We start from the raw sequence: 57671 nt of genomic DNA on the forward strand, positions 1-57671 counted from the left end.
TGTTGAAGTCGGGGCCAAACCAGTTGGTGACGGCATTTACCATACTATTTTGATTGCATTGCAAATTTCTCAATTAGTATTGGGTCTTAGTTGTGTCGTTTCACGGTAGCGTGCTAATTCGTTCAGAAGCCACCTCTGGGATTCTTCTTTAGGCTTATCGGCACACTGAATATGGTAGAGCTTGCCACTAAAGGTGCTTTTGGTTGCACTTAGCCTAATAAAATCCTCCGCGCTATCAATTTTGTTGGAGAAATACTTATATTTCTTCTCCATATGCTCCACTGCTTCCTGGCTGGTGTGCTCACTATCGTTGCGGATAAAGGTACACTCTGAAGCAGAGACAAACTCCATTAAGTGGTTTATTTCGTTGATAGGGGTATCTGCCTGAGCCAGGATGGAGGACATACTTAGCGAGATAATAGTAAGTAAAGTTGAGAGACTTTTAACCACTTTTCCACTCCTTGGCTATGGAGTATCAGGGGAGTTTATCTGCGGGCCAAGAACTGGCATAGGGTCAAGAGGGGCTCTATACCAGAACTATATATCAAAGTCAGCAGTCTGGTGCTTTAAGCGTTCTTAGTGACTACCACTTTTGCAGCGCACTGTACGCTCTTGCTAGCTTCCTCTCCAGTAATTTCAGAAGATTCAGTCAAAATTTGTGAGACGGTAAGTTCAGAGGCAGAAATCACCTCCATCATTTCCTTCTTGCAGTTGGTGATGTTGATTGCATTAGAGGCAGTCGGGTCGTAGCTGATTTTGTGAGAAAAGTCTCTCTCTTCTTCACCATTACGGCTTCTCTTGATGCTTTGGAACGCCTCTTTACCTGCATCTACAGTGTCCCCGATAACGTTGCCGGGCTGAACCTCGAGTTTCATACAAGAAGTGGTAGCAAGGGCTAGTGTAATAATGCTCAAGAGATTCTTCATTTCTTTTTGGGCTCTGGAAATTGTAGTTTTCTTTAAAACAGTACAGTGTACTTGGTTAAGGTATTTTACATGAGGAATAACAACGAGTCCTACAAGTGGCCTTTATAACAATAAGAGTAAGTGGTTGCCTGCCTGTTTAATGGTCTTTTTGGTTGAAAAACAGTCTATCAATTGAATTATTGCCGCTGAAAATACCTCTCTGATTGAGGTTGATAGTTTTCAAAAGTGTTAACTGCAGGATATCAGCTACTTTTTCCATACGCTGGATTTTGAATAATAATACAGGTTAAGTTATATCGTGTTGATATATGGGCTAATATTTTGAACTATGTGTTTTTATTAGTATCTGATGATCTCTGAAATATAAATATACTAAAAATAAATGGCACCATTGTTATGTTTCGACTTTTATTCTTAGCTTTAGTAATTTCCGCTCTGTCTTGTTCTGTTCTTGCTGAGATGCCAGTTGTCAATGGAGTGAAAAATTGGCATTCGGTTAAATTTAAAAATGAGCTGTTACTAAATTTACACCTCTATTTATATGAATTAGCTAGAGATAAAGATTTACATAATGATTTAAAAGAGGGGCGAACTCTTTCTGTTGAGGAGCAAGAGATTTTTGACCTTGTAATTGGCGAGTATAGGAAATATGGCGCTGGCAAAAACATACATATCATCAGGTCTAATTCTGAGATTTCAGATTTAACTGCGCTCTTGTTATCACATCACGCCGTTAAGCAAGGTTCTGTGGAAAATATTCTATATACACATTTAAATAACCTCACAACTATTTATAAAGCCAAGTTGTGGCCGGTTCATGAAGCGAGAAATCTTAATTGGTACCAGAATTTGAAAAGTAAACTTGATGTTTATGGAGATAGGGTTTCTAGTAGCTTGGAAAAGCTATTTGATGAAAAGCTGGTTCTTGATGAGCATACGGTAAATATTGTTTACAAACCTGGAATGCGCCAGGGCGCTACCACTTCTGGGAGAAGTTTTCAAACGATTATTAATAGTACCTATTCAGAATATACTGACTGGTATGCGTTTGAGATGTTTTTCCATGAAATTTCTCATGCTAATGGAGTAGGTCGAAATAGTAAGTTGCAGCGAGTCATTAATAAAGAATTTAGTCGGTTGGGGCTGGACAATCATAATGGAATTTGGCATCCGATACAGTTCTATACCGTTGGAGAAATAGTTAAGAAAGTGATATTCGAGGATGACTCTGAGTATGTACCTTATGCCGAAATACGTGGCCTGTATAGCGGGCACTGGGACTACAAAGTACTTCTTGATAAGTATTGGAAGCCTTACTTGGATGGAAAAGTTTCTATGGAGGTTGCGATAAGTAATATTGCGGTAGCTTTATCAAAGAAGGCTGCTTGATCTTATACTAATATAAATAAGTAGTAATATTGATGGTTTCACGGTGCCTCAAGATACTTGTAAACTTGAGGCTTATTAAATTCTCGGGTTTTACCTTTTACCTAAGGGTAGTTCGGTCTACTCATCGTCCTGATGATATAAATCTATTTTTTTAGGGTGATGAGTGTTTGCATAAGATAAAGGTATAGCTTTAAGGCTTAAAAATATTACCTCTTATGAGTAGTCTGGAAAAAGAACCCCAGAGAATAGAAATCTCTGAGGCTATCTATTTCTAATCAATAGGCGCTTATGCCTTTTGGCTAGCGCTGATAGACTTTAGAAATATTTATAGAAATGCCACTTACAGCTAGCAATCCATAATAATCGAGCCGATCCTACACCAGATCACTGCTGGTAGAGAGGATAGTCCGTATATCCTACTTCGGTGCCGCCATACATAGTTTCCGGGTCAACCTGATTGAGTGGCCATTCATTGCGGATACGCGTGGGAAGATCCGGGTTGGCAATAAAAGGTCGGCCAAAGCCAAAGATATCTCCATTACCTGCGTCAAGCACCCGCAAAGCTTTTTCGGGGGAATACTTTCCTGCATACATGATGCGCCCGCCAAAGATTTCACGTACTTCTCGATAGAAATTCTCAGGCAAATCAGGTGCATTATCCCAATCCGCCTCGGCCAATGACAGATAGGCAATTCCAGCTTCATTTAGCAGCTTAATAGCTTCGATATAGGTCTTGTGGGGATCACTCTCTACCAGACCAAGGTAGACTCTGTCCTCATCGGTACTTTCGAAAAGCGGTGCAAACCGAACACCGAGCCGTTCGCCACCAACTTCTTTTGATACCGCTGCAACAATTTCTTTAAGGAAGCGCAGTCTGTTCTCTAGGCTACCACCATACTCATCATCGCGATGATTGGTATGTTCTGAAATAAACTGGTTCACAAGGTAACCGTTGGCACAGTGTAGCTCAACGCCGTCGAAGCCGGCTTCCATGGCGTTGCGAGCAGCTTGGGCATAGAGTTGAACCAGTTCTTTAACTTCCTCTGTTGTCAGCGCACGAGGCTCACTGGGTTCAGCCAGGGCGCCTTGTCCTGGGCCTGTCTCGATAAATACCTTAACAGCGTCTGCGCGGATAGCAGATGGCGCGATGGGTGCTGCATTGCCAGGCTGTAGTGAAGTGTGGGATACACGCCCAACATGCCAGAGCTGGGCAAAGATGATACCGCCTTGATCGTGCACGGCTTTGGTCACTTTTTTCCAGCCTTCGATCTGTTCCTTGGAATAGATTCCAGGTGTCCAAGCGTAGCCCTGGCCCCTGGGTTCGATTTGTGTGCCCTCTGTAACCATAAACCCAGCACCAGCACGCTGTGAGTAATAGTTAGCCATCAAGTCATTGGCAATATTGCCAGGCTGACTACTGCGTGATCGGGTCAGGGGTGGCAGAACAATACGGTTTTTCAGGGTGTAAGGGCCCAGGTTGATCTCACTGAATAGTGACTCGTTTTTCATAATGACCTTCCTGTTAAAAACTGACTGCAGTGAGTGTTTGAAAAGACACAGGTAAAAAGCAGCGGTTATAAGGGCAACTGAATAGCTCCAGCCAGTTTTGGCTGTGCCTTGTGATGGTGGGAATACTAGAGGTGCAAGGATACAATTTGAAACAACTACTCTTTGTCTTGGTTACAAATATGAATGGTATAAGCCGCTTGGACCTAAAACAGCTACGTATACTGGAAGCACTGCTTCAAGAGAGAAACCTATCCCGGGTAGCTGAAAAGGTGGGGTTAACCCAGCAAGCGATAAGCGAACAGTTGCGTAAGCTGAGAGAAGTGTTTGATGACCGGCTGTTTATCCGGCAAGGCAACGGTATGGTGCCTACCCCTGTTGCTGAGCAGCTGGGAGGCAGGATCAGTAGTATTTTGAAGGATGTAGAGTCACTGCTAACCCCAATAGCGTTTGATCCGGCAACTTATAGAGGGATTTTTAGTATTAGTGCCACGGATTACGCGATTCAATCGGTACTGCCCCAGCTATTAGAGGTTGTCCGTAAATCTGCCCCGGAACTTAAAGTTATCGTCAGGGACTTTGAAACAGATAATCTCAATCAGTTAATGGTTGCTGGTGAGATCGACTTAGCGCTCACATTTCCTGATTTCATTCCGGATGACCTGCCATACAAATTGCTATTTGAGGAGCAACATGTCTGTATAGCGGGAAAAAAGTCCCCACTGAAGGGTAAGTCATTAACATTGGCAGATGTAGCCGAGCTTCCGCAACTGATCATTTCACCATCACGGGCAAACCTCAAAGGATCACACGATGAGTGGTTTGCGATGCAGGGGCTAAAACGCAATATTGTTATGTCGATACCCAGCTTTTCTGCCGCCCCAGATATTATTGCTGCGACAGACACAATTGCGTTTTACCCCTCAAGACTTCTACCCAATAAAAAAGTTATTCCTCTTAAGTTGGACACGCAAACACCAAAATTTGAGGTTATAGCAGCATGGCATAGTCGATCTAACCATAGCCAGCTTCATATGTGGATGGTTGAACAGCTTATGAAACTTTTTAAGTAACCATGCAATTTAGTTGATAGAAAATAAGAGTAATATCTTGAATTAAATCGCGGTTGGGAAATAAGATGGTTTATAGCTAACCATCTTACTTTTTAAAACTAAAACAGGCTGTATTTCTATTCCCGTAAGAATAACTCCGCAACTTCCTTTTTAGCGGCAACAACATAGGTAATCATTAGGTTTTCCTGATTAATATCAGTCAAATAATCGATATCTCTATGCACTGCTCTCAAAATAGAAAAGTTACCGGTGTCGAGGTTGTAAGACCACAGCTGGTCATCTCGATTGATTGAGTAAATCAAATTCTCTTTGATCACAAACCTTTTTTCACTGCCCTGATTAATCAGCTCTTCAATAAGCTGGTCTTCCGCAGGGCCGGGCTGCCAGAAGCGGTTCATATGATCCATATAGATCAGCCGGCCATCCTCGCTTCTTTGGGCCCAGTTAACTTGGGTATCGTTGATAATGCTTACTTCAAGATCATCCAAGTTTACTTCTGCAAACTTTGTAACACCTTTCACCGTTAGAGTTAACAGTGCGAGGTTACTCACGCTATCCCACTGGAACAGTCGGTCAACTGGATGGGCTAGTGAGAAGGTTTCTCTGCTATCGTCCAGGGAGATCTTAGTCAGTATCTGATTGGCACTCGCCAGTATGCTTTGGCCGTCGGCAGACCAGTTAATGCCGTAGATATTGGTATCCATTGGAAACTGACTGACTTGCCGTAAATCGCTGCCATCAGTTATCCACACCTGATCTTCACCAGAGCGCCTGGATGTAAATGCAATCAGGTTGCCATTGGGTTGGAAAATGCCATCATCTTCCCCCAAAATCGACCGTGTTGTGCTTGGGTAGAGTTCGCTGACATCTTCGTCCGAAGGTGTTTCGATGGACTCAGATTGGTTAAGCGGTATTGATGCAATGTCACTATCGTATCGGCCCTTAATCAGAAGTGCCCTCTGCCCATTTGGGTGGAATTCCGGCGAGCTGGCAGACTGATCCAGGGGTAAATCAAGCTTACTGACCTTTCCATCATAAGTGAGAGAGAAGAGTCGCCGCCCTGTGCTAAAGATTAACTCATCTGTAAGCGGCGAAAAGTTAGGGGATATGCTCCTGCGCTGAGGTATTTCATCTGGGTAATCTACCGGATGGCTGGATAGAAGTGCCCCCTTGGAATCCAGCATATCGATATAAAGCTGGCCATCTTGATGATGACTGGTTACGGCTATTAACCCATCAGTGATTGAGTAATCAAAATAGGCCAGGTTTCCACTCTCCAGGTCATAAAGAACTCGACTGGCATTATCCTTGACTGAATAGTTGATCAACCGCCAACGGTCAGTCTCTTTGTGCAAAATAGCGAGATCATTGTTATTTAGCCATACCGGGTTCTTAATCGCGGAATTTCTACAGCGCATTAATACATTTGGCTGTTGTGGGCTGGCTAATGCCTTTTGAAAATCCAGGCTTACCAAGTTGTAACAAGTATTTTGGGTTAGCGGTATGGTGCAGTCTTCTTCAGAGATAAATACCAGTTTCTTGCCATCCGGTGATAGTGTATGGCGGCCATAAGTACCCCATTCTGGAGTTAACTCTGTTTCCTTCTGTGTATGAATATTTCTGGCCCAGATTTTATTAACGCAGAGCTTATCTAAGTAACGATTAAATATAATATATTCACCGTCAGGCGAATAAGAGGGGCTAAACTCTTTACGGTCAGTTGCAGTTACCGCCTGTAATCGATCAAATACAAGCTGAGAGCTTTGCTCGGGCGGAGAGTGTTTAAATATAACAAATACTAATAATACCAACCCGACAAGTGCAAAGATTGGAAATCGATTTGGTTTGATCGTCTGGGTTTGGTGGTTTGGATTAACCGGTGTTATATCTATTTCATGCTCAGGGGGAGTAGGGGAGGGAGCTTCCTCTTCCGGTGCTGTCTTACCCTGTGGAATAGAATCACCATCTTGCCAAACAATATCGCATTCCAGGCTATAACCCTGTTTCGCATGGGTCCTAATATAAGACTGCTGCTTCCGATCTTCCCCAAAGGCTTTTCTAAGTTGCGCAATACTTCTTTGCAGCGTATTGGGTGTGACTATTGTATCCGGCCAGACCTCAGACAGTAGCTCATCCTGGCTCACCACTTTTCGCTGATGTCTTGCTAAGTGGGTTAAGACAGCAAGGGCTTTAGGGGGGATAGTTTGCGAGTGCTCATGTCGGGTGATCTGGTTTCTAGATAAATCAACAAAGAAGTCACCCACCCAATATTGTGAAGTCATTGATGTATCTACCTGAACAAAATATGAGCTAAATTTTGGCAATGGATACTAGCATAAACCCTGATTACAGCTAAAGCAGACTTTGTAACTTGTTGATAAATAAGCACTTTATAGCAACAGAACAAAGTCATTCAAAAGTCAGGGGCACTTCAGGTGTTTCATAGGCTCCTTGTTTAGATTGAACGCTTCTCCGATCACATGTAACGGTATAAATACTGATATGAAAAAGCGTTTACTAGTCGCCTTTCTCCTGTTGCTACCTATCGCTGCCCTTGAAGCCGGTGAGCATAAAGCCCTGGAGTTATCCACAATCCAAGTGATACCCATTCAGGACTCCAGCAATAACAGGGAATACGAGCTGTATATCAAGCTGCCTGAGAAATATAAGGAGAGTGACACCAAAAAGCATCCGGTTATTTATTATACAGATGCTTTGTGGGCGGTTGAAATACTGTCGGCCACCACAGAGTATGCACTGGAAGATGCAATTTTGGTGGGCATTGGCTGGCGGAAAGGTATGCCAGCTGATGAAAATGAATGGTCGAGTCGATATCGGGACTTTAAACCAGCACTACCCTCAGATAATAAAGATAACGATAAAGAATCCTTTAAAGGAGAGGCCCATCAGCATCTCGCCTTTATCAGAAATGACGTTATAAAGTATATTGAAAGCAATTACCGCGCGAATCCAGATAATCGGACATATTTCGGTTACTCATTTGGTGGTCTCTTTGGAGTCTATGCCTTAATAAGTCAACCGGATACTTTTCAGAACTACATTATCGGTAGCCCATCAAGATTGATCGGCACTTATATGGATTCTCGTCTTGAACTAGAGCCTAACAAACCATTGATAGAACTACCAAAACAAACCAATGTATTTATTGCCTACGGCGCTTTAGAAAAGGAGCTGGGTGCGACGGTAGAAAGGTTTGTTAGTGAGTTAAAGAGCCAAAAGCTGGCTAACTTATCCATAGAACCGGTGGTTATTGAATCGGCTAATCACACAACGGCGTTTCCAAAGACTTCAGTGCGCAGTATTTATTGGCTTGCGGATAAAGTGAAACACTAATCAATAGTATATCGATCCATATTAATAAACCGTTAAAAATTAAATATAGGATATAAAATGCTTATCAAGAAGCTAATCACAATCGGGCTAACGTACGGGATATTTACTACTGTAAGCGCAGGAGACCTACAGGCACCAGAAGTCAATATGGCCGACTATAGTAGCGACCTCACAGGCCTGGAGAGATCAATACCAAAGCTTAAAACAGCATTTATAGATACAGCCCCAGCGGATAGAAAAGACGGTATTCCTGTTGGGGAGATAGATGTAATCAAGGAGAGTTTGCAACAGCTGGCACTAGAAATAGCAGACAACCAACATACACCCTACGACAGCTTGCTAATTGCTCAAAACAACAAACTGGTTTTTGAATCCTACTATTCCCTTGGTCGTGTTAATTTTCCGCACCCACAAGCCTCTGCCAGCAAGGCCTATACAGCCCTGGCGATTGGGCGGGCGATACAGTTGGGCTATTTAACCATGGAAGACTTAGACAAGCCTGTCACTTCCCTCCTGAAAGGGCTGGATAGGACGAAGCTTGTTAAAGGCGCAGACCTTGTGACATTGAACCATGCCATGAGTATGCAATCTGGAATTCGTATTGATGAAAAAAAACGGGATGCCTTACTGGAAAATCCAGAGCATTTGACAGGAAAAAAGCTGGCCCAAATCTATTTAAGCCATAGCAAACCGATAACCTCAGAATCGCAAACCTACTTATACCAAGGCTCAGACCCAATGATTGCAATGTTGGTGCTGGATGCTGTTGTTACCGGTTCCGCGAGCGACTTTATTAAAGAAGAGCTACTGGAGAAGATGGGAATCGACAACTATCACTGGAAGGAAGCCGTCAGCGGCGTGCCCCAGGCAGGGTCAAGAGCCATGATGACATCGCGCAGTATGGTTAAGTGGGGCACCTTGGTACTCAATAAAGGCAGATGGAATGGCGATCAGTTAATCCCTGAAGCGTTTATTGCTAAGGCCACCGGAAAAGTAGCTGTTCCCACAGATGATGAGTTCGATTATACCAACTTCTCCTACGGCTACTTCTTCTGGCGAACGCCCCTGAAGGTTGGCGATAAGAAATATATCGCGAAGTTTGGATGGGGCGGTGGTGGCCAGTATGTGATGGCTATTGAAGACCTTAATTTAGTGATTGCCGTCACGGGCCACAGAGATGATGACAAAACTCTGGGCTTGATAGAGCAACGTATTTTGCCGGCTTTTGCTTTATCAATTTAACCTCAAGCGGATTAAGAAAATGACTTACCGAGGATAGTCGCAAAAGCAGTTGTGGGCTCACTGCCTGGTATTTATAGCCACCTTCTTGAGGTGGCTATATTTCATGGGTAGATTGATCGATGATCCTACCCACCAACAACGGACACACCACTAAGCGACTGCTTGCTGGTAGATAGGTACTTCTTAGATTGCCAAGTTAAGTTTCTAGAATCCTCAATTACGGCCTTGTAATATTGCTAACCACTGCCTTTAAAGCCACATTCTAGTTTTACTGGGTTAACTTATGAAGTCACTGTCTCCAGAGTTACAGGCCGCTATTGAGAATGCCTACGATACCTTCGCTCGGTACCCACGTTCCGCACATGTCAGTGGTTGTCCATGCTGTATCTCAGAGGAAGACCATAAAGCGCTAAATAGTGCACCTCTGGGCGAACTTACCAGCAGCGATCTTGAGAGATATACCAATAAAGCTATGACCACCTGGGGTGGAGTCGAAGATTTCAAGCATTTCCTACCCAGGATTCTTGAGCTTATTGCCACTGATACGCCATTAACGGGTTATAGCGAGATAATTGCTGGCAAACTTGTATATGCAGACTGGAATATGTGGCTAGAGCCTGAGCGAAGGGCCGTGACTCTATTTTTAAACGCATGGTGGCAATCGGAACGCTGGGATGCTCGTAATGTAGAAACCTGCTTGGCCACACTTGATTGTGCAGGATGCGATATTTCCAAGCAACTGAGGGAGTGGTGGGAAGATGATTCCCCAGATTCCCGGCAATGCATCATCGAATTTTTAGCAAGCCAGGTAGATGTACTGACCCAGGGGAAGTCACCCTCACCCTTTTGGAGCGAAGAGGGCACCAAGACTTTGAAAACATGGTTTCACAAAGTTGTACAGGTGCCCGTATTACTTTCGCTCGCCTTGGAGCATCCCACCGACTCTGAGTATGAATTATATGCAATAGCATCCATGCGTCTCGGGAGCAGCGTTGCTGATACTTGGTTTGAAGAATACCAAGCCCGCTATCTTATTTAGAAATGATGAGAAGTATCCGTTGCTCAACCATTTCCATCGTCCACTTCCTGTTTCTTTCGGATACGCCTATAAACTTCCTCACGGTGAACCGGTAAGGATTTGGGAGCGATTATACCTACCCGCACCTGATTACCTTTAACTTCTAATATTGTGATTGAGACGTTTTCCCCAATCCTGAGGTTCTCGCCAGTACGGCGGTTTAAAATCAACATATTGGTTTCCTAATGAGACGCAAAGCATTGGCAAACCTCCCGCAAGGGGAAGGCCAGGAAAGTAAGAACGGTTACAGGTATTAGGAGGGGCGCGAGAGCGGTAGGCGTAAAAGAAGAAAAGGCGGGCGCTAGACTCCCAGTGCTTGGGGAATCGCCTCAGGCTACTGAATGTGCAACCTTTTATTGAAGACGAGTGGGTTTCTAGCGTACCATTCATGGAGCCACTTTGATAATTATGCTATCAATTTGGTTAGCTGGCCCCGGGTGTTGCCGCACCTTGGGTCAGCGCCTTTTACTGTCTCTTACGTCACGCTACCGTTCTCCTTTGAGAGTGGGTCTTTTAGAAAATTCTCGGTGTTCTTTTTTAGCTTGGGCGATTGGCTTGTAGAAGCCGGTTTGATCACTGCCCATAATCTTGATAAATATCTATCGATTCTACGCAGCTTTGACGCTGAAGAAAACTGAATAAAATCTAATAAGATTATTTGTGCGCCTATATTTTATTGGTTGTCTGGTTCTATATCTCACAGGTGATTGGTATATTGGTCTGTAGATTTTTTCTAGTTGATGTGATTTGTATTTTTAACTTGCTAGAATTTCTTGCGTCTTTGATGAGGTGGGGCGGTTTTATCAAAAGAGCTGAAAGGTGGATGATGAAAAGTGGAATTTTAATATTGCTGCTAGCCTCTTTTTCTATGATTGCGCAGGCAGGAATTCCTGACGTATTAAAAGCGGATAAAGCAGATTTTATGTATTCTCTACCGGAAACATTTGGTGATACGAAACTGTCTTTCCATGTGTCCAGCAACCAGCTTGCAGGTTTGACTGTTGCTTACAAGGACCATAATGTGCGTGCCCAAAAAGAATTACTTAAGGGTATATCTTCGCCTTCATGGGACTCTCTTACTGTGGCTTATGAAGATGTAGACGGTGATGAGGTTATTCAACACTTTTCCTTCTGTTTTTATGAAGAGTCAAAGTTAGGCACTGGTAAGCAGCCGAGATTTATTGTCTATTATGTCTATGAAGAAAAAATAGATAGAAGAATTATTGATGATTTTAGTTCACTGATGGCGGGAAACTGTTGGCCAGTTTTATTGAGCCGCCGAGAATAATAGCGCTAGAGAAACGGATAGATGAAAGGCCGGTAATAGCTGGCATTGGACTCGATGGTGAAAACAACTTTAAGTGCTGTTAGTCTTATTGGATTCTTCAACCCATTGTTGGTTAAAGCCTGCTCTTTTGGTATAGCCGATGAAAATATTCATTAGCTTTTCCATGCAATCCTCAAGGTCGACATCAATATCTGGTTGTCCATCGTTTTGATAATCTTTAGCTGCCTGATCTGCCATTTGCCAGAAAAACTGAATCAGTAGTTTAGTTTCTTCAGCTGAAGTGATATCTCTCTTGCCAAGTAGAATGTCTTCGGCCAGTTGGTTTTTTAGCTTGTGGGAGTAGTGAATTGCTATATCTTTGATGGCAAGTTCATGTTCGTTAAATTTCATCACTATGTGTAAGCCTCGATATATATTCTACTTTTTAAAGAGTTTTCGAGGTGTAGAGGAAGTTGAGAATTTTCGCTAGGCATTATGTCAGAAGGCTTAGGTAGGGTGATGTTAGTATTTTCAGAGACCATAAAAGTTTTAAAAGCAGCTTTTCATTATTATATGGTTCTAATGTTGAAGTTTAGGCATTATCAATTTCATCATCCCACTGCTGCTCATAACCCTTTTCGAAAAGGTATCCGCCAAAGCTGTTGTACAGCTTTTCTAGCCAAGATTCAGAGCTGGCCTCGCAAGGTAGCTCTGGCTCTTGTGCGGATTTCTCAACCATGGCCCAGAAGAACTTACTGAGATGAGTGGCTTCTTCTGAAGTGGTTACATATCCACGTTCTAAAATATCCATTGCCACTGAATCTTGCAGTAATTCAGCAAAAAACAGGGCAACGGTTTTCTCTTCTGGATAGCGATATTCGATCACGGTACTAGCCCGCCTGTCTTAATCCACCGGCCAGTAAATACGCACCAGAGGCATTAGTGCCCTGCCTTCCAAATCGAAGCTCTCATAGTGGCTGACGATTAAATCGGCCAGGTCATCTAGGTCCACCAGGGTGAGGGGGAAGGTGGAGCGGTCGGCTTCGTAGCGGGCTTCGCGGGTGAAACCGCCGGTGCTGACAAAAAGACCGGAATCCCCTTCCCGCAGGGCGCCGATAAAGCCGCGTATGGCGGGGGCACCCATGGAGCCATCGCGATGTTTCACTTCCGCTTTAATGCGCGGCTGGGTAAGTCCCAGGCCATCCGGAGAGGCGATCACATCCACACCGCGATCCGGGCCCTTGGGGGATACCTTGGCCTTAAAGCCCATCGCGCGCAGTATTGCCGCAACCAACTCTTCCATTTCCTCAGGCAGCAGTGCGGCGATCTTGTCTTTGATTAGTTCATGGCTCTGGGCCACGGTTTCGTCTTTGAGCTGTGTGCTATCAGTTTCTGCGGCTTCGTCTTCCTGGGGCGTTACCGTACGGCCTTCAAATATGGTTAGGAAGGCATCAATGGTTTCCTGGCTTAGGGAGAAGAGGGTGAGAGTAGAGCCGAGGGAGTTCTTTGCTTTCTGGGGCAGCTGGTCGCGGCTGACTTTACCGAGCCACTCCACCTTACGCAGGTTGGCGTAGTCACCGATAATATCCGGCTGGTAGAGGTATTCTCCTTTATCGACTCCCAGAAGGTAGTTACGGGTCTCCGGGTTGTAGCTCACAATATAGTCGCCAGCGGTAATCTGATCGCGGAACTTCAGGATCATGGCTAGGGCGTTGGCGGTAGCTGCAGGCTTGTCATTGCCGTAAATCTTGATGTATTCGTCCCGCAAGCGATCGGTGCTTGAGTACTGGCTAAGGTCTCCCAGCTGTGACCAACCCACTGCGGCAAAGCCTTTCTCGAAGTCTTCACTGTAAATACCACCGCGCCCGGCGCGGATCATCCATGCGTTGGACATACTTCGAATTCCTTATTTTCTAATTATTTAAACAGCTTTTGCGTGCAGTGCAGGGCTTAAGAGTTAGCAGTTAACAGCTTAAAACCCTATAGCGGTTTAACCTTCTATACCGGCAGGGCTAGTTGCCTTCAGCGCAGGTTTTTGATTTTGCATATTTTCTTTCTTTGCCCAGTCACGCTTGAGTAACTTGTCATAGGTCATACTGATATCCAGGGCAAGTGCTCTACCGGGGAGTGATTGTTCGTATCTTCCTGCGTGAATTTTATTGCGGGCATCTCTCACTTCATCAATTTGCTTCTTTTCTTCCTTGTCGATCAGGCCGTCTTTGTGGGCTGTATTAATCATTTTGATAAATTTTCGCTCTTTGTATTGATGATAGAGCAACCCCTCCAGTACTCCGCCAACCATAAGCACATAAGATAACCAGGATTGGCTGTTAAATGCGTTATCGGCTTCTTCAGCAAATTGGCCGAGGCGTAGCTGTAGGGCACTATTATTAATATGAGGAAATAAGAGCCGATAATCTCTGATGCCATTGTGGTAAACGGTTAACCAGCCGGTGTGTTCACCTAAATAAAACTGATGGTGCAGCGTCAATATTAGAGTGTTACCTTCCAGTACATATTGTGGTCGAAAGATCTGTCCATCAAGAGATAGGTCAGTATCCAGTGTCAATTGGCTGTGATGTACGGCGTAGGCAGGTAATAGGGGTAAGTGAAATTTTGCACTCTGTTGAGAAAATTGAGGATCGCCTACTGACTCATATTTGGGTGCAGTTAACCGGAATGTTGTGACTTCCATGTTAGCTTAATGCCCCTATCAAAATTGTATCGGCCATCAATAGTTGTTTGGACTGGGCTTTGTTTAGGGTGGACTTAAGCTGATCGCAGAGAATCATGAGCTCATCGACCTTCTTAACGATCTTAAGTTGTTCTGCAATGGGGGGTAGTGCTATAGGAAATCTGTTTACTGCTTTCAATCCTAGATTTTTTATTGTACTTCCTGTCGCATTTATAAGTGCATACTCTTTGAAGTATGGAGACTCTATGATTCGTTTAAAAAAAGGCTTAGAAAGTTTGTGGCCTAAGTTAAAATAGCATGCACTTTTACCAAGTACGATTGGTTCGCCGTCATAGAATGCAACTTTGCCAAGCGAGCCGTTTATTGAAACGAGTATAGTTCTTTCATTTAACGGCTTCTTGTATTTTTTGTATTCCTCTTTGTTCACTCGTTTCGTTTCAGGTTTTATTTTTATTGCACCACTATTTAAGTTGTTACCATTAATGAAAAAATAACTTCCTGTCTCGTCATAGCAGGGGGTTCCATGTAATCCATCACCTAGTAAGGTTATTACCTGTTGTAAGCGAGTCCACGACCAACCATTTGGTAATGTAAATGAGATTTCTTCATCGCCAATCTCCGGCAAGAGCTTTTGCTTCTTAATCTTTTTCTCTTTAACAAGCTGTGCCTTCTCCGCGGCAATCCGCTCTAGTAACACACTTGCCGGTTCATCGTTGGGATCTTGGGGTACCAGTTTGCCCATGACGGCCAGTTGCAGGATGGTTTGCTTGAGTTGTTCTACGGCGTAGTCGGTGGTGATTAGGGTGTCGAAATGTTCGCTCAGGCGGGCCCAGTTTTGCTTGAGTTCTTCGGCGTCTTGGGCGCTGGTTAGAGTTGCCAGCAGGGTATCCACCAGCTGTTGATGGGCGCCCAGGCTGGCTTCGGTTTGCTGTTCCAGTTGGTCGCAGAGGGCCATGAGTTGGTCGACTTTAGTCGTAATTTTCACCTGCTCAGTTATTGGTGGGACAGGAATTATTAGTGGATTGAGCTTGTCTAGTGAAATATTTGCGAGGTTGGTAGTTTGACTCGCACTATCAATCAGTTTGTTTTTTATACTCGGAGAACGAAGTACTGACATAAGATAAAAAGGTTCAATAACATGAGACCTGATTACACTCAAAAAACCACCAAAAGAGCACCTCTCCACGGGAATTGATGGTACATAGGAGACCTTGCCAACTAACTCTCTGCTATTTGCCATAGACATCAAGATATCTTTTGGCCTAACAATCTGCTCTTCCCGTTTAACAAAACCCTTATCTACATATAGTAAGTCATCCCATTCTGTTGAATCTTGAACATTAGCAGTTCTCAAACATGCGATACGTCCTACGTCGGGTTCACTTTTTTTCTCGCTAGCTGGAAATGTTATTCCTCTAATAATTGATACGTTATTTCCTAACCGAGCAAATTCCCAGCCATTTGGCAATTTAAATGGCTGATCCTTATCTGTGATTATGGGGAGCTGCTTTGTTTTTTTAAGTTTTTTTTCTTTTATCAGCTGCTCTTTCGCAGCAGCAATCCGCTCCAGCAACACACTAGCCGGCTCATCATTCGGATCTTGCGGCACCAACTTACCGCGCACCGCCAGCTCCAGAATCAGCTCGCGCAGTTTCTTAATGCCATATAGCTCTCTTTTGCTATTGCTGCCACGGCCCTGGGTTTTCTTGGCTTTAACCGCAGAGGTCCAGAGTTCCAGATTCTCAGTAATTAATTTTTCTGCACTCATTGCTGTTAACCCTCGCTCTTGCCAGTAAGGGCTTCGGATAAGATGCCTTTCAGCTGGTCGCGCAACTTTTGTATCTCTACTTGCTGCTTACTGTACTGGTCCAGCAGGGCATCGGGGTCGTGGCTGACTTCCTCTTCCTGGTGGGGGTTTTTGATATCCAGGTTGTAATTGCGCTCGATAATCTCGTCGATGCTCACTTGCCAGGCGCGTTCGTTGGCTTGGCGATTTTTGCGCTTAAGCTTGGTTTTCTGGCGTTTGCCTTCGCCCCACCAATCGACACACTCATCGAAATGGGCGAGCTGCATGGGTTTGGTTTTATTAAAGGCTTTTACCCCTTCGGGCAGGGGTACTTCGTAGTACCAAATATCTTTGGTGGGTGTGCTTTTCTCAAAAAACAGAATATTGGTCTTGATACTGGTGTAGGGGGCAAATACCGATTTGGGCAGGCGCACAATGGTGTGCAGGTTGCACTCTTCCAGCAGCATTTTTTTGATTTTGGTTTTTACACCTTCGCCGAACAGGGTGCCGTCTGGCAGTACTACGGCGGCACGGCCCTTGTTTTTCAATACCTCGACAATCAGCTGCAAAAATAGGTCGGCGGTTTCACGGGTCTGCATTTCGGCGGGGAAGTTTTTCTCGATACCGTCCTCCTCGGTACCGCCGAAGGGTGGGTTGGAGACCACCACATCGATATCTTCATCCCAGCTGGACAGGGGCTTGCTGAGGGTATTGCCATGCTTGATTTGCACTGGCACTTCTATGCCGTGCAGCAGCATATTGGTGGTACACAGCAGGTGCGGTAGCTGCTTTTTCTCTACGCCGCGGATTTGCTCCTGTAGCGTCAGCTGGTCTTCGGCGGTTTTTACGTAGTTGCTCTCTACGTGGTCGACAGAGCAGGCGAGGAAGCCGCCGGTGCCGCAGGCGGGATCGAAGATGGTTTCCCCCAGTTGTGGGTCGGTCATCTGCACAATAAAGCGGGTTACGGCGCGGGGGGTGTAGAACTCCCCGGCGTTACCGGCGCTCTGCAAGTCTTTCAGGATCTGCTCGTAGATATCGCCAAACAGGTGGCGTTCGCTGGAGTCGGTAAAGTCGATTTCGTTGAGCTTGTTGATCACCTGGCGCAGCAGGGTGCCGTTCTTCATATAGTTGAAGGCGTCATTGAACGCCTCCTTGACGACAAAGCCCCGGGGATTGCTGCTGATCGGCGCCGATAGGCCCTTGAGCTTGGGGAACAACTGTTCGTTGACGAACTCCAGCAGTTCATCGCCGGTAATCCCCTGGCTGTCGGCGGCCCAGTTGCGCCACAGGTATTTTTTGGGGATAGGGGCCCGGTAGTCTTCCTCCTGTTCAAACTTTAGTTGCACTTCCTGGGCATCAAAGATTTTCAGGAACAGCAGCCAGGACATCTGCCCGAGGCGCTGGGCGTCACCATCGACGCCGGCGTCTTTGCGCATGATATCTTGGATAGATTTGATGACAGAACTGACGGACATAGTACTTCTCAATCGTAAATGGCTGCGCTCGATGGCTGAGCGCAGCTGGGGTATTTGGGTGTTTGCTGGTCGGCCTTAGTGGCTAGGCGCTGAGGTCGTCGTCGCAGTAGAGCTGGTCTTCCAGCTCGTGCAGCGCCTGGTGGTATTCGCTTTTGCCGCCGAACTCTTTTTGGACAATGGTCATAGGATTGCCCAGGGGTTTAATCTGCGGCACCTTGAGTTCGGCAAAGCCCGATTGCTCCAGCTGTTTGATACCGGCATCGGCATATTGCTCGATCAACATATCGAGCACTTTTTGCGCAACGTCTGAGTATTTACTGAAGTAGTTGCGCTTCTTGACGTTCTCGGCCCGTTCGCGCCGGGTCAATGGCGGCTGATCGTATACGATGTGGCAGATAAGGTCGAACGGGTCCATATCTCGGCCCACTTCTTCCTCCAGTACTTCCCAGATCACGCCTTCTGTGGCGAGTTGGTCAATCACAGCTTGTTTCCGCTCGCTGTCTTTCCACTTGCGGGTGAAGTCGTCCAGGGAGGCAAAGCATTTGCTGACGGCTTTGCGGGTGTAGTCCTTAAAGGATTCGGTAACCAGTTTGCCGTCGGTATCGTAGTACTGCACGCGCTCAGCCATCTTTTTCACGGCGACGCCGTTGACCCGGTACTTGATAAAGGGCTCGTCCTCCTCCTGCAAATTCGGGTATTGGATGGCGTTACTGGAGGCATGGCCGGCTGCTGTGTTTTCTTCGCACTCCGTATTGGATTCGTCCGCTTGTGGCTGGTCTTCGATTTGGTTGAGTTCGTTATCGAAGGCGGGATTGTCTGGGTCGATAATCTCCGCTGGGTTAGCGGCTAAGACTTTTTCCGGGATGCCGTCGAAACGCTCGTCCGCAAACAGCTCGGTGGCTTTCTTGAAATCGAGGATGGTAAACCAGAGCTTGTTGAATTTTTCATCAATACGGGTCCCGCGCCCGATAATTTGTTTGAACTTGGTCATGGACTGGATGTTTTGATCCAGCACCACCAGCTTACAGGTTTTGGCATCCACGCCGGTGGTCATGAGTTCGGAGGTGGTGGCGATTACCGGATAGGCTTTTTTGGGGTTAATAAAGTTATCCAGCTGAGCCTTGCCGATCGCGTCATCGCCGGTGATTTTCATCACGTACTTCTCGTTCTTGGCGACCTGATCTTTGTTCAGGTTTACCAGGGCGCGGCGCATGCGCTCGGCGTGATCGATGTCGTTGCAGAAGACAATGGTCTTGGCCATGGGGTCGGTGCGCTTTAAATAGGCGGTGATCGTCTCTGCCACCAGTTGGGTGCGCTCTTCGATCACCATCACGCGGTCGAAGTCTTTTTGGTTGTAGATGCGGTCTTTAATCACTTCGCCATTCTGGTCCAGCTGGCCCTTGGTGGGGCGCCAGCCTTGCAGGTCTACATCCAGGTCTACTCGCACCACTTTGTAGGGGGCGAGGAAGCCGTCTTCAATGCCCTCTTTGAGGGAGTAGGTGTAGATGGGGGCATTGAAGTAATCGATATTCGAGACTTCGTCAGTTTCTTTAGGCGTGGCGGTTAAGCCGATTTGGGTGGCGGAGCTGAAGTATTCCAGGATCTCGCGCCAGGCGCTGTCCTCGGCGGCGCTACCACGGTGGCATTCGTCGATCACGATAAGATCGAAGAAGTCGGGGTCTACTTGTTTGTAGGCTTTCTGGTGCTCCTCTGGCCCGGTGAGGGCTTGGTAGAGGGCTAGGTGGATTTCATAGGCCGGGTCGACAGTGCGGCCGCTGACTTTGGTCATGGCCGTGTCGAATGGCTGGAAGTCGTTGGTACGGGTCTGATCTACCAGAATATTGCGATCGGCCAGAAATAAGATGCGCTTTTTCTTCTTCGCCTTCCACAGCCGCCAGATAATCTGGAACGCGGTATAGGTTTTGCCGGTACCGGTGGCCATCACCAACAGTATGCGATCTTGCCCAGCTGCAATAGCTTCTACGGTTTTGTTGATGGCCTGCAACTGGTAGTAGCGCGGCGTTTTGCCGCTGCCGTCATCGTAGTAATCCTGGGTAATAACCGGCAGTTGCTCTTCGGTGTAGCCCTTCCAGTCGCGGTACTTCTGCCATAGGGTCTCGGGGCCGGGGAAGTCTTGCAGGGGGATTTGCCGCTCAAGTGGGCCGCCATTGTCTAGCGCGGTCTTATCGTGAAATACAAAGCCATCGCCGTTACTGGCAAATACAAAGGGCACATCCAGTAATCTGGCGTAGTCGAGGGCCTGTTGCATGCCCTTGCCGATACCGTGCTTATTGGCTTTGGCCTCAATTACGGCCAGCGGTATACCGGGTTTGAGGTAGAGGACGATATCGGCGGATTTAACGGTTTTACGCGCACCGACTTGCCCGCGCACAATCACCTTGCCATCCCGCAGCTTGACCTCTTGGCGCAGCTGGTTGTGCCGGTCCCAGCCGGCTTGCTCAATGGCGGGGAGGATACATTTAGTGATGATATCCGCTTCAGAAAACTGCTTCTTGTCCATGTGATGCAGGCCTACAGCTGGGCCATGGGGGCCCATTACAATTTTTGAATGATTATTACGACTAAATCTATCACAGGATGGGCTTTAGGGGGATGTGGTGGGGGAGTTAGTTTGGGGGATGGTTGCTTTGTGGTTGTTTAGCAGAATTATTTACACCCTCCAGCCGGGTTTGTCCTACTCATTTGAGACGATACTCATAGTCTTTACCCGATACCATACAGGACCCCTCTTCGTACACTCTGACAGGTGCAGTGGCCTCTAATGATATTTGAGCACTGCGAGGAAGAGGCATTGGCTATCTTTCAGCGGACCGGCTACTTATATAGCATTTGATTCGGTATCAATATGGGTGGCGCTTTAATCTAATACTTTTGTGAGTGTTCAGAATTTTTGGGGTGAAAGCTTATGATGGTAGCAATAGTAGTCAGCTCAACACTAAGCCGATTTGTAAAGCTACCACTTTAAATTCTTGAGTAATTAGTATGGGCACTACTTAAGCCTGTTCACTCACTCTACGCCATACGTCATAGAAGCCTACTGATCGCATATAACCTGATATTTCATATTCGAGATCAGGTAACATTTCAAGGTTGCTTGTGCTGCCCATTACTTCTATTTCGTTTTCCTGATCATCATGAATAGAATCAACCACCTGCCAAATAAAGAGAGAAAACTCTTCTGCTTTACCAGCGCTACTTACCCCTTCTTCTAGAATTTTAATTATTGAATCATCTTTGTATGATTTTGCATAGTGAAGCAGCAAGTCTTCAATATGAGGATATCTTTTAAATTCAATCATAAATAAGCGCCCCCTTCTTTAATAACTGATAGGCGGTCTGAAATCCATTTAAGGTTGAAGACTAAATCTTCAATCCTAATTCTCTTAGTAACTGTTAGGAAATAATGTCCATCCCGTTCTTTATCTTTTTCAAATTTCATATGCTTTGGTAGGTCTGCTTCAGAAAGTACCCAGAAAATGTCTACCGGTTTTTTCTTTCTCGAGGCCATCTTATGAGAAAACTGTAAATTTTCCCATGTTCCAGAAAAGGAAAGCCCCATTTGGTCGTCTGGTAATACCCATCTTTCATCGGCTGAGAATTTATAGTCACAAATTCTTACACCCATAACCGTTCTATACCTACCCTCAGATCTTTCAGGATATATTATGGGGTCACTCCCACGGGGTGTCGGGCGTATTCTTACAGATTCTACTGATTCAATGATATCCTTCAAATCTGTTAAACATTTGTACTGCTTAACCTCGTTAATCATATTTATTCCAATAATACTTGATATTTAAACAGTTGTCATTCAGGGCGCTATTATTGTTACTCTGCCTAATGATGTAAACTCGTAAGTTATTCACTATTTCCTCGTTGAAACTATTTAGGTGCAAGAAAATAGAGTCATAGTGCCAAATTTAAATCCAATCAGCTGATAGCTATCGTGGCTTAGTGGTAAATATCGCGGATATCTTAGGCCTAGATTCTCACAATGACCGACACACTTGGCGATAGCTAAGGGCGCCAGCTGGATAAATGCCGAGTGCAGCTGCAATTATCCAAATGTCTTTGGATTTGATGCTAGTAAGGACTAAATTTTTTACTGAATAGTTCTGCCAAGTTTTCTTTAATGCCCTTTAGGTTCTCTGCATCGTTGAGTAAATCAGCCAGTCTGTCTTCATCAATTGAATTTTTATCAAGGGTTTCAATGTGATTTAGGTAGTGACGTATTGAGTCGAGAATTAGGGTTATGTCGGAATAGGGCAGTTTTAGGTTGAGGGTTTCCATAATTGTTTTCGTTTGTTGTTATCTATTTAGGGGTGTTGCTTTATAGCTCTTGGGATTTCCAAATCGTCTGCTACACCTTCTTTCAGGTTGTCTGGTTCATCAGGACTGTTCTGGGCTGCTTCATTGTGACGTTTTTCTATATCAGGCAATAGTTTTTCAAGTCGCTTCTCCGCGTCTTCAAGCGCTTTTTTTATTCGGTCGTTCATATATTTACCTCAATTTAGAAACACAGTAATCCGGCAGGGAAGCTTATGCGTTGTACTAATTTATTAGTTCACTGTGCTTTCTAGTAAGTGTGAGTTTTGGCCGAGATAGCTCTCATGATTCTGATTTCACCAGCTCCTAGCATAGCGGCATAGGCTTATGCAGAAAATAAAATTAGCTCAATACCCTTGAAGCCAAGTTTGTCGTTTTTAAATGGTGTGGATTAAATAAGATAGCTTTTTAAGCCAGTGTTATGAGCTATGGGCATACCATAAGATAAGATTACTAATTTCTAGCCTACTCTTTTACATGGCGCAGCAGGCATACCAATAATATATAGCAATGGTACTTCGTTAATTGCAGACACAACTCGACTTAAAACTGATTTGTGCCTGCAATGCAAAAAACTGTCTGCTAATGAATTTCCATTTACTTACGATAAAGTTGACAAAAGGCTGCTTACTTTTCGTTACTAATTTATGCACCACTACGGTTTGCCGTGAGGTACCGACGGTGCGGGGCCCAAAGAAGACTGGGCGTGTGCACCGTCGCAGAAACCGCATGGGCTGCCCGGGCGTGTAATGGCCGCCCGAGCAACGCGCAATTTACTCCGGTACTGCGATAATTAGGAACGACACGTGCGATTCGCTGTTTTCTTGAGTGTGCTTGCTGTTTCCCGAGTCGCCGTCACCGATGAGTGCGTGTGGATTGTGCAGTATGACCTGCGAGCCTGACGTGGAATAGGTTTCCGAACCTCCGCCGACTTGCCGGATGTCGTGGTCACTGCTGTCGTAGTGGACGCGATAGCCAGACAGGAACACTGCCGCGTCGCTTATAGGCTGGCCCATCTCGACAGGCACGTCATCACTCGTGTTTTGGAGGTTTGTCACGTACTTTGCGATCAGAGGGGGGCTCTTGCTCAGCTCAATGAGATTGCCATCAATCGATGCAATGGCATTGTTGCCCGAGTCATCGTGCATCTGTGCAGTCGATTGGATACCCACTTCGTAGTTGTTAGGAACCACGGTGGTTGCATCGAGCTCAATGGTGCGAACGTGGTGTGACTTTGGGGGTTCGCTCGGGTCGTTGTCCTTGTGGTACTCGCATGCCCAGCCTCCAAGGGCAGCATAAGCCTCTGGCTCATCGAGGGGAATGTATGGGCTGGTTGATTCATCGGGGATACCGGTGATGGTTCTCGGTAAGATCACACCGTCTTTGGGGCCGTCGACCACTGCGATGCACGACAATGTCAATTGGGAGGCTGAGGGGCTTAAACCTTTCTTCTGGCCGTACAAAGTGGCGTCAGGAGTGACGGTTAGGACGGCATTCTTGTTGTGAACCTGGGTGAGTGACAGGCCCAGCGTTTGCGTCTGGTGGTCCGTGCTTCCTTCGTACTTGAAGAACCAGTAGGTGGCGGCAACGATAAAGCTCGTCACTTCTGAGCCGTATCTGCTGAAGTCAAACCGGAACCTTCCGCCGTTTTCATCCAGCTGCTGATTGATCTGCATCATCTGAATATTCGGAGGCGCGGTTGGGGTGGAATGAAGCTTGATTGGCATATAGGCCCAGTCACCACCAATCTGAAGATAGGCGGGCGAATTCGTGTTCTTGACCTGGAAGCCGGGAATCGCGATGTCGACACTCCCTTTCTTCGAACTCAGAATCGAGATGATCAATTGAAGGACCCAGCCAAGCGGTACGAACGCCCACCAGAAGGGGAGCTTCGCTTTTGTTTTCACCTGAATGTTGAGCACATCGTCGTAGGCGTTGAAGCTTATCGTCGCAGAGAGCTTTAGAGTCTGGTAGACCCACAGGGTCATGGCCCCACGCTTCACTCTGATGTCGGCACTGATAACAAGATCGCCGTCGTTGTTGAACGCTGCTTGGAGGTTATTTTCTTTGATTTTGATATGCGCGCCGTCAATCTCATCCTCGACGTTGGTGTTGAGGTACATTTTTTCGGGGTAGGTATCGGTCACCGTCAGTTGCGAAGAGGTCAGTGGCGTTGCTTCAGCAATCGCCGCAGCCACCGAAGTCAAAATGATGTCGTTGGATACGATGAGTGCCGATGTACAGTTGCTAGGGATAGTCTGTGGTAGAAGCGCGTCTATTGGCTGGCGATTCCCACGGCATATCCCAAGTCCGAACAGGTTTGAGTCGGAGTCGCCATCAAAGGCTGTATACATCACTCCGATGTCCAGGTTCCCGGCGGGCAGGGGAGTGTGTTGAGCAACCGTGTATGTGATGGGCCAATCAAAACTTGAGATGAGTTGGTCGACTGCTCCTTTCACCGCGTCGGTAATGTCGAGGCCCTTGATCGACTTTGAGAGTTGAATATCGCTGAGGTCAAGTTCCATCATGTCCCAGTTGGGCTTTTGGATGGTCGCGGTGACTTGCCCATAGTGGTTGATGCTGGCGCTGGCTTGCATTTTGTCGAGGTCAAGAACGAGCCGGGCGTGACCGGGGCTTTGGCCCTGCGCATCTTCGATGTTGCTTGTGATACCTGGGAACTTGATGAACCCTGTGATGGGCAGGTCGAGCGTCGCCTCTTGGTCTTCGGGATCAATAAAGGCGGGACAATCGAATGCGAACTCGTAGCGAACCTTGGCGGGGCCCTTGCCGACACTTCCGCTGAAGGACCATTGGCCGGAGTCGCCTTCGAAGAGCTCGCTAATCCAATTGTTGACCGCTCCTTGGGTCGAGGCACTGATCAAGTCCCAGCCTTGTGAAAGGTCCGGATCTGGCGAGGATTCAACTTCTTGAAGATCTTGCTGCTCTTCAATTTCTTCTTCAATTAAGTCGCTTGGCTCTTCTCGGTCAAACAGGCCGCGTAGCTCCTCGACCAGCTCGGGGCTCGGGTCGCATACCCGCTGAAAGGTCGGAATTGGGTCGAGCACGAATTGGCGTGCATTGCCTTCAGATTCACTGAGCCACTCGAGCATGCGAGCTTCATGTTGCAATAGGTTGCTCAGGACGGGGTCGCGTCGCAGTGGGTCTGTTTGAGATGTTGGCGTGAAATCGAAAGAGAGAGAGGTCGAACTATCTAATTGTGTGGCTTGCTTGCCTAGCAGGCGCTGCAGGTCGTCAGGAGAGAGAGTGAGGGGCGCGGTTTGCTTTTTGAGTCGGCGCTGCAGGCTGTCGGGAGAGAGTGTGAGAGTCTCTTCCATGATGATGCTCCGTAATCTTCATTAGTTTGATTTTTTTGAAAAGGCGAGTGGCCGAGTAACACCACGAGCCCTCTTTGATGCGGCAATCGAACATCAGGCCTACTAGAAAATTGCCACCCGCCCTAAGTTACTCTTCAAAAGGGCACCAGCCAATAAGGTCGAAGGCATTATCAGGGAAAATGTTGATGTCTTTTGTTTGATAACATTTTTTGCGCCGTTATTGGGAGGTTCTAAAAAGAGCCTGCCAATGAAAAGTTACGAGACTATTAAGCCGGGAAGGGCTTTAGTGATAGCATTTGTAGTGATTACTGGGCACATAAAAAGGGCGCGCAAAAGATCTGTTATCAAATCCCGGAGAAGTGGAGCCGATAGGGATTTTGAATGGGAGAAAGATGCAATGTGCGACTATAATCCTGATGGGAAGCCGGGCACATCCGTGATCTAAATGATAAAAGAAAAAATCTAATCCCTGTCTGGTAGAAGATCGCCAACATATAGAGCTAATGCATTTCGACTCTGCGTTAGCTGGGTTATCTTTTCATCAAGCTTTTCTAACTCACACTGTAGCGAGGCTTTAACTGCGGGGCACCCATAAAATCTAGGAGCTGAATGTTCATCTTCTATGCAAGGTAATAATTCTTTTATTGTTTTTAATTTAATTCCATTTTCGTTTAATGTTTTTATATTTTGTATCAGCCTTATATCTTCCTTTGAGTATTCACGATACCCGGCTTGAGATCGGGTTGGAATGATAAGTTCTTCAGCTTCGTAAAATCTCAGCATTCTCTGACTTACACCAGTGAGTTTTGAAAGTTCGCCAATACGCATTTTTTCTCTTTAGATAGTTGACTCTGACAGTGCTGTCAAGGTTTATAGTGTAACTTAAACCTTGACAGAGGAAAATTAAATGAGATCTAAATATTTTAAAAGCATTTCAGTGTTCTTATTTGCTCGGATCGTAATTGCCACAATATTCATCTCAGCATCCACTAATGCGCAATCGGGCCCAATCACCGAGGACTTAAATATTGCTGTTGTTCATGGTTACATGAGTTCACCAGATGATCATTGGTTTCCCTGGCTTAAAAATGAGCTTCAAGATCGTGGTATCTCTACTAAAGTTTTGTCTCTACCAAATCCATCGTTTCCGAACCCCGAGGAGTGGCAGGAGGCCCTTTCAGTCAAACTAGGTGAGATCGATAGTAATAGTATCGTTGTCGCCCATAGCCTTGGCTGTATTGCGACACTGAACTACCTTAACTCTCTTAAAAAAGAGAAGCAGATTGCTGGGCTTATACTCGTGTCAGGTTTTGTTTCTGATATTCCAAACCTACCGCAACTTGGAGATTTTACTCAAACGAATTTAGATTTCAGTAAATTAAGATTGATGGTAGATAAGATAATCGTTCTTGGTTCTCCACAAGATTCCATAGTCCCGTTTTATTTAACAGAAGAGTTGGCTAATAAGCTTCAGACAACAATTGTATCGATTCCTAATTCAGGACATTTCTTAGCGTCAGACGGATATAAAAGATTTCCGCAGGTGCTGACAGCCATTGATGAGGTTCTAGGGGCTAGGGGAGTGAACTAATCGAAAAGTGTAATTATGGGTTTGAGATGCATATTACTTCGCTTGTTTTGCCTTTAATTCTGCTAAAACCCATCTGTAAAGGTCAACTGGTAAGCTAAAGCCATTCTTTAAGTCACCAGATCTATTCTTGGGGAGTTGCCCATGTAGCCTCGACAAAAGGTTCCAGCTTAGGACTCACTATTAAGTTGCAACTGTAAATTGGGTAAAGAAGGTTTGGTGTGGCTTGGTCTAAAGGGCGGGGGTATCTGAAAATGGGCCGAACGAGAAATAAAAAAGGCCAACTTTGCAGTTGGCCTTTTTCGATTTGGTGGAGATGGCGGGAGTTAAATAGTTGGCTGTAGCTACCGTGTTTACTCGGTTTCTATTTGGCTTAATCAAAAAAACACAGATAACCCCACTGCTAGAGCAAAGTAACCCCCAATGTGGAGCGTGATTTATCTAGCTCAATCGTGCCCTAGGCTCTCTCTGTGCGTCATGGCTCAGCAGGCATTCCGGGGCTCTTACTGATGTGAAAAAAACCTTTATCTCGTGAGTATTGCAAGGAGTGCATCACATGATCGATGGATAAGGCTTTGTTCTTTTTGAATTGAGTGGCTAAGTAGGTTCTTTAAGGTATTTTTTAAGCAGGTTAATGGGTAGAAATATGGGTATTCCTAACACAATATTGATCTGCCCCGCTTATTTAGAAGATTCTGACAGGCATTGAGCCTGTCAGATGGAAAACGTCCAGCGCCTAGCGAGCTGCCAAAAGGGAAATCGAGATTATCTATTGCTATTCACTCTTTTAGAGCCGACGTACATTGCAAATAAACGAAGGCCGATGGAAATTAAGACAAGCATACTTGGCGCTGTTTGAGCGGGTATTGCCTTTAATTGCGTGATTTCTCTTTGAAGGGTCATCGTTTGGTGTGTATTGGTCTGGTGCTTTGGAACTTTGATGACGTTTTTTTTAAGTAATTTATCGAATGACTCGATTTCTCCCGCAAGCATATCTAGGAGTTCCAATTCGGTCTTGCCTTCCCATGGTAGCTGTGTCCTATATGCGTCAACTGCTTTACCAAGCTTTTTCCACTCTTCTGCGAGGAAGGCTTCAAGTGATGAAAGGGTTCTCAGCTTCGAGTTCATGGATTGATTGACTCGGTAGGCGTTTTGTCCATGAGCGCCGCTCGCCATCATTCCAGCAAAGTGCTGTACGTTATGTTTGGCGGTATTCAGGTTCCGGCTGATTAAGTTGAGTTGATCCAGAGTGCGAACCAGAGTCTGATCAAATCTCGGATCTTTATCCTTAATCGCTGTCAGAGCGGTGTTAACCAGTCGACTCACCTGTATCTTGGTTGCATGTTCGTTGATGGACATATCCCTTTATCCTCGTAGATCCATTGAAGAATGTGTTTCACCTCTCTGACTTGAGATGAATGTGCCACATTCAGGTTTTTGCTTGATGAAAACGCGAATTCTAAATTAAATCTGCCGAGTGTCGCGGTCTAATAGAGTACGGGCCATTGCACGGAAGCCGTGGGCGGTCATGGTTTCATTGTCATAGCCCAGTGACCAGGGCTAGAGCCTGTTCAGCAAGAGGGGGAATGTGTGGCTGGCCCATTTTCATTTTTTCGTTGGGCAGTTTTATGTGCTTGGCATCCCAATTGGTTTCCGTCCACTCAAGTTTCGCAATTCTCTAGCGGGCAGAGTAGGAGAGGGGGTAGTTTTAGGGCTGCTCTTACTATTGCGGTCGTCTATGGCAGTTAGTAGGCGCCCGATTTCAGTAGGGTCTGCAATTGCTGCCAAGTGCTTTTTCTTGGTGGGACAGTGGCGCAAACCTGCTCGCCCCCGCAATTAACCCCACTAAAAATGACTGGATTTGGGTTAGATTAATTGGGATGGTCCAGATAAGCAAAAACCCCGGAAACACTAGGTTTGCGGGGCTTTCGTGGGCTGTCTGAGACAGCAATTTGGTGGAGATGGCGGGAGTCGAACCCGCGTCCGTCAGCACTCTGCCAGAGGCTCTACATGCTTAGCTCCGTCTATTGATTTAACCCATTACAGCCCGGCGGTCAGGACGTATAGGGCGATCCCGTAAGTTGTTTAACCGCTTACCCACGGGTATGGCTTGCGGCGATCCAGTTCTGTATAACAGTCTACAGCGCGATACTGGAACCTTGCTGAAGACTGCTAAGGGACGAACCCTTAGTTAGCGCTTCACAAGCTGCTTACGCAGCGAGTTGGGCACCGTAGTTGTCGTCGTTGGCAACTAATAAAATACAGCTTTGGATTTACGAGATTCGCTGCCATCTCGGCATGCACCCAAGGTTTCGTAACCGGCGTCGAATCCAAGTCATCCCCGATAAGAAACACTCATGTGTGTCACCTAAGTATACCTCAAAATTCACGTTAGCAATAAATTTTATGTAATTGGCATTTGAGCGATCAGAGTCGCTTTAGTCAGGCGCTTTGAGGGAGGGCTTAGGTGGGAAGGGGGTTCCCGGCGGTGAGGTACCGCCGGGAGGGAGATCAGAGCTTAGCGAATGGACTGCACGAAAGCGGTCAGAATCAGTAGTGGGCAGACGATGCGCACGTACCAGGGCCAGATCTTCCAGAACAGGGTGTGTTCAATATCTTCATGGCCTTTCTTCAGCTCACTCAGCAGCTGGTCGCGGCGCCAGATCCAGCCGGCAAAGATACAAAGTGCAATACCGAGCAGGGGCTGGCCGTATTCAGTACTGATACTGACTGCCAGTCCGAAGAGGGCGTCGAAGTTGTAGATGATGCCGCAGCTCACGCCGAAGATGATCAGGCCAACGATCGGGGTGGCGATGCGGCGGGGGATATTCAGGTTCTCGATAGAGAATGCCACCGGCACTTCCAGCATGGAAATGGAGGAGGTGAGGGAGGCGATAACCATCAGTGCAAAAAAGGCGATGGCGACGAATATCCCGGCTTCACCCATGGTGTCGAATAGCGCGGGCAGCACTTGCAGGATCAGGCTCGGGCCGGCGATCAGGGAACCGTCGGCAGAGAAGATCTGGGTACCGGCTTCCTGGGCTACGTACATGGCGGGCAGGATCAACAGGCCTGCAGTAAATGCGATGCCCACATCAATCAGGGTTACCAGGGCACCAAGGCGCGGCAGGCTCTCCTGCTGGCTCAGGTAGGAGCCGTAAATCAGCATGGTGCCTACACCCAGAGATAGAGAGAAGAAGGCCTGGCCCATGGCGGAGATCAGCAGATCCGGGGTGAAGTGGTCGAAGTTGGGCATCAGGTACACTTCCAGGCCGGTCAAGGCGCCGGGCTGGGTGAGTACGTAGCAGATCAATAGCAATAACAGGATGATCAGCGATGGCATCAACAGGGTGGACCAGCGCTCGATCCCCTTCTCAACACCACTGGCGATAATCAGCATGGTGAGACCACTGAAAATGGCGGTCATGATCATATTGCGATCGGTGCTGTTACCGGCCAACCACTGGGCCGCCTCTTGGGCGCCGAACAGACTGGCGAAAGGTTGGGCCAGGTGGGCCACCATCCAGCCCGCCACAATGGCGTAGAAGCTCAGGATCAGGGAGGCCACCAGGATACCGCCGAAGCCGGTCAGGCCCCCGAAAAAGCGGCTGATGGGCCCGTTGGAAATGGAGCGCAGCGCCTGCACCATATTGCGGCGCGCGTGGCGGCCGATGGTGAGTTCGGCCATCAGGGCCGGATAGGCGAGCGCAAAGGCTAGAAATAAGTAGGCGACTACAAAGGCGGCGCCGCCGTTACTGGCGGCCTTGGTTGGAAAGCCCCAAATATTGCCGAGACCAACGGCGGAACCCGCCGCGGCCATCAAAAAGCCAATATTCGAGCTGAACTGTCCTCGCGGTGCACTCATGGTAAATCCCGTAATTATTCTTCTAATGGTTCACTGTGCACTATTTGTGCGCCGAGCGCATTAGGCGCTGCTTTTCGCGGTTCCAATCGCGCTTCTTCTCAGTCTCGCGTTTGTCATGGCTCGCCTTACCTTTGGCAAGGCAGACTTCGCACTTCACCAGATGCCCTTTCCAGTACATGGCTGTGGCAACCACGGTGTGACCCTTCTGCTCAACAGCGGCGATCAGCTTGGAAAGCTCGCGCTTGGTGAGCAGCAGGCGACGGGTGCGGTCGGGCTCGGTGACAAAGTGGGTGGAGGCACTGGGTAGCGGCTGGATGTTGGCACCCAGCAGCCAGGCTTCACCGTTTTTAAAAATGACATAGCTGTCGGTCAGTTGGGCTTTGCCCTCCCGACAGCTTTTGACTTCCCAGCCTTTCATCTCAACGCCCGCTTCAAACTTTTCTTCAATGAAATAGTCGTGGCGGGCCTTCTTGTTGAGGGCGATGGTATTGGATGTTTGTGCTTTCTTTTTCTTGGCCATGAAAACTACGAGTGACTATATAAAACTGTGTCCAAAAAACTTCAGGGCCACGGTATTGATAAAGATAAGCAGCAGTATCAATGGGATAAAAGTGCCCAGGGAGAAGTTAACGTATTTTTGCGAAAACGAGCCTGCAAAGTCGCTGTCACCTTCTTGCAGCTCTTTATCAAAATTGGATTTCTTCCATTTGTAGATCACGAACAGACATACCAGCAGGCCGTTTAAAGGCAGGATGGTGTCGTAGAAGATGATCTCCACCAAATCGAAGAACGACTTGTTTGCGCCGGCCAGTTGTACAAACTCTGTAAACCAAGTGGCCATACCGAATGATACGGCGCAAGCGATGGCCAGCACAAATTGAACTGCCGCAACGATGTAGATGGCCTTCTTACGTTCCATGTTGCGCTCGTCGCGGAGGGTGGCAATGGGCACCTCGATAATGGAAACCAGCGAGGTGATTGCGGCAACCAGTACCAGGAAGAAGAAGGTGGCCGCTACTGCGCTAGCGCCTATGTAGCCGATTCCGTCCTGTAAAGCGAGGAATATCTTCGGCAGGAACAGGAAGATCATACCGGCGGAGGAGTCGCTCAGTTCTGCCGGATCGATTTGTGGATTGAAGTGGAAAATACTCGGCAAAATCAGCAGACCGGCTGTAAAGGCTACCAAGGTGTCAGTAATCGCTACGGCACGGGAAGAACCGGGGATGGAGTCCTTCTTCTTCATATAGGAGCCGTAGGTAATCATGATGCCCATTCCCAGAGACAGGGAGAAGAAGGCCTGGGCCATGGCTTTGCTGATTACGTTGCCGTCAATTTTGCTGAAGTCGGGTACCAGGTAGTACTGCAAGCCTAGGGCTGCGTTATCCAGGGTCAGTACAAAGAATACCAGCCCTAATAACATTACAAACAGCATGGGCATCAGGGTTTTTGCGGCCCGTTCGATACCGTCTTTAACGCCCATAGCGAGAATGGCATTGATGATCAACATCAGCACTACCAGGTAAATAAATACCGTGGGTGTATTGATAAAGTGGATAAAGAAATCCGGGGTGGCGAGCTTATCCAGGTTGCCGGAGAAGATTTCTACCAGGTATCCCATTACCCAAACGGTGACTACCAGATAAAAAACCGCGATCATAAATGGGGTGATCAGAGCCAGCCAGCCGGGAATACTCCACAGCTTGGAACCTTTGGAAATTTCTCGGTAAGCGCCGACAGGGTCTTTATCCGAGCGGCGTCCCATAGCGAGTTCTGCCATCATCACCGGCAGGCAGATCACGAATACGAAGAGAGCATAGACCAGTAAGAAGGCACCGCCTCCGCTCTTGGTGGCTGCTACAGGGAATGCAACCAGGTTGCCAATACCGACGGCGGAACCTGCGGCGGCCAGGATAAAGCCCAGCCTTGACCCAAAATGCTCTCTCTCTGCGGTCATAAGTACTCTCGCTATTATTTTTTATGAATGCTTGTTGTTTTTTGTTACTGCGGTTGGGGCTAAATGTGGCCCACCGGTAAAAAATGCGATTGTTACAGGAATTGTCTTGCTTGAGTAGCGTCGGCTGGCAAAATTAGCCGTTCAACGGTAATCCCAGGTGATTTTGCCTGATGGACTGGATTAGACAGTAGGAATGACTGAAATAGAACGCAGTGCGCTGGTCATGTACAGCGCGGAACAAATGTTTGATCTGGTCAATGATGTGGCCAGTTACCCACAGTTTTTACCCGGCTGTCGCGCTGCGGAGATTATCCACAGCGATGACACCACTTTAGAGGCGCGCCTGGATTTGTCGCGCGCGGGTATAAAGCAGAGCTTTGTGACCCGCAATCAGCTGGTGCGTCCCAAGTCGATGACGCTCAAGCTGGTGGATGGTCCTTTCGAGCAGTTCGAGGGACTGTGGGAATTTACTCCACTGGCTGAAAATGCCTGTAAAGTGAGTTTTACCCTTTCGTTTTCGATGAAAAATCGATTGATCGCGGCGGCTGCGGGAAAAATTTTCAGTGACCTGGCCAACCAGATGGTCGCGGTTATGTGTGAGCGCGCGGAAGAAGTTTACGGGAAACCCCAATGACAGAAGAGAAAACAATCTCGGTGGAGGTGGTGTACGCACTGCCCCACGAACAGCGATTAATGCGTTTGTTGGTGTCTGAGGGTACCACTGCGCGGGAGGCGCTAATTCGCTCGGGAATTCCCAAGGAGTATCCCGAAGTTGATCCGGATACGGCAAAGATGGGTATTTTTGCCCAGGTGCTGGGGAGTAAGGGGCTACCGCCGGCGGAAAGTTATGTCCTGCAACCCGGGGACCGGGTTGAGGTATATCGTCCCTTGATCGCCGATCCCAAAGAGGCGCGCAAGCAGCGCGCCGAGAAAGCCAAGCGTATGGCTGAGAAGAAGAAAGGCGCCGAGGGGACTTCCGCTTAGGGCCAGCCTGTGGGCTGCCAGTCGCCGCTGGTGGCTACCAGGGAGTCTTCATCAAAGTAAACGCTAAAGGTCTTTTGGGTGATATTGCCTTTCTTGTCGCGAAGGCGATTGACGTAATCCCAGCGGTTGGGGTTGTACGTATCTTCCAGCAGCGGAGTGCCCAGAACAAACTGTACCTGGCGTCGCGTCATCCCTGGCTTTAGCTGATCCACCATCTCCTGGGTAATGATATTGCCCTGCTGCACCTCAATACGGTGTACACCGGGGAATTTTACGAGTGTGCAAGCTCCCAGCAAGCTGCACAGGAAGGCGATAGTGAGAAATCTCAGACTAGGCGGCATTCATTGCTCCATTATTCGGTTTCAAACGGCAGCGCTCACGCTGATTTCTTACAAACAGTCAGTTTAGTCTCAAGTGGAGAAAAAAAGTTCCTCCACTTACCAGTTCTGCCCTAAGTGAGCAGTACGGGGTTTCTCTGACTCCGTAGGGCATGGGATAATACCTGAAGAGTTGGCTCGCTGACAGACGGGACTCCAGGGTCGGAATCCTTTATAAATGGCCGCTGTGGGTTTGGGCAACTTCGGATAACTTTTAAAATCCTGCCGGGAAATATTGATACATGTCGAACGAAAACCAGGAATTGCGCAAGGCTGGCCTCAAGGTCACTCTGCCGCGGGTGAAAATTCTGCAATTGCTCGAAAGCACTAGTGAGCAGCATTTGAGTGCTGAGGATGTCTATAAGCTGTTGCTGGAGGCGGGAGAGGATGTCGGCCTAGCTACTGTGTACCGGGTATTGACCCAGTTTGAGAGCGCGGGCCTGGTAGTGCGCCACAACTTCGATGGCGGCCACTCCGTATTCGAGCTGGACCGTGGCGATCACCACGATCACATGGTGTGCACGGATACCGGTAAGGTTATCGAGTTCCACAATGAAGAGATTGAGGAGCTACAGCGCCAGATCGCTGAAGAGCACGGCTATGAGCTGACTGGCCACAGCCTGGTTCTGTATGTGACAGAAAAAGAGAAGTGATTCTTTCGGGTGCGGTATTCACCGCACCCTTCAAACGCTTACGCTGGGTGTTACGACTGGCAGGGTGGGGTGTAAAGCTCTGGGAACTTGCCAATTTTATCCGCGTAAAATTCCTTGAGCTTCAACAGCTCGGCTTCCAGGTTTTCACTGAATTGCGCTATCGGGCCGATGCCCACTTCTTTTTTGGGGAAGCTGATATAGCCCAGCACCACCGGAACCCTGGCGTTGCGGGCGATATGGTAAAAGCCGGTCTTCCAGCGTTCTGCCAAACCGCGAGTGCCCTCGGGGGGAATAGCGATAACCAGTTCTTTGCGCAGTTTGAACTGCCTGGCGGTGGCATCCACCAGGTTGTTGGCTTTGCTGCGGTCTACGGCGATACCGCCGAACCAGCGCATGGGGCCACCCAGCGGGAAGGTAAACAGCTTGTCTTTGCCCATCCACTGCGGGGTCATCTTCAGTTTGAGTGCAGCGAGAATAAAGTAATAGCCATCCCAGTTAGTGGTATGGGGGGCGCCGATCAATACGTACTGCTTTAGTTTGAGAGACTGCTCGTCAGCTTTGACACGCCAGCCGTGCAACTTCAGTAGCACCCGTGCAACCAAGCGGAGGATTGGGGTGACAATTGGGGTGTTGAAAATCGTTCTCTGCATAACCTCGGCCGGGACTACTCATACATCGAAAAATAAGCCGCCAAGTATATGGTGACTTTACCTGCCGCTCCCAGTCATATTTGTGCGTTTGTCCTAAATCGGCACATATATCCGATGAAAGGGGTGGTTTACCGGATTGTGTGGCGGTCATTTATTGATCTACGGTATAAGATTGCTTACCAAAATGCACCATTTTTGCCCTTTGGTGACATTTGGCGTCGGAATCGTATAGAGGAAGTGGGGCTGACTCCATAGCCAGCCTGAGAGAGGGGGTGGAGAGTTAAATTCTCTCCAGCATTTCCTCGGCATGAGCCAGGGATTGGGCGGTGGGGGCGCCGCCGAGCATGCGCGCCACTTCTTCGCGGCGCTCGCCGTTGGTGAGTTCGCGCAGTGCCACAAAAACACTTTCGCCATCGCTGTGTTTCTCCACCAGGTATTGGCGGTGGGCTCGCGCCGCTACCTGGGCCAAGTGGGTCACACAGATTACCTGGCCGCTGCGGCCATTGCGGGTTTCTCCCAGTTGACGCAGCAGGCGGCCCACCACATCACCGGTGGCACCGCCGATACCCACATCCACCTCGTCGAATACCAGGGTGGGGGTGCGGGAGGTTTGCGCAGTTACCACCTGGATTGCGAGGCTGACCCTGGAGAGTTCACCGCCGGAGGCAATCTTGCCCAGGGGGCGAGGCGGTTGGCCCGGGTTGGTGGAAATTAATATCTCCGCTTCTTCCAGTCCCTGGCTATTGGGCGTATCCAGCTCTTGTAGTGATAGCTCTACTCGAGCGTGAGGCATGGCCAGGTCGGCCAGCTGGCCGTTCACGGCCTCCGCCAGTGAAGCTGCCGCTTTACTGCGCAGTTTGCTGAGTTTGCCGGCCACTTTTCTGTACTGCTTTTCCAGTTGTTCACAATCTGCGGCAAGGCGCTCCAGGGCATCTGGGCTGCCGATATCGTCCAGCTCTGCCTGTAACTGTTGCTGCAGAGCCGGCAGCTCCTGCGGTTGGACTCGGTGTTTGCGCGCAGCCTGGTAGATGGCGCTGAGCCTGTCTTCAACTTCGGAGAGTCGCTCAGGGTCCATCTCGAAGCGATCGATATGTCGGGAGAGGGTGGCTGCGGCCTCATCCACCTGGATGCGCGCACTGTCGAGCATCTGTGCCACTTCCACTAAGGCCGGAGCCTGCCCGGGCATGGAGGACAGCAGTTGCAGGGCGCGGTGCAGCTGTTCGGCGATATCGCCCTCACCGCCGGACAAGAAAGCGGCCAACTGGTAGCTGCCACTGAGGATTTCCCCCGCATTGGCCAGCTGTTGCTGTTCGCTCTCGAGGGACTCTATTTCCCCTTCGCTCAAGCCAAGTTGATCCAGTTCCTTAAGCTGGTATTCCAGCAAGTGGCGGCGGGCTTCGGCTTCCTCGGCGCTGTCGGCCAGTGTGCGATAACGGCGATAGTGATCCCGCCAGGTTTTGAAGCGGCTGCGAGTCTCTGCGGCGAGTTCCTGGGCCTGGGCGTATTCATCCAGCAGGCGCAGGTGCGTTTCTTTCTTCAGCAGGGATTGGTGTTCGTGCTGGCTGTGGATATCGATTAGCTGCTCGCCCAGGGCGCGTAGCTGCAACAGAGTGACCGGTTGGCCGTTGATATAGGCGCGGGAGCGGCCGTCGGCGCCGATAGTGCGGCGTAGAATGACTTCCTGCCCGGCGTCCAGCTCCTGAGACTCGAGCCAGCTGGCGGCGCTGGGGTGCTCGACGATATCAAATGTGGCGCTGATATCGGCGCGATTGGCGCCGGTGCGCACAAGCTCCGCGCTGCCGCGACCGCCCAGCGCCAGGCCGAGGGCATCCAAGGTGATTGACTTACCCGCGCCGGTCTCGCCGGTCAGGGTGCTGGTACCGGGACCAAACTCCAACTCCAGTTGGTCCACCAGGGTGAATTGGCTGATAGACAGATGCAGCAGCATAGAGATCGCTTGTGTCCTTGCTAATCGGCGGGCGCCCGGCCCAATTAGTGGTTATTTATACAGTATTCGTTCCCGGTTAGCTATAGGGGCGGGGCCACATTACTCTGAGGATGTGCGCTAGCGCGAAAAACCACTTGAACTGTGCGGGGATGTCCCCATATAGGCTCCAGTGCCCGAGAGACGGGCTCAACTCACATTACTGACAGAGTCGACGCGACGGAGAAAGCAGTGGCCAGAGAGCGCAGCGAAGAAGATCAGATTAAAGAGGGGGCGGAGCACGCACCAGCTACAGACGAGGGCGTTTCAGCAGAGATTGAAGACCCTTCCTCTATAGAAAGCGAACTTGCCGAGGAAGCCCTGCGGGAAGAGGCCGAAGGTGCCGATGCCCTGCACGAGGAAATTATCAAGTTGCAGGAGCAGCTGGCAGCGCACAAGGATATGGCCCTGCGCGCCCAGGCGGAAGAGCAGAATGCCCGCCGCCGCGCGCAACAGGATATCGAGCGCGCGCGCAAATTTGCGGTAGAGAAGTTGCTGCAGGATTTGCTACCTGTAGTGGACAACCTCGAGCGTGCACTGGCGACGATCGATACGGCCGACGAAGCCAACAAGGCCTTGGTAGAAGGTATCGAGCTGACCCACAAATCTTTCGTTGAAACCCTGACGAAAAATGCTGTGGAAGTTGTCGATCCGGCCGGTGAGCCCTTCGACCCAGAGCTGCACCAGGCTATGACCCAGGTGCCCAACGGCGAGGTGGAGCCGAACACGGTTCTGGATGTGTTTCAAAAAGGTTATCGCCTCAATGGCCGCCTGGTTCGCCCGGCCATGGTGGTGGTCAGCAAAGCGCCGTAACGGCAGAAGTGTAAAGCGGCCTTGAAATTTAGCGGCCGGCACCAATATAGCTGACATCAAGAATTATTCGCGCGGTGTAAACAGAACATAGCTGGCAGCGCGCATCAAAAGAGGATTTTACAGATGGGAAAAATTATCGGCATCGACCTGGGTACCACTAACAGCTGTGTAGCGGTACTGGATGGTGACAAAGCGCGTGTAATCGAAAACGCCGAAGGCGATCGCACTACACCTTCTATTGTTGCCTTCACTGACGACAACGAAATTCTGGTAGGTCAGTCTGCCAAGCGTCAGGCGGTGACCAATCCCCAAAATACTCTGTTTGCGGTTAAGCGTTTGATCGGCCGTAAATTCAAAGACGACGTTGTCCAGAAAGATATCAAGATGGTTCCTTACACCATCACTGAAGCTGACAACGGCGACGCTTGGGTAGAAGTGAAAGGCGATAAAAAAGCTCCGCCGCAGATCTCTGCCGAAGTCCTGAAGAAAATGAAGAAGACTGCGGAAGACTTCCTCGGCGAGAAGGTTGAAGCTGCAGTAATTACCGTACCGGCTTACTTCAACGACTCCCAGCGCCAGGCCACCAAAGACGCCGGCCGCATTGCGGGCCTGGACGTTAAGCGTATTATCAACGAGCCGACTGCCGCTGCACTGGCATACGGCCTGGACAAGCAGGGCGGTGACCGCACTGTAGCGGTATACGACCTGGGTGGTGGTACCTTCGATATCTCCATCATCGAAATTGCCGACGTAGACGGCGAGAAGCAGTTCGAAGTACTGTCCACCAACGGTGATACTTTCCTCGGTGGTGAAGACTTCGACCTGCGCCTGATCGAATACCTCGCAGACGAGTTCAAGAAAGACCAGGGCATCGACCTGAAAGGTGACCCCCTGGCAATGCAGCGCCTGAAAGAAGCTGCAGAAAAAGCCAAGATCGAGCTTTCCTCCAGCCAGCAGACCGAAGTCAACCTGCCGTACATCACTGCAGACGCCACTGGTCCCAAGCACTTGGTGGTTAAGCTGACCCGCGCCAAGCTGGAAAGCCTGGTAGAAGAGCTGGTTACCCGCTCCTTGGAGCCGGTAAAAATCGCTCTGCAAGACGCCGACCTGTCCGCTTCCGGTGTAGACGAAGTGATCCTGGTAGGCGGTCAGACTCGTATGCCAATGGTTCAGCAGAAAGTCACCGAGTTCTTCGGCAAAGAGCCGCGCAAAGACGTTAACCCCGACGAAGCCGTTGCCATGGGTGCTGCTATCCAGGGCGCCGTACTGTCTGGTGACGTTAAAGACGTACTGCTGCTGGACGTAACTCCGCTGACCCTGGGTATCGAAACCATGGGTGGCGTTGCAACTCCGCTGATCGACAAGAACACCACTATCCCCACCAAGAAGTCCCAGGTTTTCTCCACTGCGGATGACAACCAGACTGCGGTAACCATTCACGTGGTTCAGGGTGAGCGCAAGCAGGCTGCACAGAACAAATCCCTGGGTCGTTTCGACCTGGCCGATATCCCACCGGCACCGCGCGGCATGCCGCAGATCGAAGTAACCTTCGACATCGATGCCAACGGTATCCTGCACGTACACGCGAAGGACAAGGCCACTGGTAAAGAGCAGTCCATCGTGATCCAGGCTTCCTCCGGTCTGTCCGAGGACGAGATCGATAAGATGGTTCAGGACGCTGAAGCTAATGCTGAAGCGGACAAGCAGTTCGAAGAGCTGGTGCAGACTCGTAACACGCTCGACGGCCTGATTTCTGCGACCAAGAAAACTCTGGAAGAAGCTGGCGACAAAGCTACCGCTGAAGAGAAAGCAGCTATTGAAGCAGCAGTTACCGAAGCGGAAGAAGCTGTTAAAGGCAATGACAAGGCCGCTATGGAAGCTGCAACTACCAAGCTGACTGAAGCTTCCGGTCCGGTTGCCCAGAAGATGTACGCCGAGCAGGCTCAAGCCGCTGGTGCTGAAGGTGCCGCTGGCGCTGGTGCCCAGGGCGAGCAGCAGTCCTCCGCTGGCGACGACGCGGTAGACGCAGAGTTCGAAGAAGTTAAGGACGACAAAAAAGAAGGTAAGTAAGCGTTCGCTTGCAATTCCGGCGGCAGCTTTTAAAGTGGCCGCCGGAGAACTTCAGGGGCGCGGCGCCTTACTTTCAGAGGCCCGCGCCCTGTGTTGTTTCAGGTATCCGCCAATATTTGCCGAGTTTTCGCAGTTTTGGTGGTGCTCCGTTCGCGGAGCTTAGTTAGAAACCGAGAAGTAGAAAGAGAGTTTGGCCGTTCTTGATGCCGGACCAGAGAACATAGTTTTATGTCGAAACGCGATTATTACGAAGTCCTCGGCGTCGAGCGCGGCGCTTCGGATGCAGAGCTGAAAAAAGCCTACCGCCGGGTGGCAATGAAGTTTCACCCGGACCGTAACCCCGATGACAAGGAATCTGAGAACAAATTCAAGGAGGCCAATGAGGCCTACGAGGTTTTGTCGGATTCCGAGAAGCGCGCAGCTTATGACCAGTTTGGCCACGCCGGTGTGGAAGGCCAGATGGGCGGTGGCGGCGCCGGTGGATTCGGTGGCTTCTCCGATATTTTCGGCGATGTGTTCGGCGATATCTTCGGTGGTGGCGGCGGTGGCCGTCGCGGCGGCCCTGCTCGCGGTTCCGATCTGCGCTATGACCTGGAATTGGACCTGGAAGACGCGGTGCGTGGCACCACGGTCAAGATTCGCGTTCCAACTCTGGCAGCCTGTGGTACCTGTAGCGGTTCCGGGGCCAAGCCCGGTTCCTCTCCGCAAACCTGTGGTACCTGTGGTGGTGCTGGCCAGGTGCGTATGCAGCAGGGTTTCTTCTCTGTTCAGCAAACCTGCCCCAACTGTCGCGGTCGCGGTACCACTATCTCCGATCCCTGTGGCAGCTGTCACGGTCGCGGTCGCGTAGAGGAAACCAAAACCCTGTCTGTTAAGGTACCGCCCGGTGTGGATACTGGCGATCGCATTCGCCTGTCCGGTGAAGGTGAAGCCGGGCCCGATGGCGGCCCCGCTGGTGATCTCTATGTACAGGTAGTGGTGAAAGAGCACGATCTGTTCCAGCGCGATGGCAAGAACCTCTACTGCGAAGTGCCGATTAGCTTTGTTTCCGCTGCCCTCGGTGGCGAGCTGGAAGTGCCGACTCTCGACGGTAAAGTGAAGCTGAAGATTCCTGCGGAAAGCCAAACCGGCAAACTGTTCCGCCTGCGCGGTAAAGGTGTTTCCCCGGTTCGCGGTGGTGCAACCGGCGACCTGCTGTGTCGTGTTGTGGTAGAAACTCCAGTGAACTTGTCCGGCAAGCAAAAAGATTTGCTGCAAGAGTTCTCTAATACCCTCAGCGAAAAGAAAAATTCACCGCGTCAGACCGGTTGGTTTGAAGGGGTGAAAAACTTCTTTGGTGATATGAAGCTTTAATCGCTGTTAGCACCGGCAAAACCTTAAATTGTTTTGCGGGTTGCCTATTCAAGAAGGCTCGAGAGCATTAGCTTTCGAGCCTTTTTTATTTCCAGGCGAGTATTATTCCTTCAATAGAATGCCTTCTATTGGGAAGTTTTGGTTCTCAAGCGGGCTGCGAATTCACTCAGGAATTCCTGTTGGATTTTTTGCGCTTTGCGCAGTTGCTCCTTATTTAAAATACCTTCCAATTCTTTGTGTGTTTCCAGGCTGATAGCTGCGAATTGAGCGCCAATTTCGCCGCGTTGCTTGGGGGTTAGGGAGACTTTTTTACCACTGAGTAAACCGTATTTTTCCAGCACCGCTTTTTTCTCTGCGAAGCTCTTTTGCATAATGGGTAATACGGTTTTTTCCTGTCCCGGGGTGAGCTGCAAACGCAGCGTCACCCAATCGGTAATATCATCATACTTCTCCCAAAAGTCTGGATTGGCATTTTGCTGCTGGGCAGATGCCGGCGTGCTGCCAAAAGCCAGACTCAGAGAGATCACTACCGCCATGATGTGTGGTAGATGGTTGGACAGGATCATCAGTCGCATATTGGCGCTCCATTTACCCCTCACAGTAAAGCGTAGCAGTGGCCGCTGATATCGCGTTTTGCGCAAGTATCCTCTTGGCAATTTAAAAATATGTGGATATTTCTTTTTGTTTTACTTTTGCGGAGTGACTAGCGATTTTTAGGCACGCTAATACTGGCTTACTGGTATCTATGCGCTCTACCGGGTGCGTTGTAGAATCCAGAACCTTATAGATTTGGACTGGAGTGCTGTGATGGCGGTAAAAGTGGCGGTGACGGGATTTGGTGGTCGAATGGGACGAGCGTTGGCGGAGGCTTTGTCCCTGTCTGATAAGGCCGAACTGTCAGCGGCTATAGTGCGGCCTGGCTCCAGCTTGGTCGGCGCTGATGCCGGCGAAGTTGCCGGTCTGGGCCGCAGCGGCCTGGCTATTGTGGACAGCCTCGATAAGGTGGACTTTGACGTACTTATTGATTTTACTGCCCCTAAAGCGACCGTGGAAAATACTGCCTATTGTGCGGAGAAAAACCTCCCCATTGTAATCGGCACCACGGGCTTTGATAGCGAGGAAAAAAATAAAGTATTGGCTTATGCAGATCAGGTGCCGCTGTGCCTCGCCAGTAATTTTTCCACCGGGGTAAACCTGTGCTTTAAATTGTTGGAAACTGCTGCGCGGGTAATGGCGGAAGAGGCCGATATCGAGATTGTCGAAGCCCATCATCGCCACAAAGTGGATGCACCTTCCGGCACGGCACTGAGTATGGGAGAAGTGATCGCGGAAACTCTGGGGCGCGATCTGGATAAAGTGGCAGTTTACGGCCGCGAAGGTCAAACCGGTGCCCGCGATAGGGATACTATCGGTTTTGCCACAGTGCGCGGTGGTGACGTAGTGGGAGAGCACTCGGTGATGTTCCTGGCAGAAGGTGAGCGGGTCGAAATTAGCCACCGCGCCAGCAGCAGGCTCTCTTTTGCTCGTGGTGCCGTGCGCGCGGCACTGTGGATGATGGGAGAGGAAGGGAGTACGCGGGCGCCGGGGCACTACGACATGCGCGATGTGCTCGGCCTTAACTAACCTTACAAAGAGTAAATAAATTCAGCGCCTGCAGGGGCGCTGTGAAAGAAATTTTCGATTTTCATTTGCCCGCCATTTTTGCGGGTAAAACTAAAAGGCCGGCAACATTCGTTCGACCGGTCACCCTGTAACCTTCCTTTGAGGAACCTCGATTGGAAAGAAAGCTGATTGTCGGCAGCGAGGAGTGGTGCGGGCTTCCCGCACTCGGCGTCCCGGCGATTAAGGTGCGTGTGGACTCCGGGGCTAAAACTTCCTGTTTGCACGCTTACAACATCCATACCTTCAAGCGCGATGGCGAACCCTGGGTGAGTTTTGAGGCGCATCCACTGCAGCACCAGCGCCGCCCTTCAGTGCGTTGTGAGGCGCGGCTTTTGGATAAAAGGCTGGTGCGCAGCTCCTCCGGAGAAAGCGAAAAACGCCCGGTAATTCGTACCTCTATTTCCATTGGTGGCAGTGTCTGGGATATCGAACTGACCCTGACCAATCGGGACAGTATGGGCTATCGCATGTTGTTGGGGCGCGAAGCCATGATTGGGCGAATGCTGGTAGATCCGGCTGAGAGCTTCTGTATTGGCGATATCCCGAAAAGCCAGTTGGATGAATATTATCGGGATGAGCACCATATTGCCGGTACCGGCCTGCGCATCGGGCTGCTGGCATCGAACCCGGATCTCTATAGCAACCGGCGCATTATGGAAGCGGGAGCCGAGCGCGGACATCGCATGAGTTTTCTCGATATCCGCCAGTGCTATATGAAGCTCGACCCTGATGAGCCGGAAGTGCACTACCGGGATGGTCGCATACTCAATAGCCTGGACGCGGTGATTCCCCGTATTCGCCCCAGCCAGACTTTTTACGGTTGTGCGCTGACGCGGCACTTTGAGAGCCTGGATATTTTTGCCCTGAATGGCTCTGCCGCTATCAGTCAGTCCCGGGATAAATTATTTTCCCTGCAGTTGCTGCAACAAAGTGGATTAAATATTCCCACCTCCGGGTTTGCCAATTCCCCAGTGGATACCAACGAGCTGATCGAAATGGTGGGCGGTGCGCCACTGGTAGTGAAGTTGCTGGAGGGAACCCAGGGGCGTGGTGTGGTTTTGGCAGAAACCCGCAAGGCTGGGGAGTCGGTGATTAATGCGTTTAAGTCTCTCAAGGCCAATCTTCTGGTGCAGGAGTTTATTCGCGAGGCGGAGGGAAAGGATCTTCGCCTGTTTGTTATCGATGGTCGTGTGGTGGCCTCGATCCAGCGCGAGGCGGCACCTGGGGAATTTCGTGCCAATATTCACCAGGGCGGTACGGCTTCAGTAGTTAAAGTTACCGCCGAGGAGAAGCGCCTGGCGGTCAAGGCTGCCAAGGTGTTGGGGCTCAAGGTGGCGGGTGTGGATATTATTCGCTCCCGCAAGGGGCCGCTGTTATTGGAGGTAAATTCCTCACCGGGACTTGAAGGCATCGAGAGCGCTACACGCAAGGATGTGGCTGGAGCCATGATCATATCTATCGAAAAGGCGTTGAAGTGGCGCCCGATATTGCCGGGGGAGGATCTTTAGGCGCTGTAACTCTGGTCCCGGCGGGGGCCTTTGCGTTGGGCTAATCTGAGTAGGTGGCCGGGCTTTTCGCTGGCGCGCAAATAGAGCCGCAGCGAGCTTTGGCCGCTGCGGGTAACAGCCCACCGCAGCTTCCTTTCGGGAGATGCAAACCGCAGGGTTTGAGCTTCTATGACGATATCCAGCCCAGGTTCACTTCGCACTATTCCCGCCCTGATACTTTTCCTGATAGTACTTTTCACCGGTGTGGGTGCCCAGGCTGCGGTGCAGCTCTCCGATACGCCTTTGGGGCGACGGGTAATGGTGGATTACATAGTGCACTTCGCCTACCACCTACAGTGGCCGGTCAATGCCTTCGCCAACAGCAGTGCCCCGTTCAAGGTGTGCCTGATGGGTGGGGACTCTCTCGGTGAGCCACTGGCGGCCCGGTTCAAGAATCAGCGTATTGATGGGCGGGATGTGGAGCTTGAGAAAATTGAGGTCAAGGAGATGCTGCGGGCGCGCAAGTGCCAAATTGTGGTGCTGAGTACCCTGGATCGCCCCACACTGCTCAAGGCGTTGGTGGCACTGGAGTTTTTCCCGGTTCTGACGGTGAGCGATGCCGAGCGCTTTGCCGCCACTGGCGGTATGATCGAGTTTGCCGACAGCGGCCGCGAGGTGGCCCTGCGTATGAATAAGACCATGCTGGAGAAGGCGGAGCTGAAAATGGGCAGCAGTCTTTTCCGGTTGGGACGCAAGCCGGAGTGAGATTTTCAGGGAAAGTAGCCTGGCGTATTTTTGCACTAGCGTCCAGAGGTGAATTCGCGTAGAATCTGCGCCCGATTTGGGCCGGTGCCGCGAAGCTGAATCGCGCAGCGTGAGCCTACTAAAAAGCTGGCGGCAACCGTCGGCCACTTTGTGAGAATCACGCGTGAAAAGATTTTTAAAGCGAGATGAAGCTGCGATGTTTCATCTCGCTTTTTTATGCGCGCACCAGTCAGGAGCCCGCGTGCTCCGAAGCCCGCAAACCCCGCCCGGAAGCAGTTCTGAAGATTGGAGTTCAATTTGACTAAAGCTGTCCCTACGTCGGAGGCTTTCATGCCCCACAACTTTATGCAGAGTACAACTCCCGCGCTGCTGGTGCTCGCAGATGGTAGTGTCTTTGAAGGACGCGCAATCGGTGCCCATGGCAGTTCTGTTGGCGAGGTCGTGTTCAACACATCCATGACCGGCTACCAGGAGATCCTCACCGATCCCTCCTACGCCCGCCAGATTGTGACTCTGACCTACCCGCACATCGGCAACACTGGCACCAACCAGGAAGACGAAGAGTGCGCTGATATCTGGGCCGCCGGCCTGGTAATCCGCGACCTGCCGCTGCTGGCCAGCAGCTTCCGCAACGAGCAGTCCCTGGAGGACTACCTGCGCGAGCGCAATATCGTTGGTATCGCCGATATCGACACTCGTCGCCTGACCCGCCTGCTGCGCGACAAAGGTGCGCAGAGCGGTTGCATCGTTGCCGGTGACAATATCGACCACGAAGAAGCCCTGGCCAAGGCCAAGGAATTTGCCGGTCTGAAAGGGATGGACCTGGCCAAGGTAGTGAGCACCAAGGAAGCCTACCCCTTTAGTGAAGGTACCTGGACTCTCGGCGAAGGCCACAAGGCCGCGCCGGAACAGCCCTTCAAAGTAGTGGCTTACGACTTTGGTGTGAAGCGCAATATCCTGCGCATGCTGGTGGATCGCGGCTGTGACATCACCGTAGTACCGGCGGAGACCCCAGCGCCCGAAGTACTGGCGATGAATCCCAACGGTGTATTCCTGTCCAATGGCCCCGGCGACCCCGAGCCCTGCGAATACGCAATCACCGCTATCCGCGAAATCCTGGACGCGGGCATCCCCACCTACGGCATCTGCCTGGGCCACCAGTTGTTGGGCCTGGCGGTGGGCGGTAAAACTGCCAAGATGAAGTTCGGTCACCACGGTGGTAACCACCCGGTACAAGACCTGAACAGCACCAAGGTGATGATCACCGCGCAGAACCACGGTTTTGAAGTGGACGCCGACAGCCTGCCGGACAATGTGGAAGTTACCCACAAGTCCCTGTTCGACGGTACCTTGCAGGGTATTCACCTGAAGGACAAGCCGGCCTTCAGCTTCCAGGGACACCCGGAAGCGAGCCCGGGCCCACACGATGTGGCGCCGTTGTTCGACCACTTTATCGATTTGATGAAAGAGCGCGCCTAAGGGCGTAGCCGCCCAGGGTAGGGCAATTAACCGCCGCTTTTGCGGCGGTTTTAACAAGAAACGAATGAAATTTAGCGCAGCCGGCCTTTGCCGGTAGTAGAACGGAAGAAAGATGCCAAAACGCACAGATATCCAAAGCATTCTGATTATCGGCGCAGGCCCCATCGTGATCGGCCAGGCGTGCGAATTTGACTACTCCGGCGCCCAGGCCTGTAAGGCGCTGCGCGAAGAGGGTTACCGGGTGATCCTGGTGAACTCCAACCCGGCCACCATCATGACCGACCCGGCCATGGCCGATGCCACCTACATCGAGCCGGTGGAGTGGCGCACCGTTGCCAAGATTATTGAGCAGGAGCGCCCCGACGCCATCCTGCCCACCATGGGTGGCCAGACAGCACTGAACTGCGCCCTGGACCTGGACAAGCACGGTGTCCTGAAGGAATTCAATGTCGAGCTGATCGGTGCGGACAAAGACGCTATCGAGAAAGCGGAAGACCGCGACCTGTTCGACAAGGCGATGAAGGCGATCGGCCTGGAAACTCCGCGCGCCAAGATCGTCCACTCCATGGAAGAGGCGAAGAAAGTACCGGAAGAGTTCGGCTTCCCGGTAATTATCCGTCCGTCCTTCACCATGGGTGGTTCCGGTGGCGGTGTGGCCTACAACTGGCCGGAGTTTGAAGAGATCTGTAAGCGCGGTCTCGACCTCTCCCCCACCAACGAATTGCTGATCGACGAATCCCTGCTCGGCTGGAAAGAGTACGAGATGGAAGTGGTTCGCGATAAGAACGACAACTGCATCATCGTATGTTCCATCGAGAACTTCGACCCGATGGGCGTACACACCGGTGACTCCATCACCGTTGCCCCGGCGCAGACGCTGACCGACAAGGAATACCAGCTGATGCGCAATGCTTCTATCGCGGTACTACGCGAGATCGGCGTTGAGACTGGCGGCTCCAACGTACAGTTCGGCGTTTGCCCGAAGACTGGCCGCGTAGTTGTGATCGAGATGAACCCCCGCGTATCCCGCTCCTCCGCACTGGCCTCCAAGGCCACCGGCTTCCCGATCGCCAAGGTCGCGGCCAAGCTGGCGGTGGGTTACACCCTGGACGAGTTGCAGAACGATATCACTGGCGGTGCTACCCCGGCGTCCTTCGAGCCGTCTATCGATTACGTTGTTACCAAGATCCCGCGCTTCACCTTTGAGAAATTCGGTGAAGCCGATGCGCGCCTGACCACCCAGATGAAGTCTGTGGGTGAAGTGATGGCAATTGGCCGTACCTTCCAGGAGTCCATGCAGAAAGCCCTGCGCGGTCTGGAAGTGGGCAGCTTCGGCCTGGAAAGCAAGATTGACCCGAGCAAAGACGGCGCTGAGACCCGCCTGCGCAGCGAACTCTCCGTTCCGGGTGCCGAGCGCATCTGGTACGTGGGCGACGCCTTCCGTATGGGAATGAGCGTCGGCGAAGTTTACGACCTGTCCGGTATCGATCCCTGGTTCCTGGTACAGATTGAAGAGCTGATCAAAATCGAAGAGCCGCTCAAGTCACTGCCTACCTCGGCGCTGACTACTGAGCAAATGCGCTTCCTCAAGCGCAAAGGCTTCTCCGATCGCCGCCTGGCGGACCTGCTGGGGGTGAGCCAGAAGACTGTGCGCGAATTCCGTCACAAGCTGGGTGTATTCCCGTCTTACAAGCGCGTGGACACCTGTGCTGCTGAGTTCAGCACCTCTACTGCTTACATGTACTCCACCTACGATGAGGAGTGCGAAGCGCAGCCGTCCGACAAGAAGAAAATCATGGTACTCGGCGGTGGCCCCAACCGTATCGGCCAGGGCATCGAGTTCGACTACTGCTGTGTACACGCCGCACTGGCGATGCGCGAAGACGGTTACGAGACTATCATGGTCAACTGTAACCCGGAGACTGTTTCCACCGACTACGACACTTCCGACCGCCTCTACTTCGAGCCGGTAACCCTGGAAGACGTGCTGGAAATTGTTGCCAAAGAGAAGCCGGAAGGCGTGATCGTACAGTTCGGCGGCCAGACTCCGCTGAACCTGGCGCGCTACCTGGCCAACGAAGGTGTGCCGATTATCGGTACCACACCAGAGCAGATTGACCGCGCTGAAGACCGCGAGCGCTTCCAGCAGATGATTATGCGTCTCGGCCTCAAGCAGCCGAAAAACGCCATCGTGCGCTCTGTCTCCGAAGCCATCCAGGCGGCGAAAGATGTGGGTTACCCGCTGGTTGTGCGCCCGTCTTACGTATTGGGCGGCCGCGCGATGGAGATCGTCTACAAAGAAGACGAACTGCTCACTTATATGAAAGAAGCGGTACAGGTTTCCGACGAAGCGCCGGTACTGCTGGACCACTTCCTCAACGCCGCTATTGAGGTGGATATCGATGCGGTATCCGATGGCAAGGACGTTGTGATCGGCGCCATCATGCAGCACATTGAACAGTGTGGTGTTCACTCCGGTGACTCCGCTTGCTCCCTGCCGCCTTATAGCCTGCCGGCGGATGTGCAGGACCGTATGCGCGAAGAAGTGAAAGCCATGGCTCGCGAGCTGGGCGTAGTTGGCTTGATGAATACCCAGCTGGCCTACCAGGACGGCGAGATCTACGTGATCGAGGTGAACCCGCGCGCTTCCCGAACTGTACCTTTCGTCTCCAAGTGCATCGGCACTTCACTGGCGAAAGTGGCTGCGCGCTGTCAGGCGGGTATCAGCTTGCAGGAGCAGGGCTTTACCGAAGAAATCGTACCGGACTACTACTCCGTTAAAGAGTCTGTATTCCCGTTCAACAAGTTCCCGAAAGTGGACCCGATTCTCGGCCCCGAGATGAAATCCACCGGCGAAGTAATGGGCGTAGGTGCTACCTTCGCAGAGGCCTTCGACAAGGGCCTGGTTGCCGCTGGCGACCGTCTGCCGGAGTCCGGACGCGCATTTATCTCTGTGCGTGACTTCGACAAGGCCGATGCAGTGGGCGTAGCCCGCGATCTGGTGGAGCTTGGCTTCGAAGTAATTGCCAGCCGTGGCACTGCCAAGGTCTTGCAAGAAAACAATATTCCCGTTACAACCGTCAACAAGATGAGTGAAGGTCGCCCGCATATCGTCGATATGATTAAGAACGACGAGATCGCACTGGTAGTGAACACTACCGAAGGGCGCCAGGCGATTCGCGACTCTGCGGATATCCGTCGCAGTGCCGAGAACCACCAGGTGTGTTACACCACCACCCTGGCAGCGGCCCAGGCCATGGCGATGGCCATGCGTCAGGAGCAGCCGCTACAGGTTCGCCGCCTGCAAGACCTTCACCAGCGTGTCGTAAAGCTGTCTTAATAGCTTTAAAACCAACTTGTGAAATCCAACCGGGCCCCGTGATCTCACTGGGCCCGGTTTTGTCGTAACAATAATGGAGGTCCCACATTGAACCGGGTACCAATGACCGTTGAAGGCGCAGAAGCGCTGCGCTCAGAGCTGGACAATCTGAAAAAAGTTGAACGCCCTACCGTTGTACAGGCGATTGCTGAAGCGCGCGAACACGGTGATTTGAAGGAAAATGCCGAATACCACGCGGCGCGGGAAAAGCAGGGCTTTATCGAAGGCCGTATCCAGGAAATCGAGAGCAAGCTTTCCCACTCTCTGGTCATTGATGTGAAAAGCATCGAGCCCAGTGACAAGGTAATTTTCGGTACTACGGTAACGATTATTCACCTGGATGACGATAAGGAAGTCACATACAAAATTGTGGGTGACGACGAGGCCGATGTTAAAAAGCACAAGATCTCGGTGAACTCTCCGATTGCCCGCGCGTTGATCGGCAAGGAAGTGGGTGATGTGGTGGTGGTCCAAACACCTTCCGGTGCGGTGGAGTACGAAATCGATGCGGTTGAGCACCTGTAAATTCGAGGTGATTAAAAAAAGGGCGGCCATGGGCCGCCCTTTTTTGTTGTTGCCCGTTCTACTGGAATACGAGGCTTTGGTTAGCGTGGCCAGACTGCATTACCGTAGCAGTTTCGTAGAGGCCGAACTGTCCCACCAGGCTATTGTTGTTGTCTCCTGATTGGCGTGCTGTTGCGCTGTGCCCAGAACCGATCTGTCCCAGGTACACATCATTGTGGTGGCCTCTCTGGCGGGCACTCGCACTGTGGTCGTACCCTGCCTGGGAAATATCCGCTTCCTGGTTGTGGCCGCGCTGACGCATACGGGCGTAGTGATCACCACCCACCTGACGAATATCACCATCATTGGATTCACCGGACTGGCGCATGCCGGCATCGTGGCCAAAGCCGCTCTGGAAGGTATCTGCGTTGTGCAGCTCTCCTCTCTGACGGATAACGGTCTCAGAGCCAACGCTAACAACCTGGGTGGCGGTTGCCGTGTTGTGGCTGTCCATCTGGCTAATCATCACCATGTTGCCAGCACCTGCAAACTGATAGGTGAGGGCGTAGTGGTTGTCCCCAGATTGCTGATGGGCGGAGTAGCTGCCGAGCTGTCCAATCTGGTAGGTCTCAGACACGTTGGTGGTGCCGGACTGGAAGCTGAACGACTCGTTGCCGGCACCACCGCTTTGCAGCAACTCCGCTGAATGGTGATCACCTTCCTGGTACTGGTACCCATAGCTGCCGAGTTCAATGCTATGAGTGATCTCTGCATCATTGCTATGGCCATGCTGTTCCTGCATAGCGTTGTTATCCCAGGTCAGCGGCCCAGTCTGATCGATAGTGGCATTGTTGTGGCCGCCATTCTGGTCCTGAGTGGCAGTGTTGCCGCCCGCGTAAGCGGTTCCACTGATGGCCAGGGTTAGGGCTACAGCGATAGGGGTCAAAGTCTTCATGAGTGTCTCCATTACTACAAACTTCAATGAGCATCACATGGTGAAATACCAGCCTAAGTGGCTGAAAAGGGGTGGCACGTCATCCTGCGCCGAGGGTTTTACAGCAGGTGCACCTAGCCTGGGGGGTAGGTATCACTGTAAAGAGGGGGAGCAGCGTTGCCGCAAAGGCATTGCCGCCAGTCAAACAGGTAAGTGGGAGGGTAGGACTGATACATTTTGATGGCTTCCCTGATACTGCTTAGGAGTCCAAAATTTCGTTCCGTCCTCAATATTCTTGCTGGGAATTGAGGCAGTCGCTATAGGAGAGAAGTTGTAAATCCTTGAGAAGAAAGTTCTATTGCAGAGTTCTAATTTCACTTTTCTCTCTCTATAGCTTTTGCCTGTTGCTATGAATAGCGCGGGGATTTAAGTCGGATTTTTTGATTGGCAATTTTGCTGCGAGCCTATTTACTGGGAAATATGGCTGCTGTTGGAAATGCCGATCTGTAGGGTGTTGCTGGATGCTCCCGCTCTCACCTGACTGGTTTGGACCTGGTTAAATAAGCCAATCTGGGTGCTACTGGCCATTTGATTCAGACCTAGTTGAGAAAATGAAACGTTATTTTCCAGCCCAATTTGGTTTGATTGGTTGGTATTGCCAATACCAGCTTGCAAAGAATTTGCTGAATTTAACAACCCTTCCTGTGAAGCTGACGATGAATTCCCCGTGCCCAGCTGCTCCATTTCGGAAAAGTTAAGTGCGCCTGCCTGGGTAATTGAAGATTCATGAGCGATGCCGGTTTGCTCACTGACACCTAAATTAAGCAAACCCGCCTGTGAGATTGAGGCATTACCCGTAAAATTGAATACTTGTGCCACGGCGGCGACATTGGCTCTGTCTGTCTGCTCAATGTTGACGCTGTTATTGGCTCCGGAAATCTGTACCGTGGTGGCAACCTGTCCCTGGCCATCCTGAGTGTGCAGGGAGAAACCGTTTATTTGGTTAACTTGTCGGGTGAGCGATCTGCTATTAGAGCCAATCTGTACGCTCTGTCCCGCATTGTCGCTACCAGTAGATTGGGAGACTCTGGAAAAATGATTGCGGCCAGTTTGAAATTGGGAAATTGTGCTGTTGATTTCTATGGATTGAATGCCGGTGGCGTCATTAAAAAAGCCAATTTGCTCTTGCAGGATTAAGTTGCCCTCATTAAGCGGAAACCTCTGGTTGGCAACGGCATTGTTGCCAATACCAACCTGTATCTGCTCTACGGTTTGGTCATTCCCAAAGGCGGAATTGACGGAAAGAAATGCGATAAATATGACTACCGGCGAGTAAATAACTTTTTTCACGAATACCTCCACGACTACATAACAAGGAGCATGAAAATTACGGCTTTAAAGTGCGGTGTTGGCAAGCAAACATAGGGAAATTACCACTGGAAATTAAATTCCGGACAGTAATTATTAAGAGCGCTAAAAGCGAATTGACCCAACTACCGCTATTTTCATTGTTGATGGCGGTATAGTAAGTTTCTATAGGGCTTTATTCTCAATTTAATGAGAAATAAGTATCAAGAAATGAGTGCTTTTACCTCAGGAATCCAGTCGGAATAAGTTGACCTTACTCCGACTGGTAATAACTTCGTTACTGTAAAACCACTGCCGTATTACCGGTACCGGTTTGGGTAATATTGGCGGATTGGGAGAAACCATTTTGAATCACAGTTGCGTCATTCATACTGCCAGACTGATTGACGATCACCATATGGCCACCGCCTAATCCACCATTCCCGGCCTGCATAATATTGGCGGAATTTAAGTAGCCATCTTGAGTGACGTAGGCACTGTTATACCAGGATACTTGCACGATGGTGGCCATATTGCCCTCGCCGTCCTGATAGAGGTCCAGTTCGTTGTACATATCGGACTGGGCGACATCTGCGCTGTTGGCGGCGCCGATCTGTTGGATACTGGCGTAGTGCCCGGTGCCTTCCTGGCTGATTATGGCTTCATGACTTGAGCCTTGCTGGAAAATCATCGCATCGGAATTAAAGCTTGCATATTGTCCAATTAATGCGCCGTGGAGTTCGCCCATTTGCTCAATAACAGAGACATTATCGCTACCGAGGTGTTGTTGGATCTCTGCCTCATTACCGGACCCCACCTGGCGTATTGTCGATTGCCCATGCTGTGTGGCTAATTGATAGCTACTGGCACGATTATTAGAGCCCGACTGGAATATTTCTACGCTATTTGCGATCCCATCCATTTGCAGGCTATAGGCGTCGTTAAGACTGCCTTCTTGTATTTGGATAATTGAGCTTTCAATTTCGTTTTGCTGTACGGCCTCTGCAATATGAGCAGAGCCGTCCTGACTGATCTCCAGGTGATTATCGATAGCGCTTGGGTCAGTTTGATCCGCTACAGCTGAGTTACTGGAGCCACTTTGGGTGATTAATGTAGTATTTTCTGCAGCATAACCCAAGCTGGTGGCAGATATCGCCAGTACCAGTGGAATTACGGTAATCTTCTGCACGGCTAACTCCTGTGTATTACCGTCTAGTGGTAAATCCGGTCGTTAAAACTTTTGCCTGTGTTACCTGTGAAGTGAGTAACGTCAAAATGTGAGAAATCGTTTACATGGAAAACTGTAGACGAAGAATTTTGAAACCACTGCTACGTAAGAAAATATTGATGCAGTATTTTTATCAGGTAAGGAAAGAATGCCATTCTTTGGGTAGCTTTGTAAGTGACTCATAAATTAAAGCTGGCATTAAAAAATGCATTCTTTCCTCTATGTATATTGAAAATATAATAACTTTCGGCCGGAACGAATATGCCGCTACTGCATGATAAATCCTTGGTTTAACATACCATTCTGAATGCCAATAGCCGTTTGATTGTCGACGCTTTGGGTAATAGTATGAAGGTTAGTTGTTCCTATCTGGGTACTGCTTGCAGTTTGCATTGCTCCAGCTTGATCCACGATGGACATATTGCCAGTACCATCTTGTAGCGTAGAAACCAACAAAATATCTCCCGTCTGGGTCTGGGTACTAATGTTACCATCTCCTATCTGGGTACTTGTTGCTACCAGGATGTCACCCGTTTGTATAGAAAAGTAAGTATTCAGATTGCCCGTTTGCGAGGAGGTCAACAGATTATCAAACCCTGTTTGTTCGGCATCTGCGCTATTTTGATCACCCGTTTGAGACACATTTAGGCTGTTAAACGTAGTGGTAGTTTGAGTCACTAACATCTGGTTATCAAAGCCAGACTGATAGAGGTTGACTGTATCGAAACTACTGTCCGTTTGGGAAAAAATGATGTCATTTGCATTGTCGAACTGAGAAATGTCAACAAGGCTGGAAGAGGTACTGTCTTGTAAAGTAGAGGCGAAATTTCCAGCGCCCTCCTGATAAATATTTACCTCTGCATCATCTGAGAAATTAGTTTGAGTCGAGTCAGCTTCATTCCCCAATGTTACTTGCTCATGTCTGATAATACTCAGGTTGGTTGAAGTGTCTTGCAGGCTATTGCTAACCTGTGCTTCATCTGCCTGAATAACCTCAATAAGGTTGTTTGTTGCTGTTGGGTCTACTTGGTTTGCAGTCACCTGGTGATTGTTACCCGTTTGTTCCACGGTAGTTGTATTTCCATCCGCATAAGTAATTGACCCGACAAGGCATAGACTGATGCCCACGGAAATTGGTGTATGGATTCGCATCGATATCTCCGATTGAAGGTAAGGTGGATTTTTCTTATCCCCATGATTTCAGTTGCGGTGAAGCATCAAGCCTAGGAAGGACAAAAGACTCCATAGATAGGGTATGGCATTTATTGCGCAAGGAGTTTGGCACACCTTGTTTTATTGCTATCCCTAATAGGTATTATCTCTGGAGTACCTGACAATACCCTGATGCTGGTATGAGTTTTATCGTAAGCCTCAAATATTGCTATGGGAAGTTAGTGCCTAAAAAATAGGAAAAACTTCTTTGTTGTTGTTTTCTGCGTTAACTGGATATGCCTGTACAGGGATACGATAAACGGATTTAAGCGAAAGGTTTGTAGAGTTATAGTGAGGTTCAGGTTGGGCTACTTGTTAGAGTAGCCCGTTAATAAACAACTAAGCGTGATGTTATTGAAAAATAAAGCCCATATTATTGCTGCCATTTTGAGTGGCATTGGCTGTTTGGCTGATGCCATTCTGGCCGGTCTGGTGCGTGTTGTTTGTTCCTATTTGCAAGGTGGTTGCCAAATTATTACTACCGCCTTGATTCATATTAATCAGATTCATAGAGCCTATTTGAGTCGATGACCCAGTTGCAAATATTCCAAATTGTCCATGAAAAGAAGTGTTGTTATCACCATCCTGTATGATGGTGATTGAGCCCTGCTGACTACTTTGTACAGCACTGATTGTATTGGAGGTACCAATCTGAGTGGCATCAATCAAGTGGGCCAGACCTGTCTGCGTATATCCAGCACCATTTGAATCTCCAGATTGTGAAGATATGGTGGTACTTGAGTCGCTATTTGCTTGGGTAACTGTAGCCAGGTTTTGAGTGCCAAATTGCTCAAAGTCGGCATTATCAGAAACGCTATTGACCTGGCTGATAGTGGCAGACTGAAGGGTTCCGAATTGCTCAACACTACCGCTGCTGGTTGTTGTATTAGTTTGGCTTGTAGTTACGCTGTGACTAACGCCGTCCTGGTAAACAGTCGCTGTTGTATTAGAAGCTGCCGTTTGAGTTGAAAAAATGGAGTTGCTGTCTCCGAGTTGTTCCTGATCAATTCCATTAGAGGTGCTATTTGTTTGCTGCGTAGCATTAGCAGTATTTAGATTCCCGGTCTGAATTTGAGTAACTAAATTTCCAATAGCAGTAGGATCACCCTGATCCACAGTGGCACTATTGGTTAATCCGCTTTGTAGAACTGTAGCGGTATTATTAGATGCGACAGCATTGTAGCTTGGGACACACAGGAAGAGTCCGATGGCTAACGTTTGGTAACGTATCATTTTATCTCCGTAGAATTTTAATTTTGAATATAAAAGATCTTGAACAGCTTGAATGAAACGGCGAAGCTGATTATCTGGTAGATATAGTGATTTTTACTTCTTAAACACTATATATGCAGAAATATTGTAGAGTGTTCACTTATGGTGGCTATGAGAATTTAGTGTGGATAAATTGAGATTAAAGTTTGTGAGATGATTTTTTTCGTTAAAAAAAGGCCGACTTTAACAGTCGGCCTTTATCTTGATTACTGAATAATTACTGCCACATTGCCATCGCCCACCTGGGCGGGTGCGGCTGCGTTGAAGTCACCTACTTGGGTCACAGTTATGGTGTTGAAGTTGCCAACTTGTGATGATGTAGCGCTATTGAAATCGCCAGGTTGTGTCACGGTCAGGTTATTGAAAGTACCATCCTGAGCGGCCTGGGAGAAGTTATCGAAACCACTTTGGGTAACGACAGCAACATTAGTGAGTCCCACTTGTTCTGTGTATGCCCAGTGGTCACCGCCACTTTGGTTGTGGACCAAAGTCTGGGTAGTACCGTCTTGCAAGCCCTCACTGTAGTTTCCGTCATCAGTCTGGCTAAAGAACAAGGTGTTGAAAGAGCCATCCTGGAAGGAGAAGGTGGTGCTGTTGCTCGCAGATATTTGCTGGTGAGCGACAGTGTTAGTATCACC

53 protein-coding genes, 1 other RNA gene and 1 pseudogene (2 of these 55 running past the window's edge) are annotated in these 57671 nt (G+C 49.6%); 21 read left to right on the forward strand and 34 right to left on the reverse strand.

Annotated features, from left to right (window positions below; translation table 11 throughout):
- The 3 genes from ACJJIZ_RS06065 to ACJJIZ_RS06075 all read right to left on the reverse strand — a co-directional run.
- A protein-coding gene (locus ACJJIZ_RS06065) for a DUF4166 domain-containing protein (RefSeq protein WP_444915537.1) crosses the window boundary here: on the reverse strand, nucleotides 1-43 show its 5' portion. Its footprint begins 518 nt before the window's first position; 43 of the gene's 561 nt are visible here — the first part of the coding sequence; it begins with the start codon at nucleotides 41-43; the stop codon falls past the left edge of the window.
- Nucleotides 44-69: 26 nt separating this feature from the next.
- Complete coding sequence (locus ACJJIZ_RS06070; RefSeq protein ID WP_444915538.1) at nucleotides 70-450, reverse strand: DUF5329 family protein; 381 nt, start codon at nucleotides 448-450, stop codon at nucleotides 70-72.
- 116 nt (nucleotides 451-566) lie between these two features.
- On the reverse strand, nucleotides 567-926 hold the full coding sequence (locus ACJJIZ_RS06075; protein WP_444915539.1) for a hypothetical protein: 360 nt from the start codon (nucleotides 924-926) through the stop codon (nucleotides 567-569).
- Nucleotides 927-1322: 396 nt separating this feature from the next.
- Between ACJJIZ_RS06075 and ACJJIZ_RS06080 the strand changes: the two genes are divergently transcribed.
- Nucleotides 1323-2315, forward strand: coding sequence for a hypothetical protein (locus ACJJIZ_RS06080; protein WP_444915540.1), 993 nt, complete (start codon nucleotides 1323-1325; stop codon nucleotides 2313-2315).
- A 384-nt stretch (nucleotides 2316-2699) separates the two neighbouring features.
- Here ACJJIZ_RS06080 and ACJJIZ_RS06085 read toward each other — a convergent pair whose 3' ends face one another.
- Nucleotides 2700-3824 (reverse strand): alkene reductase, encoded by a 1125-nt coding sequence (locus ACJJIZ_RS06085; protein ID WP_444915541.1) that lies wholly within the window; start codon nucleotides 3822-3824, stop codon nucleotides 2700-2702.
- 146 nt (nucleotides 3825-3970) lie between these two features.
- Between ACJJIZ_RS06085 and ACJJIZ_RS06090 the strand changes: the two genes are divergently transcribed.
- Complete coding sequence (locus ACJJIZ_RS06090; protein WP_444915542.1) at nucleotides 3971-4894, forward strand: LysR family transcriptional regulator; 924 nt, start codon at nucleotides 3971-3973, stop codon at nucleotides 4892-4894.
- A 116-nt stretch (nucleotides 4895-5010) separates the two neighbouring features.
- Here the strand turns inward: ACJJIZ_RS06090 and ACJJIZ_RS06095 are convergent, their stop codons facing one another.
- On the reverse strand, nucleotides 5011-7176 hold the full coding sequence (locus ACJJIZ_RS06095) for a winged helix-turn-helix domain-containing protein (protein ID WP_444915543.1): 2166 nt from the start codon (nucleotides 7174-7176) through the stop codon (nucleotides 5011-5013).
- A 220-nt stretch (nucleotides 7177-7396) separates the two neighbouring features.
- Between ACJJIZ_RS06095 and ACJJIZ_RS06100 the strand changes: the two genes are divergently transcribed.
- From ACJJIZ_RS06100 to ACJJIZ_RS06110, 3 genes are all read left to right on the forward strand, one after another.
- A complete protein-coding gene (locus ACJJIZ_RS06100) occupies nucleotides 7397-8248 on the forward strand; it encodes an alpha/beta hydrolase (protein ID WP_444915544.1) in 852 nt (283 codons plus the stop codon).
- Between the two features lie 57 nt (nucleotides 8249-8305).
- The gene (locus tag ACJJIZ_RS06105) at nucleotides 8306-9490 is read left to right on the forward strand and encodes a serine hydrolase domain-containing protein (protein WP_444915545.1); all 1185 of its coding nucleotides are present in this window, start codon (nucleotides 8306-8308) and stop codon (nucleotides 9488-9490) included.
- A 283-nt stretch (nucleotides 9491-9773) separates the two neighbouring features.
- Complete coding sequence (locus ACJJIZ_RS06110; protein ID WP_444915546.1) at nucleotides 9774-10529, forward strand: hypothetical protein; 756 nt, start codon at nucleotides 9774-9776, stop codon at nucleotides 10527-10529.
- Nucleotides 10530-10552: 23 nt separating this feature from the next.
- Here the strand turns inward: ACJJIZ_RS06110 and csrA are convergent, their stop codons facing one another.
- Nucleotides 10553-10741: a carbon storage regulator CsrA gene (gene csrA, locus ACJJIZ_RS06115; protein WP_444915547.1), complete on the reverse strand. Its 189-nt coding sequence runs from the start codon at nucleotides 10739-10741 to the stop codon at nucleotides 10553-10555.
- A 650-nt stretch (nucleotides 10742-11391) separates the two neighbouring features.
- On the opposite strand from csrA, the gene ACJJIZ_RS06120 reads away from it, so the two are divergent.
- Nucleotides 11392-11856, forward strand: coding sequence for a hypothetical protein (locus ACJJIZ_RS06120; RefSeq protein ID WP_444915548.1), 465 nt, complete (start codon nucleotides 11392-11394; stop codon nucleotides 11854-11856).
- Between the two features lie 69 nt (nucleotides 11857-11925).
- On the opposite strand, the gene ACJJIZ_RS06125 is transcribed toward ACJJIZ_RS06120, so the two are convergent.
- The 12 genes from ACJJIZ_RS06125 to ACJJIZ_RS06180 all read right to left on the reverse strand — a co-directional run bounded on the left by ACJJIZ_RS06125 (nucleotide 11926) and on the right by ACJJIZ_RS06180 (nucleotide 25473).
- The gene (locus ACJJIZ_RS06125; protein WP_444915549.1) at nucleotides 11926-12246 is read right to left on the reverse strand and encodes a hypothetical protein; all 321 of its coding nucleotides are present in this window, start codon (nucleotides 12244-12246) and stop codon (nucleotides 11926-11928) included.
- 181 nt (nucleotides 12247-12427) lie between these two features.
- The gene (locus ACJJIZ_RS06130; protein ID WP_444915550.1) at nucleotides 12428-12721 is read right to left on the reverse strand and encodes a hypothetical protein; all 294 of its coding nucleotides are present in this window, start codon (nucleotides 12719-12721) and stop codon (nucleotides 12428-12430) included.
- A gap of 18 nt (nucleotides 12722-12739) precedes the next feature.
- The gene (locus ACJJIZ_RS06135; protein WP_444915551.1) at nucleotides 12740-13729 is read right to left on the reverse strand and encodes a restriction endonuclease; all 990 of its coding nucleotides are present in this window, start codon (nucleotides 13727-13729) and stop codon (nucleotides 12740-12742) included.
- Between the two features lie 96 nt (nucleotides 13730-13825).
- A complete protein-coding gene (locus tag ACJJIZ_RS06140) occupies nucleotides 13826-14530 on the reverse strand; it encodes a DUF4145 domain-containing protein (RefSeq protein WP_444915552.1) in 705 nt (234 codons plus the stop codon).
- A gap of 1 nt (nucleotide 14531) precedes the next feature.
- A complete protein-coding gene (locus tag ACJJIZ_RS06145; protein WP_444915553.1) occupies nucleotides 14532-16298 on the reverse strand; it encodes a restriction endonuclease subunit S in 1767 nt (588 codons plus the stop codon).
- A 5-nt stretch (nucleotides 16299-16303) separates the two neighbouring features.
- On the reverse strand, nucleotides 16304-17791 hold the full coding sequence (locus tag ACJJIZ_RS06150; protein ID WP_444915554.1) for an N-6 DNA methylase: 1488 nt from the start codon (nucleotides 17789-17791) through the stop codon (nucleotides 16304-16306).
- 82 nt (nucleotides 17792-17873) lie between these two features.
- Nucleotides 17874-20312, reverse strand: a complete 2439-nt coding sequence (gene hsdR / locus ACJJIZ_RS06155; RefSeq protein ID WP_444915555.1) for an EcoAI/FtnUII family type I restriction enzme subunit R — start codon at nucleotides 20310-20312, stop codon at nucleotides 17874-17876.
- Between the two features lie 493 nt (nucleotides 20313-20805).
- On the reverse strand, nucleotides 20806-21111 hold the full coding sequence (locus ACJJIZ_RS06160) for a hypothetical protein (protein ID WP_444907298.1): 306 nt from the start codon (nucleotides 21109-21111) through the stop codon (nucleotides 20806-20808).
- On the reverse strand, nucleotides 21108-21584 hold the full coding sequence (locus ACJJIZ_RS06165; protein ID WP_444915556.1) for a hypothetical protein: 477 nt from the start codon (nucleotides 21582-21584) through the stop codon (nucleotides 21108-21110). Before ACJJIZ_RS06165 ends, ACJJIZ_RS06160 begins: the two co-directional genes overlap by 4 nt.
- Nucleotides 21585-21895: 311 nt before the next feature.
- A complete protein-coding gene (locus tag ACJJIZ_RS06170; RefSeq protein ID WP_444915557.1) occupies nucleotides 21896-22102 on the reverse strand; it encodes a hypothetical protein in 207 nt (68 codons plus the stop codon).
- A gap of 26 nt (nucleotides 22103-22128) precedes the next feature.
- Nucleotides 22129-22308: a hypothetical protein gene (locus ACJJIZ_RS06175; RefSeq protein ID WP_444915558.1), complete on the reverse strand. Its 180-nt coding sequence runs from the start codon at nucleotides 22306-22308 to the stop codon at nucleotides 22129-22131.
- A gap of 603 nt (nucleotides 22309-22911) precedes the next feature.
- A complete protein-coding gene (locus ACJJIZ_RS06180) occupies nucleotides 22912-25473 on the reverse strand; it encodes a hypothetical protein (protein WP_444915559.1) in 2562 nt (853 codons plus the stop codon).
- Nucleotides 25474-25720: 247 nt separating this feature from the next.
- Between ACJJIZ_RS06180 and ACJJIZ_RS06185 the strand changes: the two genes are divergently transcribed.
- Complete coding sequence (locus ACJJIZ_RS06185; protein ID WP_444915560.1) at nucleotides 25721-25918, forward strand: hypothetical protein; 198 nt, start codon at nucleotides 25721-25723, stop codon at nucleotides 25916-25918.
- Between the two features lie 17 nt (nucleotides 25919-25935).
- Here the strand turns inward: ACJJIZ_RS06185 and ACJJIZ_RS06190 are convergent, their stop codons facing one another.
- Complete coding sequence (locus ACJJIZ_RS06190) at nucleotides 25936-26301, reverse strand: MerR family transcriptional regulator (protein ID WP_444915561.1); 366 nt, start codon at nucleotides 26299-26301, stop codon at nucleotides 25936-25938.
- Nucleotides 26302-26380: 79 nt separating this feature from the next.
- On the opposite strand from ACJJIZ_RS06190, the gene ACJJIZ_RS06195 reads away from it, so the two are divergent.
- Entirely contained in the window at nucleotides 26381-27064 is a 684-nt protein-coding gene (locus ACJJIZ_RS06195; RefSeq protein WP_444915562.1) for an RBBP9/YdeN family alpha/beta hydrolase, read from the forward strand.
- Between the two features lie 762 nt (nucleotides 27065-27826).
- Here the strand turns inward: ACJJIZ_RS06195 and ACJJIZ_RS06200 are convergent.
- The 5 genes from ACJJIZ_RS06200 to ACJJIZ_RS06220 all read right to left on the reverse strand — a co-directional run bounded on the left by ACJJIZ_RS06200 (nucleotide 27827) and on the right by ACJJIZ_RS06220 (nucleotide 32880).
- Entirely contained in the window at nucleotides 27827-28420 is a 594-nt protein-coding gene (locus ACJJIZ_RS06200) for a hypothetical protein (protein WP_444915563.1), read from the reverse strand.
- A 594-nt stretch (nucleotides 28421-29014) separates the two neighbouring features.
- Nucleotides 29015-29404: a transfer-messenger RNA gene (gene ssrA / locus ACJJIZ_RS06205) on the reverse strand.
- A gap of 175 nt (nucleotides 29405-29579) precedes the next feature.
- Complete coding sequence (locus tag ACJJIZ_RS06210; protein WP_444915564.1) at nucleotides 29580-30926, reverse strand: sodium-dependent transporter; 1347 nt, start codon at nucleotides 30924-30926, stop codon at nucleotides 29580-29582.
- 40 nt (nucleotides 30927-30966) lie between these two features.
- Nucleotides 30967-31446 (reverse strand): SsrA-binding protein SmpB, encoded by a 480-nt coding sequence (smpB, locus tag ACJJIZ_RS06215; RefSeq protein ID WP_282931304.1) that lies wholly within the window; start codon nucleotides 31444-31446, stop codon nucleotides 30967-30969.
- A 15-nt stretch (nucleotides 31447-31461) separates the two neighbouring features.
- Nucleotides 31462-32880: a sodium-dependent transporter gene (locus ACJJIZ_RS06220; RefSeq protein WP_444915565.1), complete on the reverse strand. Its 1419-nt coding sequence runs from the start codon at nucleotides 32878-32880 to the stop codon at nucleotides 31462-31464.
- Nucleotides 32881-33073: 193 nt separating this feature from the next.
- Between ACJJIZ_RS06220 and ACJJIZ_RS06225 the strand changes: the two genes are divergently transcribed.
- Nucleotides 33074-33514: a type II toxin-antitoxin system RatA family toxin gene (locus ACJJIZ_RS06225; protein ID WP_413663280.1), complete on the forward strand. Its 441-nt coding sequence runs from the start codon at nucleotides 33074-33076 to the stop codon at nucleotides 33512-33514.
- Complete coding sequence (locus tag ACJJIZ_RS06230; RefSeq protein WP_413663279.1) at nucleotides 33511-33864, forward strand: RnfH family protein; 354 nt, start codon at nucleotides 33511-33513, stop codon at nucleotides 33862-33864. The genes ACJJIZ_RS06225 and ACJJIZ_RS06230 overlap by 4 nt, the downstream gene beginning before the upstream one ends.
- Here ACJJIZ_RS06230 and ACJJIZ_RS06235 read toward each other — a convergent pair.
- Nucleotides 33861-34205: an outer membrane protein assembly factor BamE gene (locus tag ACJJIZ_RS06235; protein WP_413663278.1), complete on the reverse strand. Its 345-nt coding sequence runs from the start codon at nucleotides 34203-34205 to the stop codon at nucleotides 33861-33863. The genes ACJJIZ_RS06230 and ACJJIZ_RS06235 overlap by 4 nt on opposite strands.
- A gap of 278 nt (nucleotides 34206-34483) precedes the next feature.
- On the opposite strand from ACJJIZ_RS06235, the gene fur reads away from it, so the two are divergent.
- A complete protein-coding gene (fur, locus tag ACJJIZ_RS06240; RefSeq protein ID WP_282931309.1) occupies nucleotides 34484-34894 on the forward strand; it encodes a ferric iron uptake transcriptional regulator in 411 nt (136 codons plus the stop codon).
- A 50-nt stretch (nucleotides 34895-34944) separates the two neighbouring features.
- Here fur and ACJJIZ_RS06245 read toward each other — a convergent pair whose 3' ends face one another.
- On the reverse strand, nucleotides 34945-35544 hold the full coding sequence (locus ACJJIZ_RS06245; protein ID WP_413663277.1) for a 1-acyl-sn-glycerol-3-phosphate acyltransferase: 600 nt from the start codon (nucleotides 35542-35544) through the stop codon (nucleotides 34945-34947).
- 280 nt (nucleotides 35545-35824) lie between these two features.
- Nucleotides 35825-37492, reverse strand: coding sequence for a DNA repair protein RecN (recN, locus tag ACJJIZ_RS06250; RefSeq protein WP_444915566.1), 1668 nt, complete (start codon nucleotides 37490-37492; stop codon nucleotides 35825-35827).
- Between the two features lie 228 nt (nucleotides 37493-37720).
- On the opposite strand from recN, the gene grpE reads away from it, so the two are divergent.
- From grpE to dnaJ, 3 genes are all read left to right on the forward strand, one after another.
- Nucleotides 37721-38341 carry a nucleotide exchange factor GrpE gene (grpE, locus tag ACJJIZ_RS06255; RefSeq protein WP_282931312.1) on the forward strand — a complete coding sequence of 207 codons (621 nt, stop codon included), beginning with the start codon at nucleotides 37721-37723 and terminating at the stop codon, nucleotides 38339-38341.
- A gap of 123 nt (nucleotides 38342-38464) precedes the next feature.
- Nucleotides 38465-40411: a molecular chaperone DnaK gene (gene dnaK, locus ACJJIZ_RS06260; protein ID WP_282931313.1), complete on the forward strand. Its 1947-nt coding sequence runs from the start codon at nucleotides 38465-38467 to the stop codon at nucleotides 40409-40411.
- A gap of 228 nt (nucleotides 40412-40639) precedes the next feature.
- Nucleotides 40640-41764 (forward strand): molecular chaperone DnaJ, encoded by a 1125-nt coding sequence (gene dnaJ / locus ACJJIZ_RS06265; RefSeq protein ID WP_282931314.1) that lies wholly within the window; start codon nucleotides 40640-40642, stop codon nucleotides 41762-41764.
- A 125-nt stretch (nucleotides 41765-41889) separates the two neighbouring features.
- On the opposite strand, the gene ACJJIZ_RS06270 is transcribed toward dnaJ, so the two are convergent.
- Nucleotides 41890-42339 carry a hypothetical protein gene (locus tag ACJJIZ_RS06270; protein ID WP_444915567.1) on the reverse strand — a complete coding sequence of 150 codons (450 nt, stop codon included), beginning with the start codon at nucleotides 42337-42339 and terminating at the stop codon, nucleotides 41890-41892.
- A 232-nt stretch (nucleotides 42340-42571) separates the two neighbouring features.
- Between ACJJIZ_RS06270 and dapB the strand changes: the two genes are divergently transcribed.
- The 7 genes and pseudogenes from dapB (at nucleotide 42572) to greA (ending at nucleotide 51061) form a co-directional block, all read left to right on the forward strand.
- Complete coding sequence (gene dapB / locus ACJJIZ_RS06275) at nucleotides 42572-43387, forward strand: 4-hydroxy-tetrahydrodipicolinate reductase (protein WP_444915568.1); 816 nt, start codon at nucleotides 42572-42574, stop codon at nucleotides 43385-43387.
- Nucleotides 43388-43611: 224 nt separating this feature from the next.
- Nucleotides 43612-43896 (forward strand): annotated as a pseudogene (locus ACJJIZ_RS06280) (ATP-dependent zinc protease family protein); the annotation flags it as partial.
- Between the two features lie 129 nt (nucleotides 43897-44025).
- The gene (gene rimK, locus ACJJIZ_RS06285; RefSeq protein ID WP_413665891.1) at nucleotides 44026-44934 is read left to right on the forward strand and encodes a 30S ribosomal protein S6--L-glutamate ligase; all 909 of its coding nucleotides are present in this window, start codon (nucleotides 44026-44028) and stop codon (nucleotides 44932-44934) included.
- A gap of 168 nt (nucleotides 44935-45102) precedes the next feature.
- Nucleotides 45103-45678, forward strand: coding sequence for a YfiR family protein (locus ACJJIZ_RS06290; protein WP_444915569.1), 576 nt, complete (start codon nucleotides 45103-45105; stop codon nucleotides 45676-45678).
- A gap of 330 nt (nucleotides 45679-46008) precedes the next feature.
- Nucleotides 46009-47157 (forward strand): glutamine-hydrolyzing carbamoyl-phosphate synthase small subunit, encoded by a 1149-nt coding sequence (carA, locus tag ACJJIZ_RS06295; protein WP_444915570.1) that lies wholly within the window; start codon nucleotides 46009-46011, stop codon nucleotides 47155-47157.
- A gap of 112 nt (nucleotides 47158-47269) precedes the next feature.
- Nucleotides 47270-50497, forward strand: a complete 3228-nt coding sequence (gene carB / locus ACJJIZ_RS06300) for a carbamoyl-phosphate synthase large subunit (RefSeq protein ID WP_444891977.1) — start codon at nucleotides 47270-47272, stop codon at nucleotides 50495-50497.
- Nucleotides 50498-50584: 87 nt separating this feature from the next.
- Nucleotides 50585-51061: a transcription elongation factor GreA gene (gene greA, locus ACJJIZ_RS06305; RefSeq protein WP_413663270.1), complete on the forward strand. Its 477-nt coding sequence runs from the start codon at nucleotides 50585-50587 to the stop codon at nucleotides 51059-51061.
- A gap of 58 nt (nucleotides 51062-51119) precedes the next feature.
- Here the strand turns inward: greA and ACJJIZ_RS06310 are convergent, their stop codons facing one another.
- From ACJJIZ_RS06310 to ACJJIZ_RS06335, 6 genes are all read right to left on the reverse strand, one after another.
- Complete coding sequence (locus ACJJIZ_RS06310) at nucleotides 51120-51995, reverse strand: hypothetical protein (RefSeq protein WP_444915571.1); 876 nt, start codon at nucleotides 51993-51995, stop codon at nucleotides 51120-51122.
- Between the two features lie 447 nt (nucleotides 51996-52442).
- Complete coding sequence (locus ACJJIZ_RS06315; protein WP_444915572.1) at nucleotides 52443-53324, reverse strand: hypothetical protein; 882 nt, start codon at nucleotides 53322-53324, stop codon at nucleotides 52443-52445.
- Between the two features lie 295 nt (nucleotides 53325-53619).
- Nucleotides 53620-54510: a hypothetical protein gene (locus tag ACJJIZ_RS06320; protein ID WP_444915573.1), complete on the reverse strand. Its 891-nt coding sequence runs from the start codon at nucleotides 54508-54510 to the stop codon at nucleotides 53620-53622.
- Nucleotides 54511-54816: 306 nt separating this feature from the next.
- On the reverse strand, nucleotides 54817-55701 hold the full coding sequence (locus ACJJIZ_RS06325) for a hypothetical protein (protein ID WP_444915574.1): 885 nt from the start codon (nucleotides 55699-55701) through the stop codon (nucleotides 54817-54819).
- A gap of 411 nt (nucleotides 55702-56112) precedes the next feature.
- Entirely contained in the window at nucleotides 56113-56994 is an 882-nt protein-coding gene (locus ACJJIZ_RS06330) for a hypothetical protein (protein ID WP_444915575.1), read from the reverse strand.
- Between the two features lie 245 nt (nucleotides 56995-57239).
- Nucleotides 57240-57671: the 3' portion of a hypothetical protein gene (locus tag ACJJIZ_RS06335; RefSeq protein ID WP_444915576.1), read on the reverse strand. Its footprint extends 588 nt past the window's final position; the window shows 432 of its 1020 coding nt (coding positions 589-1020); the start codon falls outside the window, past its right edge; the stop codon is at nucleotides 57240-57242.

The organism is Microbulbifer maximicatervae (SeqCode), assembly GCF_052467225.1.

Bases quoted from the DNA above. Each gene is read 5' to 3' on its own strand.
- dnaJ (WP_282931314.1), top strand. From the start codon at position 40,640: ATGTCGAAACGCGATTATTACGAAGTCCTCGGCGTCGAGCGCGGCGCT.
- dnaK (WP_282931313.1), top strand. From the start codon at position 38,465: ATGGGAAAAATTATCGGCATCGACCTGGGTACCACTAACAGCTGTGTA.
- ACJJIZ_RS06210 (WP_444915564.1), bottom strand. From the start codon at position 30,926: ATGAGTGCACCGCGAGGACAGTTCAGCTCGAATATTGGCTTTTTGATG.
- hsdR (WP_444915555.1), bottom strand. From the start codon at position 20,312: ATGGACAAGAAGCAGTTTTCTGAAGCGGATATCATCACTAAATGTATC.
- ACJJIZ_RS06270 (WP_444915567.1), bottom strand. From the start codon at position 42,339: ATGCGACTGATGATCCTGTCCAACCATCTACCACACATCATGGCGGTA.
- ACJJIZ_RS06190 (WP_444915561.1), bottom strand. From the start codon at position 26,301: ATGCGTATTGGCGAACTTTCAAAACTCACTGGTGTAAGTCAGAGAATG.
- ACJJIZ_RS06170 (WP_444915557.1), bottom strand. From the start codon at position 22,102: ATGGAAACCCTCAACCTAAAACTGCCCTATTCCGACATAACCCTAATT.
- recN (WP_444915566.1), bottom strand. From the start codon at position 37,492: ATGCTGCTGCATCTGTCTATCAGCCAATTCACCCTGGTGGACCAACTG.
- ACJJIZ_RS06150 (WP_444915554.1), bottom strand. From the start codon at position 17,791: ATGTCCGTCAGTTCTGTCATCAAATCTATCCAAGATATCATGCGCAAA.
- ACJJIZ_RS06220 (WP_444915565.1), bottom strand. From the start codon at position 32,880: ATGACCGCAGAGAGAGAGCATTTTGGGTCAAGGCTGGGCTTTATCCTG.
- ACJJIZ_RS06085 (WP_444915541.1), bottom strand. From the start codon at position 3,824: ATGAAAAACGAGTCACTATTCAGTGAGATCAACCTGGGCCCTTACACC.
- ACJJIZ_RS06105 (WP_444915545.1), top strand. From the start codon at position 8,306: ATGCTTATCAAGAAGCTAATCACAATCGGGCTAACGTACGGGATATTT.
- ACJJIZ_RS06225 (WP_413663280.1), top strand. From the start codon at position 33,074: ATGACTGAAATAGAACGCAGTGCGCTGGTCATGTACAGCGCGGAACAA.
- ACJJIZ_RS06125 (WP_444915549.1), bottom strand. From the start codon at position 12,246: ATGAAATTTAACGAACATGAACTTGCCATCAAAGATATAGCAATTCAC.
- ACJJIZ_RS06330 (WP_444915575.1), bottom strand. From the start codon at position 56,994: ATGATACGTTACCAAACGTTAGCCATCGGACTCTTCCTGTGTGTCCCA.
- ACJJIZ_RS06110 (WP_444915546.1), top strand. From the start codon at position 9,774: ATGAAGTCACTGTCTCCAGAGTTACAGGCCGCTATTGAGAATGCCTAC.
- ACJJIZ_RS06095 (WP_444915543.1), bottom strand. From the start codon at position 7,176: ATGACTTCACAATATTGGGTGGGTGACTTCTTTGTTGATTTATCTAGA.
- fur (WP_282931309.1), top strand. From the start codon at position 34,484: ATGTCGAACGAAAACCAGGAATTGCGCAAGGCTGGCCTCAAGGTCACT.
- ACJJIZ_RS06120 (WP_444915548.1), top strand. From the start codon at position 11,392: ATGATGAAAAGTGGAATTTTAATATTGCTGCTAGCCTCTTTTTCTATG.
- smpB (WP_282931304.1), bottom strand. From the start codon at position 31,446: ATGGCCAAGAAAAAGAAAGCACAAACATCCAATACCATCGCCCTCAAC.
- ACJJIZ_RS06195 (WP_444915562.1), top strand. From the start codon at position 26,381: ATGAGATCTAAATATTTTAAAAGCATTTCAGTGTTCTTATTTGCTCGG.
- ACJJIZ_RS06135 (WP_444915551.1), bottom strand. From the start codon at position 13,729: ATGTCCAACGCATGGATGATCCGCGCCGGGCGCGGTGGTATTTACAGT.
- ACJJIZ_RS06080 (WP_444915540.1), top strand. From the start codon at position 1,323: ATGTTTCGACTTTTATTCTTAGCTTTAGTAATTTCCGCTCTGTCTTGT.
- ACJJIZ_RS06140 (WP_444915552.1), bottom strand. From the start codon at position 14,530: ATGGAAGTCACAACATTCCGGTTAACTGCACCCAAATATGAGTCAGTA.
- ACJJIZ_RS06100 (WP_444915544.1), top strand. From the start codon at position 7,397: ATGAAAAAGCGTTTACTAGTCGCCTTTCTCCTGTTGCTACCTATCGCT.
- ACJJIZ_RS06310 (WP_444915571.1), bottom strand. From the start codon at position 51,995: ATGAAGACTTTGACCCCTATCGCTGTAGCCCTAACCCTGGCCATCAGT.
- ACJJIZ_RS06325 (WP_444915574.1), bottom strand. From the start codon at position 55,701: ATGCGAATCCATACACCAATTTCCGTGGGCATCAGTCTATGCCTTGTC.
- ACJJIZ_RS06290 (WP_444915569.1), top strand. From the start codon at position 45,103: ATGACGATATCCAGCCCAGGTTCACTTCGCACTATTCCCGCCCTGATA.
- ACJJIZ_RS06200 (WP_444915563.1), bottom strand. From the start codon at position 28,420: ATGTCCATCAACGAACATGCAACCAAGATACAGGTGAGTCGACTGGTT.
- dapB (WP_444915568.1), top strand. From the start codon at position 42,572: ATGGCGGTAAAAGTGGCGGTGACGGGATTTGGTGGTCGAATGGGACGA.
- ACJJIZ_RS06075 (WP_444915539.1), bottom strand. From the start codon at position 926: ATGAAGAATCTCTTGAGCATTATTACACTAGCCCTTGCTACCACTTCT.
- ACJJIZ_RS06145 (WP_444915553.1), bottom strand. From the start codon at position 16,298: ATGAGTGCAGAAAAATTAATTACTGAGAATCTGGAACTCTGGACCTCT.
- ACJJIZ_RS06185 (WP_444915560.1), top strand. From the start codon at position 25,721: ATGAAAAGTTACGAGACTATTAAGCCGGGAAGGGCTTTAGTGATAGCA.
- csrA (WP_444915547.1), bottom strand. From the start codon at position 10,741: ATGTTGATTTTAAACCGCCGTACTGGCGAGAACCTCAGGATTGGGGAA.
- ACJJIZ_RS06230 (WP_413663279.1), top strand. From the start codon at position 33,511: ATGACAGAAGAGAAAACAATCTCGGTGGAGGTGGTGTACGCACTGCCC.
- ACJJIZ_RS06235 (WP_413663278.1), bottom strand. From the start codon at position 34,205: ATGCCGCCTAGTCTGAGATTTCTCACTATCGCCTTCCTGTGCAGCTTG.
- carA (WP_444915570.1), top strand. From the start codon at position 46,009: ATGCCCCACAACTTTATGCAGAGTACAACTCCCGCGCTGCTGGTGCTC.
- ACJJIZ_RS06245 (WP_413663277.1), bottom strand. From the start codon at position 35,544: ATGCAGAGAACGATTTTCAACACCCCAATTGTCACCCCAATCCTCCGC.
- ACJJIZ_RS06175 (WP_444915558.1), bottom strand. From the start codon at position 22,308: ATGAACGACCGAATAAAAAAAGCGCTTGAAGACGCGGAGAAGCGACTT.
- ACJJIZ_RS06165 (WP_444915556.1), bottom strand. From the start codon at position 21,584: ATGATTAACGAGGTTAAGCAGTACAAATGTTTAACAGATTTGAAGGAT.
- ACJJIZ_RS06160 (WP_444907298.1), bottom strand. From the start codon at position 21,111: ATGATTGAATTTAAAAGATATCCTCATATTGAAGACTTGCTGCTTCAC.
- carB (WP_444891977.1), top strand. From the start codon at position 47,270: ATGCCAAAACGCACAGATATCCAAAGCATTCTGATTATCGGCGCAGGC.
- ACJJIZ_RS06180 (WP_444915559.1), bottom strand. From the start codon at position 25,473: ATGGAAGAGACTCTCACACTCTCTCCCGACAGCCTGCAGCGCCGACTC.